Below are 43,737 nucleotides of genomic sequence, written 5' to 3'. Positions count from 1 at the left end.
ACGGCGACATAGCCACGCAAATGGCATGTCTCCGATAGACTACGAAAAGCAGTATTTCATGAAGCTCGGAGCAGTCTAGGGAAGCCGGGGCGATTCATTCATTGGGCCAAACAGCTCCCAGACTGGGGGCAAGCATGAGTAGAAGTAAATTCAAAGGCAACAAAGACAAATGCGAAACTGGCGCATTTATCCGCCTGCCTCACAACGTAATGGAAAGCAAAGCATACCTTGCAAGCTCGCCACACGCCCGAATGCTCTTGCTTGAATTGGCTGTGCAATACAAAGGCCATAACAATGGCGATTTATCTGGGGCATGGTCACTAATGCAAAGGCGAGGTTTTCGCAGCAAAGGCACGCTAACCAAGGCCAAGCGAGAGCTGATGCACACAGGGCTGATAGTTGAAACAAGAATGGGCAAGCGCCCGAACAAGGCCAGCCTGTACGCGCTTACATGGCTGGCGCTGGATGAACAACCTAAGTTTGACATCACAACCAAGGACTATCAGCGTGGCCTCTACAAGCTCTATAAACCAAACACGGAGAAACAAATGCTTAGTACGCCTACTGACCCGAACGACTCACCATAGGAACAGCTGCTGCACTAGGGATTGCGGGCCTAGTACGCCCGCAGTTCCTATCAACACTATTCCCAAGATAACCCTAGATCTACTGATGAACAGCTATATAGAAAAACCATCTGCTTTTGCTCAAGATGGGTTGAAAAACTAAAAAATCAATCTACAACATCAACGATTTTTTTACTGCAATAGTCTGGCCGCAGGCTCTCGAACACAGTAGGGATCTGAGGAAATCTCGCATCTCGTTCTGTCTCTACGTCACTAAGCGCCGAGTTATGTGTCGCATAAAATCTTTTAAAACCAACGTATGCGCCATACGAGTTTTTCGCATTAACCTCGCCACACAAAAACAGAAGCCCGCCAGCGGTTTTCGAAACGAACATTCCTCTATAAACAGCAGAGGCAGGGTCTTTAAATGAGCGTGTCAGCATTTTTTGAGCAAACGAGACAAACTCTTCTGGCTTACCACTCTCGACCCCCTCTCTGAACCTCGCTCTTTGCTCCAAACCAGCAAGATCGGCAGTAGAGAGTGCTTTTCCACTAACAATTTCAAGCAAAGAGACAGTGCGGGCCTGCCGATCCACAAGGCAAACAGTAGGAGCTTTCCCTTCGAGCGGAGGCCATGTGACGGCCATTGCATCATCTGTGGACCTCGTCATTTCTTCACTTGCTAATTCATGCCTTGGCTTTAGTTCTGGGAGCAGTCGCTCACAAAACGATGCAGCCTCAGGTAGCTGTAATGCCTTAGGCGCCTGACTCACCGCGGCCTTCGCGGGAGTGGGCGTAGCAGACACTTCTGATTTGATGCACTCAAGCCTTTGCTTTGAGTTTTTAATCTTGTTGCAGGACTCAATCCGGGAGTCCAACGACTGGGCATACAAAGACGAAGAACACATCAAACCTATAATCGCAAAAATAAAATTCAGCCGCACAAGACCCCCTAACAACCCTAGCATTGATAACAAAACAGGCACCAGACTTTCTTGTCGCTCACAAGGACGTGGCTGGACCACAGACGCATTCCAAAGGCATACCACAAATAGTACCAAAATATCGTCACCCCACATGGAGCAAGCAAGATGCAGCCGGGGGTAACTTTGGGGGTAACAACCCTAAACCAAAAAACACAAAGCCATTCGCGGCAAGGCCTTTGGCCGATTTATCGGTAGTCCCCGCCCACCATCAAGCATTGCAGACAAGCCGGCGCATGCCGGCTTTTTTGTGTCTACCTCCTGTCCGGAACCATCCCCATGATTACAGTCCATCACCTTGAGATGTCCCGCTCCCAACGCGTTCTGTGGCTGCTGGAAGAGCTCGGATTGCCTTACGAACTGATCATTCATGCGCGCGACCCGGCCACTCGACTCGCTCCGCCGGAACTGCGCAAAATTCATCCGCTGGGTAAATCGCCAGTCATCCAGGACGACGACCTGGTCATAGCGGAGTCCGGGGCTATCCTCGAGTACCTGGCTGAAGTTCATGGCGTGCAGGCAAAGGCCGAACTTGCCGGGCTAGAGCCGAAACGCGGTAGCGCAGCCGCTCGGGAATGCCGCTTCTGGATGCATTACGCCGAAGGCTCATTGATGAACTGGCTGGTCATGAAACTGGTGTTCACCACCATCCCACGCCAGCCCATGCCCTTCTTCGTTCGCCCGATCGCGCGTGGCCTATGCAACAAGGTAATTGAAAAACTGATCGAACCGAACCTTGAGCGTGCGACCGCCTTCATTGATGAGCACTTGGCCAGCCACACCTGGTTCGCGGGCGAAGCCATCAGCCTCGCAGACTTCCAGATGTGTTTTGCGCTCGAAGCCCTGAGCTCGCGCAGCACGACAGCCCGCCATGCGCCGCACATCAAGGCCTGGCTAGAGCGTGTGCATGCCCGCCCGGCCTACCAGCGGGCCATCGAGAAAGGCGGCCCGGTGCTGCCGCAAGCCTGAACCGGAAGATCCGGAAAGAAGTCCGCTCGCCAGGAGCGCAGAAAGCAAAGACCACAGCCGGCTTCTGCATGAATGGCTCTGCGCTTCAACAGGGCTCACGCATGGCCCCAAAGTTCAAAGCGTGAGCCGGTATAATCGCGGGCTTCCCCCGAATTTCCCCCAGGTATTCCTCGATGGAACTCGCCAAGAGCTTTGAACCCGCCGATATCGAATCGCGCTGGTACCCGCAATGGGAAAAGTCCGGCTACTTCGCCGCCGGCGCCGACACCAGCAAGCCCGCTGACCAGTCGTTCTGCATCCTGCTGCCGCCGCCGAACGTGACCGGCACGCTGCACATGGGTCATGGTTTCAACCAGACCATCATGGATGCGCTCACCCGCTACCACCGCATGAGCGGCGCCAACACGCTGTGGCAGCCGGGCACCGACCACGCCGGCATCGCCACGCAGATCGTGGTGGAGCGCCAGCTCGACGCGCAAGGCATCAGCCGCCACGATCTGGGCCGCGAGAAGTTCCTCGAAAAGGTGTGGGAGTGGAAGGAATACTCCGGCAACACCATCACGCGCCAGATGCGCCGCCTCGGCACCTCGCCGGACTGGTCGCGCGAGCGCTTCACGATGGACTCGGGCCTCTCCAAAACCGTCACCGAAACCTTCGTGCGCCTCTACAACGAAGGCCTGATCTACCGCGGCAAGCGCCTGGTGAACTGGGATCCGGTGCTGGGCACGGCAGTGTCTGACCTCGAAGTGGTTTCCGAGGAGGAAGATGGCTTCCTGTGGCACCTGAATTACCCGCTGGCCGACGGCTCGGGTCATCTGACGGTGGCCACGACCCGCCCGGAAACCATGCTCGGCGACACCGCCGTGATGGTTCATCCGGAAGACGAGCGCTACAAGCACCTGATCGGCCAGATGATCCGCCTGCCTCTCTCCTCGATGAGCGGCGACGTGATGGACGCCAAGCAGTGGCGCGAGATCCCGATCATTGCCGACGACTACGTCGACAAGGAATTCGGCACCGGCTGCGTGAAGGTGACCCCGGCGCATGACTTCAACGACTATGCCGTCGGCCAACGTCACCACCTGCCGATGATCTCGGTGCTCTCGCTGGACGCCAAGATCAACGACAACGCCCCGGCCAAGTACCACGGGCTGGACCGCTTCGAGGCGCGCAAGCAGATCGTCGCCGACTTCGAGACGCTGGGACTGCTCGGCGAGATCAAGCCGCACAAGCTGCAGGTGCCGCGTGGCGACCGCACCAACGTGGTCATCGAGCCGATGCTCACCGACCAGTGGTTCGTTGCCGTGAACAAGCCCGGCCCAGATGGCAAGAGCATCGGCCAGAAGGCGCTGGAAGTGGTCGAATCGGGCGAAGTGAAGTTCGTGCCCGAGAACTGGGTGAATACCTATTACTCGTGGATGCGCAACCTGCAGGACTGGTGCATCTCGCGCCAGCTCTGGTGGGGCCACCAGATTCCCGCATGGCATGGCACGGACGGCCGCGTGTGGGTTGCCCACGACGAAGCCGAAGCCAAGGCACTCGCCGCCAAGGATGGCTACAGCGGTGATCTGACGCGCGACAACGACGTGCTCGACACCTGGTACTCCTCCGCCCTGTGGCCTTTCAGCACCCTGGACTGGACCCCGGAATGGCCGGAGAAATCCAACCCGGCGATGGACCTCTACCTGCCGTCTTCGGTGCTGGTCACCGGCTTCGACATCATCTTCTTCTGGGTCGCCCGGATGATCATGATGACCAAGCACCTGACCAACAAGATTCCGTTCAAGCACGTCTATGTGCACGGCCTGATCCGCGACGCGGAAGGCCAGAAGATGAGCAAATCGAAGGGCAATGTGCTAGACCCGATCGACCTGATCGATGGCATCGATCTGGAGGCGCTGGTCGCCAAACGCACCACCGGCCTGATGAACCCGAAGCAGGCCGCGCAGATCGAGAAGAAGACGCGCAAGGAATATCCGGAAGGCATTCCCGCCTTCGGCACCGACGCGCTGCGCTTCACCTTCGCCTCGCTCGCCTCGCTGGGCCGCGACATCAAGTTCGACATGCAGCGCTGCGAGGGCTATCGCAACTTCTGCAATAAGCTGTGGAACGCCACCCGCTTCGTGCTGATGAACTGCGAAGGCAAGGACTGCGGGCTGGACAACCACAAAGTTAGCGAATGCGATGGGGCTTACCTGCGCTTCTCGTTTGCCGACCGCTGGATGACCAGCCGCCTGCAGCGTGCCGAAGCCGAGATGGCGCAGAACTTCGCCGACTACCGCCTCGACATGGCCGCGCGCACGATCTACGAGCTGGTATGGGACGAGTACTGCGACTGGTATCTGGAACTCGCCAAGGTGCAGCTGCAGACTGGCGACGAAGCTACCCAACGCGGCACCCGCCGCACCCTGGTGCGCGTGCTCGAAACCATCCTGCGCCTCGCCCACCCGCTGATCCCCTTCATCACCGAAGAGCTGTGGCAAACCGTCAGCGTCATTTCAGGCCGCAAGACCAGCGACTTCATCGGCGCCGCGCAGTATCCGACCTGCGCCCCGGAGCGCATCGACGAAGCCAGCGAAGCCAAGGTCGCCGAGCTGAAGGCCCTGATCAACGCCTGCCGCAGCCTGCGCGCCGAGATGAATCTCTCGGGCCAGCGCGTGCCGCTGCTGGTGGCCGGCGACGAAGCCACAGTGAAGGCCTACGCACCCTATCTGGCTGCGATTGCCAAGCTGTCGGAAGTCACTGCCGTCGGCGCCGAGCTGCCGCAATCCCCGGCCCCGGTGCAGGTGGTCGGCGATTTCCGCCTGATGCTCAAGATCGAGATCGACGTGGATGCCGAGCGCGCCCGCATCGGCAAGGAAGTCGCCAAGATCGAGGCTGAGGTCGGCAAGCTCGAAGTGAAGCTCGGCAACGAAGGCTTTGTCGCCCGTGCACCGGCTGCGGTGGTCGAGCAGGAGAAGAAGCGCCTCGCCGACATGAGCGCCACGCTGGCGAAACTCAAGGAGCAACTCGCCCGCCTGGGTTAAGACCTGCCCGAAAGGACAAAGGCCCTGCCGCGCAAGCGGCGGGGCCTTTTTTCTGCGCCACCGTCCGCCCACAGCCGATCAAGAAGCCGTCGCACCCGCCGTTAAGCCTTGCATTGCCGCCATCCGCGGCCCTTTGCACGCCCCCCGCCATGCCCAAGCTGCCTCCCGCGCGACTGCTGATCCCGCTTGCAAGCTTCATGGTCGCCGCCGCCCTCAGCATCTGGGCCTGGCAAGGTCTGCGCACGATGGAGTCTGCCCGCCAGGAAGCAGACTTCCAGCGCCTGGCCGAGCAATACGCGGCCACCCTGCAACACAGCGTCGATGCTGTGCTGAGCAGAGTGCAGGCCTTGCAGCAGTTTCACGCAGCAGCGGGCAGCTTCAGTCCGGAGAGCTTTAAGCGCTTCGTTGAGCGCGGCCCTCTTGATCACCGCATCGCCGCATTTCAGTGGGCGCCCCGGATCAGTGGCGCCAGCCGCACCGCCTTCGAAGCCAGCGCGCGCAGTGCAGGCCTCAAGGGCTATGCCATCCGCGAGTTCCAGGGCAGTTCGATTGGCGACGCCGGCCCGCGCGCCGAATATTTCCCGACCTTCCTGATCGTCCCCATGGCAGGCAACAGCGCCGCGCTGGGGCTGGATCTGGCCTCCGAGCTCAATCGCCGGGCCACCCTGGAACGCGCCCGCGATGAAGGGGAGATCGTGGTTTCAGCCCCGATCGAGCTGGTACAGGGCGGCAAGGGACTACTGCTGATGGCCCCTTGCTTCGAACCCGGTTTCTCGACCCAGAGTATCGAATCGCGCCAGCTGCACTTCCAGGGCATCGTGCAGGCGGTGATCCGGGTCGAGGATCTGGTCAGTGGCACTCTGGCAACCCTTCCGCCTGGGGCCGACGTGCTGCTCTCTGACAGCCTGCTCGCTGGCGAGGCCGGGCTGCTCTATCAGCACCATGCCCACACCAAAGGACAGGACCCCAATCATGACTCGCAATGGATTCAGCAGAGCCCGCTGCGTGCACAGCGTCTGCTGACCCTGGCCGGCCATGAGTTCGAATTGCTGGTGGTCCCCACCCCGGAGTATATGGACGCCACGCCACGGTCTTTCTCTGCATTCGTGCTGCTTGGCGGACTGCTCCTGAGCCTGCTTGGCAGCGCACTGGTCAGCAGCCTGCTGCAACGCAAGAACAAGGTCGAACTGGAGGTGCTGTTGCGCACCCAAGCCCTGCAGGACGCCCTGCATCATCTCGGGCGCAGCGAAGAGCTGCACCGAGCGGTGTTCGAGCAATTGCGCATTCCCATGCTGGTGACCGATCTGGAGTCCGGTCGGATCGTGGATGCCAATCTGCAGGCGGCCAGCTTCTATGGCAGCAGCCGGGAGGCCCTGCGCCGCATGCATATCGCGGACATCAACGCCCTGCCCGCGCAAGAGGTTCAGCGTGCCATGCAGGAGGTGGCCGAGGGCAAGCGCAACCTGTTCCAGGTTCCGCACCGCCTGGCCAGCGGAGAGATCCGCCAGGTCGAAGTGCACAGCACGCCGGTCATGGTGGATGGGCATTGCATGCTCTATTCGGTAATCGCCGACATCACCGAGCGCAAGCGCAACGAAGCCTTGATCCGCCTGCAAAGCATGGCCGTGGATTCAGCCGCGAATGCCATTGTGATCACCAATCGCGAAGGCATCATCGAGCGGGTCAACCGTGCGTTCACCCGCATCACCGGCTACGCCCCGGAAGAAGCGATCGGCCGCAAACCCGGCTACCTGATCGGCTCCAGCGAGCACCCGCCGGAGTTTTTCACGGCGATGTGGGAGACCCTGCTTGCCGGCAAGATATGGAGCGGAGAGCTGATCAACCGGCGCAAGGACGGCTCGCTGTACACCGAAGAGCAGACCATTGCCCCGGTCTGGGACGAAGATGGCCAGATCAGCCATTTCGTGGCCATCAAGCAGGACGTGACGGCTGCCCACAACCAGGCCCGCGAGCTCGCGCGCGAACGTCGGCGCTTGGCCGACATCATCCGTGGCACCCATGCCGGCACCTGGGAATGGTCGGTGCAGACCGGCGAAGCTCTTTTCAACGACCGTTGGGCCGAGATCGCGGGCTATACGCTGGACGAACTCGCTCCCGTCGACATCAATACCTGGCGGCGCCTCGTTCATCCGGACGATCTACTGCTGGCCGGTCAGCAACTTGAACGCCATTTCAGGCACGAGGCCGACTATTACGAAGCGGAAATCCGCATGCAGCATAAGGCCGGATACTGGGTCTGGGTGCTGGCATGCGGCAGCGTCAGCCAGTGGCGCGAAGACGGCCAGCCATTGCTCATATCCGGTACGCATCAGGACATTACCGAACGCAAGCTCGCCGAGGCAGCGCTGCTTGACGCCAAGCGCAGCGCCGAAGCCGCCAGCTTGGCCAAGAGCCGTTTTCTCGCCACCATGAGTCACGAAATCCGCACCCCGCTCAATGGCATTCTCGGTATGGCCCAGATGCTGCTGCAGCCCGGCCTGACGGAGACCGAACAGCGCAATTTCGCCCGCACGCTCTACAACTCCGGCCAGACCCTGCTAGCACTGCTCAATGACATCCTGGACCTCTCCAAGGTAGAGGCCGGCAAGCTGGAACTCGCCAGCAGCGGCTTTTCAGCCGCCCAGGTGCTCGACGAAATCCGCGCCCTGTTTGCCGAATCCGCCTCTCAAAAGGGTCTGAAATTGATTGCCGAATGGCGGGGAGACGCCAAGCAACATTACCGGGGAGACCCGATCCGGCTTCGCCAGATGCTCTCCAATCTGCTCGGCAACGCGCTCAAATTCACCGCTCACGGCCAGATCATGGTGTACGCCGAAGAGCTCAGCCGAGACAAGGGTTCCGCCATGCTGCGTTTTTCGGTCAGGGACAGCGGCATCGGCATCCCCCAGGAAAAACTCGCCCTGCTCTTCAAACCCTTCTCGCAGGTGGATGACTCCGACACACGCAAGTACGGCGGCACCGGCCTCGGGCTCTCCATCGTACGCAGTCTGGCCGAACTAATGCAGGGCGAAGTCGGGGTTGAAAGCACGGAGGGGCAAGGCTCCACTTTCTGGTTCCGAGTCCAGGTCAGCCTGCAGCGCGAGGCCGATGAAAGGCGCCGGACTTCACGCGAAACACCTCCCGGCCAAACCGGCCCGGAGCCTCTCGAGTCACGTATGGACGACCGACGCGTACTTGTGGTGGAAGATAACTCGACCAACCTGAAGGTCGTCACCGCCATGCTGGCCACCCTGGGCGTGGCGCCCGAGCACGCCGGCAACGGCCGCGAAGCCTGCGACATGGCCTGCGGCGGCCAAGCTTTCGATCTCATCCTGATGGACTGCCAGATGCCGGTCATGGACGGCTTCGAAGCCGCGCGTCAGATCCGGGCCTATGAACAGAACCAAGGCCTCGCCCCGGTTCCCATCATCGCCACCACCGCCGGCGCGTTTTCGGAAGACCAGCTGCAATGCATCGAAGCGGGAATGTCTGACTTCATCGCCAAACCGCTTGATTACGCAAAGCTGGTCGACATGCTCAAGAAATGGCTGCCCACAGAAGCGCCCGCAACGACTGCCGACGCCCCCCCTGGCCCGCCCGCGCCTGAGGCCACGCCGACGCTTGCCTGCTTCGACGCCACCGATCTGCTACGCCGCCTTGGCAACGACCACACGATTGCCAGCATCGCCGCCCAGGCCTTCATCGAGGATTACGCAAGCCTGATCGAAGCCTTCAAGCGCGCCCTGGCCGAAGGGCAGCTCAATGACGCTCGCCGCCACGCCCACTCCCTCAAAGGCGCGGCAGCCAACACCTCCGGCCTCGCCCTGACCGCCCTCGCCCGTGAGCTCGAACTGGCATGCAAAGAAGAGCGCGCAACAGATGCGCTCGCAGCCCTGCCCGCCCTCGAGGCCGAGGCCACGCGCTTCAGTGCTGCCTTACAGGCCTTTCTCGCGCAGGCCTGAAGCTCCGGCACCAGGCCGCTCAGCCACGCGGGCTCAGGCAGAAGCGCACACAGCCGGCCCGGTTCTCCTCCAGACGCAGCACATAACCAGCCGACTCGGCCAGACGCCCGGCCTGATACAAACCGATACCGAGCCCGGTATCCGACGCCAGCGGGCGTAGCAGCAGGCTCGCGGCCCGCTCCGTCTCAATTGCCGCCCCATCATCCTCCACACTCAGGGAGCAGCCCTGCTCGCCCGCCACCAGCCGCACCTGTACCGCAGGCGCCCCCGACTTCTCCAGGGCATTACGCAGCAGGTTATCGGCCACACAATCGAAGAGCGCTGCCGGCAAGGCGGCAGCCGCCAACGGCCCCGCCTGCTGATAGCGCAGCACAGCTTCCGCATGGCGTGCCTGCAGGGCCTGCCACCACCCCAAAGCAGGGCGGGGCTGCAAGTCCTCCTCACGCGGTCGGCGAATGCGCTGCAAGGTTTCGTCCAGACGCCGGCGAACCTCCGGCAGCTGCCCCTGCAGCAAGGCCTGCACCCCTGCCGGGTTGCGCCCGCCATCGTCCAGCACCGCAAAACACAGCGCGTCGAGCGACTGCAGCAGATTCTTCAGCTCATGCGTGCTGCGCGCGCCGGTTTCATGCACTGCTCGCAGAAAGGACAGCGCCTGCAGCCGCTGCGCCTGCAAGCGCGCGGCATGAAACTCGGCCAGGATACGCAGCATCAGATCCAGATGCCAGGCGGGAGTCGGCGCAAACGCCTGCTGCCCATACACCGCCACCTCCAGAGTTCCGTGACGCAACTGCAGCACATGCCGGCTCGTCTTCCCGAGATGCGTCATCGCCTCCGTTTCAGCACAGCGCCAGAACACCCCCTGCACACCAGGCCACCCTGCCAAGCGCTCCATCGCCGCCCGCACCAGCGCCTCAGGTGAAGCCTCGTGCAAGGCCAGCTCCGCGACCTCATCGAGCCAGTGCGCAAATGGCTGCCCGCCCGACAACACTCGCCGCGAAATCGCCAGCCCCAGCCCCGCGAAACCCTTGCGCGGAGACCACACCAGCGCCATCAACAGCAAAGCCCCCGCAACCGAACCCAGCGCCTGCAGCAAGGCCCACACATAATCGCTACGCGCCACGAACATGAAGGCCAGCGCCCCCAATGCCACGCCCCCCAGTACCAGGGCAAAAATCAAGCTCCCCACCACATCCAGCGCATCCGCCGCCTGCGCCCCGCCGCACGGCAAACCCAGCACAGCCGCCCCCAGCAAGACCGGCAGCGCAAACCAGTTCGCAAACAAGGGCAGCACCGCCGGCACCTCGGCCAAACCCTCCAACAACTCGGGCATCACCCGGCCATTCAGAGCGACCACCAGATACACCACCAGCAACCAATAGAAGCCACGCTCGCGTGGTGCCGGATGGCAGAACACCTTGCCCCCGATCACCCCTGCCAGCATCAAGCCCCACAATAGGAGCAGTCCCCAGGAGAGCCACAGGCCGATCCCGGCCAGTGCCAGCCCAAACAGCAGCATGCCCGCCCAAGACAGCCGACGCCCGCCGCTCACCAGCGGCTGCCACAGCAGCACCAGACCGAAGTGCCCCAGCAGCAAGGCCTTTCCCGCCGGCGACAACGCGCCCTGCAACAAGGCCACATGCAACAAGGCCAGGGCCAGCAGTAACACCAGCGGCCCGGCATACATCAGCCAGCGCTCCGTGCGACGCCCCAGATCCGGCATGCGGTATTCCCTTTCATAAATGAATGAACAACAGATTGCCGAGATCCCGCCAATACCGTCAGAATCCTGACGCAAGCGTCGAGAAAACAACCACTACAGCGCCCACAACACCCCGAAAATGATCCCGGACAGCAGGCACCATTATTGCTCAAGGGCGGGCAGGAACATCACTCCCAGTGGGGACACACCATGAAACGCCAACAGTCCGGCTTCACCCTCGTCGAAATCGCCATCGTGCTGGTCATCATCGGCCTGCTGCTAGGCGGCGTACTGAAGGGGCAGGAGCTCATCAATAGTGCCAAGGCCAAGGCGGTCATCAGCGACTTCCGCAATACCGCCACCATGATCGCGGCGTATCAAGACCGTTTTCGAGCGCTACCAGGGGATGACAAAGCAGCAACAACACACGTGGGCAGCACGACAGTCAACGGAGACGGAGACGGCATGATTGAAGGCGCTTGGAACTCAGTCGTCGCCACCGCGGACACAACAAGCTTCACGCATGAATCTGCATATGCGTGGCAGCAGCTGCGCCTGGCAAACCTGACCTCCGGCTCGTCAGCGGCGCCATCTTCGGGCACCTGGGAGCCACAGAACACGGAAGGCGGGCGCATTGGCATCCAGAGCGCAGTGCCCTATACCAACATGCGTGGCCGGATTTTTGTGTGCCAAAGCAACGTCTCCGGACGTATCGCGCTGCAGGTTGACACCACCATGGACGACGGAACGCCAAATGCCGGCTCGGTCCAAATCGGAGCCGCGGCCTCGACATCTGGAACAACAGGGGCGACACCCGTAGCTTCAGCCTCCGCCGTCGACGAAAACACCCTCTACGTAGTCTGTGCCAGCTTCTGACTCCAGCACCGCTCCATCACTCGCCCCGCCCCACGCGGGGCTTTTCATTTCTGCACACCCTGCTCGCAAAAACGCCGGCAGAAGCCGGCGTCTCTTGCAACGTAAAACCTGCACCTTGCAACTCGCCGGCCTCAACTCCCCTTGAGCAGCTTTGCCTCTGCCGCCGCCAGCCCGCCGGGCAGGCCCAGCAAGACCACCACATCCCCCGCCTCCAGCAGCATGTCGGCCGCCGGATCGAGGCTGCGCACACCACGCCGGCGCACCGCAGCAACCTTTGCCGGGCAAACATCCAGCACGAGATCGCCTAGGCGCCGGCTTACGCCATACGCGCCCGGCGGCAGGGATACTGAATGCAGGCGCGCCTCCTGTGCATCATTCCCCTCATCCATATCCGAAGCGCCCAGAAAGAACCCTTTCATGAGGCTGTAGCGCTGAGTGCGGATCTGGCGCATGCGCCGGATCACGCGCGCGATCGGCGTGCCGATCAGGGTCAGGGTATGAGTGGCCAGCATGATGCTGGTTTCCAGCATTTCCGGCACCACTTCAGCGGCACCACGCTGGATCAGGCGCTCCATGTCGCGCTCATCCTGCGAGCGGGCTATCACTGGCAGACCAGGGCGTGCAGCCAGTACGTGATGCAAGACCTTGGTTGTCGCATGCTCATCGTTATAGGCAATCACCACAGCGCTGGCCCGCATCAGGCCGGCTGCAACCAGGGTTTCGTGGCGCGAGGAATCACCGAACACCACTGGATCTCCCGCCGCCGCCGCTTCCTGGATGCGATCCGGGTCCAGATCCAGGGCAACATAACCAATCCCTTCCTGCTCCAGCAGGCGCGCCAGATACTGCCCGGTGCGGCCGTAGCCGCAGATGATCACGTGCTTGTCCGTCGCGATCGACTTCGCCGCCACACGGGTCAGCTCCATCGAACGCAGCATCCATTCCGAGGCCACGAAGCGCAGCACGATCTTGTCGCTGTACTGGACGATGATCGGCGCGATCAGGAGCGAGAGTACCAGCGCCGCCATCACCAGTTGCAGCACGTCGTGCGGCACAGCTTCCACATCGGCCGCCAGCGTCAGCAGCACAAAACCGAATTCGCCCCCGGCGCACAGCCACAAACCGGCCCTCACGGCCGTTCCGTCCTGCCCCTCCAGCCAGCGTGACGCGCCAGCCACCACTGCAAACTTCAGAAGCAGCAAGCCAAGCAGGATCAGCAACACCCATTGCAGATTGCTGACAATCACATGCACGTCCAGGAACATGCCCACGGTGATCATGAACAGCCCCAGCAGCATGTCGCGGAAGGGCTTGATGTCCTCTTCCACCTGGATGCGGAACTCGGTTTCCGAAATCAGCATGCCGGCCAGGAAAGCCCCCAGCGCCAGTGACAGTCCGGCCATCTCGGTCACCCAGGAAAGCCCCAGGGTGATGAACAGCACATTGAGCATGAACAGCTCGGAAGACTTGCGCCGCGCGACGATGGTGAACCAGCGTTTCATCAGGCGCTGACCGAAATACAGGATCAAGGCCAGCACCGCCACCGCCTTCAGCGCGGCCATGAACAAGGTGTAGCCCAGCGCCTCGCCCGGTTGCGCCAGTGCCGGAATCAGAATCAGCAGGGGCACCACCGCCAAATCCTGAAACAGCAGTACGCCGATCACCTGGCGTCCGTGCGGCGTTTCCAGCTCCATGCGATCAACCAGGAGCTTGGAGAGCATCGCGGTGGACGACATGGTGATCACGCTGGCCACCGCGAAGCTGGCGGTCAGACTCTGCCCCAGCAGCCAGCACAACAAGCCGAAAAGCAGCATGCTGCCCAGCACTTGCAAACCGCCCAGCCCGAGCACGATGCGCTTCATGGCAAACAGGCGCGGCAAGGAAAACTCAAGGCCGATCGAGAACATCAGGAAGACCACGCCAAACTCAGCAAGGTAGCGAGCCTGGGCGTTATCCGGCACCAGCCCGGCGGCATGTGGCCCAAGCGCCGCCCCCACCGCGAGGTAGGCCAGCACGGCAGGCAGGTTGAAGGCACGAAAAACCGCCACCGCACACACGGTGACGGCCAGCAAGGTCAAAACAAGAGTGAGGGCACCGTGCATGTCTGGAAAAAAGAGGCTATGCCGGCACCCGGCCGGGCAAGCGGGGCGATGAGCGGCTTTGTTATACTCGCCGCTCAGTTTAACCGCAGCCCCGCCATGACCCCAACTGCCCCGACGAACAACGCCGCCGACCCGGTGAAAGCACTTGCCACTGCGCATCGCGTGCTCGCCATCGAGGCAGCTGCCGTCAGCGCACTCGAAGCACGTCTCGGTGACGATTTCGTGCGCGCCACCAATCTGATCCTGGCCTCGCGCGGACGCGTGGTGGTGAGCGGCATGGGCAAGTCCGGGCACATCGGCCGCAAGATCGCCGCCACGCTGGCCAGTACCGGCACGCCATCCTTCTTCGTGCATCCAGGCGAAGCCTCGCATGGCGACCTGGGCATGATCCAGCCGCATGACGTGCTGATCGCCATCTCCAATTCCGGTACGGCTGAAGAACTGCTGGTCATCGTGCCCTTGGTCAAGCGCATGGGCGCCGGCCTGATCGCCATGACAGGGAAACCAGACTCTCCGCTCGCCCGCCTCGCCGACGCTCATCTGGATACCGGCGTGGCCGAAGAGGCCTGCCCGTTGAACCTCGCCCCCACCGCCAGCACTACCGCCACCCTCGCCATGGGAGATGCGCTGGCCGTGGCGCTCCTCGAAGCGCGCGGCTTCGGCCCCGAAGATTTCGCCCGCTCACATCCGGGCGGTGCGTTGGGCCGCCGTCTGCTGACTCATGTGCGCGACATCATGCGCAGCGGCGACGCCATCCCGCAGGTTCCGGAATCAGCCAGCTTTGCCGAAGCACTGCTGGAAATGTCGCGCAAGGGCCTGGGCATGACCGCCGTCGTAGATGCGGCAGGCCGGGCCATAGGCATCTTTACCGATGGCGACCTGCGCCGTCTGCTCGAACGCGGGACGGACATCAAAGGCCTTAAGATCACCGAAGTCATGCATCGCAATCCGCGTGGCATCGGGCCCGACGCACTGGCCGTGGAAGCCGCCGAAATGATGGATCGCCACCGCATCAGCCAGGTGCTGGTCGTCGATGCCAAGCAACAACTCGTCGGCGCCTTCAACACGCTCGACCTCATGAACGCCAAGGTCATCTGATGAGCCAGCCCGCCAATTTTTCTGCCGAACACGCCAGCCGCCTGCGCCTGATGGCCTTCGATGTTGACGGCGTCCTGACCAATGGAGACCTCTACTTCACCCCGAACGGTGACGAGATCAAGGTCTTCTCCAGTCTCGACGGTCACGGCCTGAAGATGCTGCAGGAAGCTGGAGTCATCGTTGCCATCATCACCGGACGCAAGTCCGCGATGGTTGAACGCCGTGCCGAAAACCTCGGCATCCGTCACCTGTTCCAGGGAGTGCACGACAAGCGTGCTGTCATGCGCGAGCTACGCACCTCGCTTGATATGGCCTCCGAGCACACCGGTTACATGGGCGACGACGTGGTTGACCTGCCAATCCTGAGGGCTTGCGGCTTTTCTGCCACGGTGGCTGACGGCCACGAATTCGTGCGCGAACATGTCGACTACATCGCCACCAAGGGCGGTGGCCGCGGCGCCGTACGCGAGGTATGCGATTTCATCCTGTCGGCCCAGGGCAAGCTCGAGCCCATGCTGCGCCAGTACCTGCAAACATGAAACGCATCTCATCGTTATTCCCGCTAATCATTGTCGCCCTGCTGGCCGCGGCCAGCTTCTGGCTCGAATACGTCGTGCGCAACGAGAGTCAGAGCGGTCTCGGCAAGGGCCGGCACGACCCTGATGCGATCGTGAACAACTTCCAGGTTGATCGCTTCGACATCAGCGGCAAGCTGAGTTCTCGCCTGACGGCAAAGAAGCTCACCCACTACCCGGACGATGACACCGCCGACATCGAAACCCCGCACATCACCTTCCTGCACGAATCCCGCAACATGGAATTCCGCAGTGAACAGGCGCATGCCGACAATCGCCAGCGCACCGTGCTGCTGTTCGGCAAAGTGCGAGGCGAACGCCCCGCCACGGCAGATTCGGCCGCACAAACCCTCGACACTGACGAACTCACGGTCTGGGTCGATGATGAAATTGCCCGCACGCCGCAACCCGTGCTCTTCACCCACGGTAAAAATCGTGTAGAAGCCGTGGGCGCTGACTGGAACAATCTGACCGGGATGCTCAACCTGCACTCCAGCGTTCAGGCCACCCTCCCGCCGAAATCCACTACTCACTGAAGCCTGCGAGCGCCCCATGCCCATCAGCCTCCGCATCACCGCTCTTGCCCTCTGCCTTGCCGCGCTACCGGGCATCGCCCTTGCCGAAAAGGCCGACCGCGAAAAACCAGTCACCATCAAGGCTAGCAAAGCCAGTGCGGACGACCGCAACAAGGTGCAGATCTTTGAGGAGAACGTTCGCCTCGTCCAAGGCACTCTGGAAATCACAACCGACAAGCTTGTTGTGAGTCAGGACGCAGAAGGCTTTCAGAAAGGCGTCGCTACCGGTGGCAAGGATGGCCTCGCTCGCTTTCGCCAGAAACGAGAAGGACGCGACGAATACATTGAGGGCGAAGCAGAGCGCATCGAATACGATGGCCGCACTGACACAGCCCGCCTCTTCGTCCGGGCCCAGGTTCGCAGCGGCCCCAATGAAAGCCGCGGCCCTTACATCGAATACAACGGCTACACCGAGCTCTACACCCTAAGCGCCCAGCCGAGCAGCGGTGTCAGCAAGAGCAGTGACGGAGTCACGGTCATCATCGCCCCGCGCAGCGCCCAGCCCGCGCGTAAGCCCTAAAGCCAGACCTCTTGCGCGGCGCGCACTGCGCGCCAGCGCCTGCCCTTCTGGACACAGTCTAAAAGACTGCGGCAGCACAGCAAATTCTGCTGCTATCTCTCCCAGGGTACGCGCCGCAACCCCTGCTCTGACAAAGAGTATGGTTAAAAAACCTTCTCCGCCCGTACTTGCTGCGGTGCAGCAAAAACTTCTTGACTGTCGGTTTCTCCTCCATATAATTCGGGTTGTGCGGCGCAACAAAAGTTTGATCCGGCAGCACATGCGTAGCGCCCGTAGCAGTTCTGCTCAACCGAATTGAACCTGACTCAGGAGATCACCATGTCCCTTCCCGATCAAATCAGCATCGCCAACAAAGCCTCCATCGAAGCCGCCCTGACGTTTGCCAATACCGCCTTTGCAAGCGCCGAAAAACTGGCCACCCTCAACCTCAACACCGCACGTACCCTGCTGGAAGAAAGCGTTTCCAACGCCAAGACTCTGCTCGGCGCCAAGGATGCGCAGGAATTGGTCTCGCTGCAGAGCGCACTGGCTCAGCCGACCATCGAAAAGATCGTCTCCTACGGCCGTAGCGTCTACGAAATCAGCGCAGCCGCTCAGGAAGACATCGGCAAGATTCTCGAGTCGCAAATGTCGGAAGTAAACAAAAACGTCTCAGCGGCGCTGGATAAGGCCGCCAAGTCGGCGCCTGCAGGTTCAGACGTCGCCGTAGCCGCCGTCAAATCCGCCATCGCCGCCGCCAATTCGGCTTACGACAGCATCAACAAGGCCGCCAAGCAGGTTGCCGAGATCGCTGAAGCCAATGTTGCCGCCGCCACCACCGCCACGGTAAAGGCTGTCGGCAGCGCCGCTCCGAAGGCCAAGAAGGTCGCCTGAGCCACACCCGTCATCGGGCCCCGGCTGCAACCGCCGGGCTTTCAGACCCGCAGTCGCAATGACTGCGGGTTTTTTACGTCTGTAATACTCTCGCCCACTGGGCTTGGCTTGTGATCGCAGCCACCGGCCCACCACAGCAACCCCCTGCATCCGGCCTCCTGAACCCCACAAAACATGGCGGCTCAGACCTGTGCGCTGGAAGTTCCGTTTGCTCGGAAAGATGCATTTCCTGAGCTCCGCTCACAGCCCAATAGCACAGCATCGGAGAGCCCCCTCAAGGGAGGTAGCTCATCCCTTGCGTCGCAGATAGCCACTCACTTGCGCCAAAGTTCAGGGTGCAAAGAACAAAGCCCCGCATCCAGACAGAGAGCGGCTCACACCGAGCCGCATCTACTGACGGTATCAAACCCTCAGGCAACACTTGCTCCAGAGACTGTCTCTCATGGAGCGGGCGCCTATAAAACCTACCTCAACCCGTACAACAAGCAACACAAAATCAGGCACAAAAAAAGGCAGCCCGAAGGCTGCCTTTTCAAGTCGTTTGACACTTCCGGAGGAAGGATCAGAACTCCTTCACGAAGCCCACGCGGGTGTAACGCTCGTCGCGCTTGGTAGCGGAACGGGTTGCACCAAAAGCATCGGCGGTGCCGTCATAGCCACCCACGCTGTTTTCGTTGCGTTCCCAATCGCTCTTCTGCACAGCGCCGTAGACGTACACGCTCTTGGTCAGGAAGTAAGCGCCGCCCATCATCCAGCCATGGCCGCTGTTACGGTTGCTGCCGACGTCACGCACGATCGAGTACTCGACACCGACGGAAGCCTTGTCGTTGAAGTTGTACGACACGACGGCGTTGGTGATCTTGTCCTGATAGGCGGTGTTGATAGCGCGAGCGCGACCATTCTGGGTGGAGTAGGTACCAGCCAGCTTCAGACCACCAATCGGGAACACCGACACGAAGGCGCGTTGGAAGCGCATGCCATCTTCGGTTGCATCGGTCACGCCGGTGCTGGTGCGGCTCACATAGTCGTAACCACCGTTCACCACCTTGCCGAAGGCGAACTGGAAGCCACCGCCCAGAACGTCGCCGCTGCCGGTTGCATCAACGTTGTTGTTGCCGCCCTTGCGGTTGTCGCCGATCGCGTAGATGGCTTGGCCACCGATCTTGAAGGAGCCGAGGCTCAGGGTCGGGGTCAGGTACTGGGTGGTACGGTTGGTCAGCGCGGTCATGCGGTAGGTGGAGATGCCGTACTTGACGAATTCCAGATCCTTCGGCTCAACCATGTAAGGCTTGCTGGCGACGTAGAAGTCGTCACCGAAGTTCTGCACGCCCCACTGCACGCGACCAAGCATCTTGCTGCTCAGGTACACGGCCTTCTTATCGTTGGAGGTCAGACCGCCCACACCGGCAACGGTGGAGGTGGTGCTGTTGTTGGTGGCCTTGCCATCGAAGAAGTCAGAGAAGCGCAGATCGATGCTGACACCGGCCTCCAGATCGCTGTTGATGGTTTCCTTGGCGCTGACGGTGATGCGCGAGGTGGAAGCGCTGCCATCCGACAGGGTTTCGGTGGTCTTGCCACCGGTGGAGCCGCCGCTGGAATCAGCGTTGGCAGTCTTCTTGAATTGATAACCGGCATCAACCTTACCGCCGATGGTCACGGAAGTTTGAGCGAAAGCGGCGCCAGACATCAGGCCGGCGACTGCCAGAGCAATGAGTTTCTTCTGCATGAGTTTCTCCTCACAGTTGAAGTACGGGGGCATGGCAGTTGCTACCTTGCTCTCCCATCCCACCTCTCGCGATTCGAGAAGTTGGGCTGATTCTGGCAAGTGGCTATGACTCACGGCAACACAAAGTCTCCCGCAGACGAGATTTGGCGCCGCCCCTGTTGCAGGCGTGCAACAGAAACATAATTCCACCCAGTCAAAAACACATCAGCTGAGCATATCCCGAGCCACAAAAAAACACCGGGGCACAGGCCCCGGTGTCATGAATGCAGCTTCTAGCAAGCGATCAGGCAGGCAGATCTGCCAGATAGAGTGCGGGCTCGCCTTCAAAATCAGAAGTAAACAGCACCCGCTTGTCATCCGGCGTAAAGGAAGGGTGCGGATGCGTGACCTGACGGTCTTCCTTGTACACTTTCCACGACGAGCTGTGCTTGCAGATCTTCTTGGTGGTCTTGGCCTTGAGGTCGAACATGTACAGGAAGGGGTCGTTCTCATGCTCGTGAGCGGAGGTGTCAGACACATCCGGAGGCGTATCGCAGCCATCGCCCACGGCAAGCGTGCCGTCGTAGTTCGAATACAGGTGCGAGCAGGCAGGCATCGTGAGTAGGGCTTCATTCTTGAGCGTGATCGGGTCTGCGGCACAGATCCAGCGCTCGGTGCTGCCCTTCTTGTAAGACACGTAGATCATCTTCGAGCCGTCCGGCGTGAAGAACTCATGCGTGCAGCTCTCGCCTTCTTCGTGCTCCTTGACCTTGCGGACGTTCGTGCCATCTTCATTGACGAACCACATGCGCGCATCGACCAGATCATGCGGGCCCTCATGGCAGTAGGCCACGGTGCTGTCGTCGAAGGGGCGATACAGCGGGTGGCCCATCCACTTGGCCTGCTCGAAGATCACGCTGCTGGTGCCGGTGGCTATATCGATCTTCACCAGGCGGCAACGCGGCTTGTTGTGGTACTGCACGGCAAACTCTTCCCAGGTCTTGAGCGGCAGCAGGTCGCCTTCAACCACTTCGATACCGACCAGCTTGGTACATTCGGTATTAGCCACCCAGGTGCCGTAGCCCTTGTACCCTGCCGGCACGGTGTAGAGCACCTCTTCGACCAGCGAGTCGAGATTGACGCGACGCAGCTCGCGGCCGCCCTTCACGTAATAGAGATACTTATCGTCTGGCGAGAGGAAGTTGCCGAAGGTATTGTCGACCTTGCCGACGCCATCCGTAAGCTGGCGCGCGGTTTGTGTCTTGAGGTCGAGCAGGTAGGCATTCCAGCTACCGTTGTCAAAGAGGCCACCAAACAGCAGCTTCGAGCCATCGTTGGTAAAACACTTCTGATAGAAGTAGTTACGGTGGCAGGTCACGTCAACCGGGGTCAGACGCGTCACGCGCGCGCCCGTATCGGAATCGGTGAAGTCTTCGAATTTCAGCTGGATGGTATCGCCCTTGGCCATGGTGTTCCCCAAGAAAAATCTGCAGAACCGGCTCCGCAGAAAGTCTGGCATTTTACGGCAAGGGCGCCCGAAATCTTTAACCACGCCAGCAAGAATGTAAGCTCCGACGGGATCGCTTGACCCAAGGCAAGGCCATTGCACAGGGGGCTCCACTAAGCTTGGCGCCTGTTTTCAGGGGATCGAACGCAATGCTCAAACCCGAGCTGGTGTGCCCGGCCGGCGGCCTGCCGGCACTCAAGGCCGCCGTGGATAACGGGGCCGATACGGTCTACATGGGGCTCAAGGATGCGGCGACCAACGCCCGCAACTTCAGCGGTCTGAATTTCGATCTTTCCACCGCCCGCGAAGGCATCCGCTACGCGCACGGCAAGGGTCGCAAGGTGCTGATGGCCATCAACACCTTTGCCCAGGCAGGCGAAGAGCCTCGCTGGCACAAGGCCATCGATACGGCCGCGGAGCTTGGCGTGGATGCAGTGATCCTGGCAGACATGGGACTGCTGGATTACGCCACTCGCACCCATCCGCAGTTGCGGCGTCACCTCTCGGTGCAAGGCTCGGCGACCAATTACGAGGCCATCAACCTGTGCCGCGACCTGTTCGGCATCCAGCGCGCCGTGCTGCCGCGCGTGCTGACCCTGCCGCAGGTGGAGCATGTGATCGCCCATACCGATGTGGAGATCGAGGTCTTCGGCTTCGGCAGCCTGTGTGTGATGGTGGAGGGGCGCTGCCTGCTCTCCAGCTACGCCACGGGTGAATCACCGAATACCGCCGGGGTGTGTTCCCCGGCCAAGGCGGTGCGCTGGGTGGAAACCCCCTCCGGTACGGAGGCTCGCCTCTCAGGCATCTTGATCGACCAGTACAAGGCCGATGAGCCGGCCGGCTACCCGACCCTGTGCAAGGGCCGCTTCGAGGTCAATCACGAAACTTATTACGCGCTGGAAGAGCCGACCAGCCTGAACATCGTCAGCGCGCTGCCGGACCTGCTCCGCATCGGCGTGGCGGCGATCAAGGTTGAAGGCCGCCAGCGCAGCCCGGCCTATGTGGCCGAGGTCACCCGCACATTGAGAGCCGCCCTCGACGCGGCCTGTGCCGATCCAGCCCGTTTTGCACCCAAACCTGCCTGGGATGCGGCGCTGGGCAAGGTGTCCGAAGGCCAGCACGTCACCCTGGGGGCCTATCTGCGCCCCTGGAAATGAAATCTTAGCCCGGATGCAGCGCCGCGAAGTCCGGGGCCAAGCCCATCACGACACACTCCCGGAATGTGGCCTGCGGCCTTCATCCGGGCTACGGATAACAGCATGAAACTGACCCTCGGCCCCCTGCTCTACTTCTGGCCCCGTGAGGACGCCCTCGCCTTCTACCGCGAAGCGGCGGACTGGGCCGTCGATACCATTCACCTTGGCGAAGTGGTGTGCAGCCGCCGCCAGCAGGTGCGGCTGGATGACTGGCTCGGGCTGGCCCGAGAACTGGCCCAGGCAGGCAAGGAAGTGGTGCTCTCCTGCCAGGCGCTGCTTGAATCCGAAAGCGAACTCAAGACCCTGCGCCGCCTCTGCGGCAATGGTGAATTCCTCGTCGAAGCCAACGACCTCGGCGCCGTGCAGTTGTTGCGCGGCGGCCGCTGGGTGGCCGGCCCGCATCTCAACATCTACAACGCCAGCACACTGAAGCTCATGGCGGACATGGGTGCGCAGCGCTGGGTGCCTCCAGTGGAGATGAGCGGCGAGCGTCTGCAGCAATTGCTGCAAGATGCGGGCACCATCGAAACCGAATTGTTTGCCTGGGGACGCCTGCCGCTGGCCTTTTCGGCGCGCTGCTTCACCGCCCGCCACTTCAACCTGAAGAAGGACGATTGCCAGTTCCGTTGTCTGGAGTTTCCGGACGGCCTCGCGCTGGATACCCGCGAGGGCCAGCACTTCCTCGCCATCAACGGTATTCAGACCCAGTCCGGCGCCGTGCAGGCGCTGCTGCCGCATCTGGCTGGCTTCGCCGCGGCCGGCGTCACGGGCCTGCGCATCAGCCCGCAGGCCCGCCACACCGCCGAAATCGTGCGCCTGCATCGTGCCGCGCTTGACGGCGCTGCGCTAGACTCCACGCAACTGGCCGGACTTGCTCCGGCCGAACTCTGCGATGGTTACTGGCTGGGCCGCGAAGGCATCCGGCTTGGAGAAGAGCATGTTTGCTGAACTACGCCCGCCAAAATTTCTCGCCGAAATCGGCCCGAAGCTGCCCCAGCGCCCGTGGAGTGATGTGCTCTGCGCCAGCCTGGAGCTCGCCCGCTTCACAAAGCAACTGGACGCGGACTTCAGCTTCCTAGAAGGGCGCACGCTGCGCATCGTGATCGAGGATCTGGGGGCTCGCGCCACCCTGCGCTACGTGAACGGCCATTTCCGCCCGGCTCCTGCAGATGCTGAGGCAGATGTGAGCTTCCGCGCAGCGACCGCCGATTACCTGAAACTGCTGCGCCGCACGGAAGACCCGGACACGCTCTTCTTCCAGCGCAAGCTGCGTATCGAGGGCGACACCGAGCTGGGCCTGACCCTCAAGAACCTGCTCGACTCGATCGAGCCGCCCGCTTGGTTCAGCAAGTTGGTCGCCTGACGCATGGCGGATGAGCCCTACGCCCGCTTCCGGCAGAGCGAGCTGATCCTGCGCGACGAGCTGGCCATCGACCGGACGCTCCTGGCCAACGAAAACACCCTGCTCGCCTACCTGCGCAGCGCCGTGACGCTCGCAGTTGGCGGCGCCACCCTGCTGCACTTTTTCCCTGCGGGTCACCTGTACTGGCTGGGCATTGCCTCCATTACAGCGGGCATCGGGCTGGGAGTGTTCGGCGTCTGGCGCTTTCTCCGCACCCAGCGCAGCATCAAGCAGGTGCGCCAGAAGACCGAAGCCTGATGCTGGACATCCTCTATCGCGACGAACACCTCATTGCGATCAACAAGCCTGCCAAGCTGCTGGTGCACCGCTCGGAGATCGATCGCCACGAAACGCGCTTCGCCATCCAGCTGCTGCGCGACCAGATCGGGCGCATGGTGTGGCCGGTGCATCGGCTTGATCGCGGCACGTCGGGGGTGCTGCTGTTCGCACTGGACCGCGACACGCTGGCGCTCGCAGGCCAGGCCTTCGAGCGCAACGAGGTAGAAAAGGAATATCTGGCCGTGGTGCGAGGCTGGCCCGAGGCGCAAGGCGTGATCGACCATCCGCTCACGCGCCAGTACGACCCCTACGAATCCCGCCCCGAGGAGGAGCCCGCGCAGGAGGCCTGCACCCGCTTCGAGCGCTTGGCCACGGTGGAGCTTCCCTTTGCGGTGGATCGATATCCGGCGAGCCGCTACGCCCTGCTGCGCCTGTTCCCGGAGACCGGCCGCCGCCACCAGATCCGCCGCCATCTCAAGCACATCGCCCATCCGATCATCGGCGATGCCACCCACGGCAAGGGCGTGCACAACCGTTTCTTCACCACCCAGTTCGGCAGCGAGCGAATGCTGCTGGCCTGTACCCACCTGCGTCTTCCGCATCCGCTTAGCCAGCACACGCTGGACCTGGAGGCGCCGCTGGATCCTGCTTTTTCAGCAGTCCTTGCGCAAACCGGCTTGGCTTACGGTCTGAAGCCCGCCAAGGCCACGACCAACTGAGCGACGACTCCGCTCCAGTCGCCAGCCTGCGTCTGACGGAACAGGCGCGCACTGGGATACCAGGGGCTATCACTGCGCTCCTGCAGCCAGCGCCAGTCCGCCGTCGTGCATAGCGCTATCCAGACGGGCTTGCCAAGTGCGCCTGCCAGGTGCGCTGCAGCGGAATCCACCGAGATCACCAGATCCAGCTGCTCGACCAGTGCGGCGGTATCGAGAAAGTCATTCCGGTCCGCGGCAAAGTCCCGCCCGCCGAAAGCCTCCAGGCGCTCACGGTCATCCTCGGTCAAGGCCTTCTGCAACGACACGATTGTGCTTCCGCTCGCCTGGCAAGCCCGGAGCAGTGGTTCGAGCGCGGCCAAAGGCATCGAACGCTTGGCATCCTCGACATTGGCCGGATTGCCGGCCCAAGCCAGACCGATCCGCAAACCGGCAGACAAATCTTGCAGACGCGCCTGCCAGACAGTACGGCGCGGCGGCGTCACGGCCAGATAGGAAGCGCGGGCAGGAATAGTATCCAGCTCCGTCCTGAAAGCTCGCGGCAATGACATCAGGGGGCAATGCAGATCGAAGGCCGGCAAGGTCTCTTTATCGTTCAGTACGGCAGCAGCCCCCTCCACCGATTCAAACAAGGGAATCAATTCCGAATGGGCCGCGAGGATGACCCGGGCACCGCGCTCAGCCACCAACGGGGCATAGCGCACAAACTGAATGGCATCACCAAATCCCTGCTCGGCGTGCAGCAGGATGGTCTTGCCGGCCAGATCCGCCTCCCCCGCCCACAGTGGCTGCGGGAACTGGCGGGGCGGTGGGAAACGGCACGAAAGCCAGCGTGATTCATAGAGACGCCAGCCCTCGGCGTAATCGCCCTTGAGCAGACGACACAGGGCTTCATTCCAGGTCGCCTCGGCAAAACCGGCAGGATCATTGCGCGCTTCGGCATAAGCGGCCAACGCCTCATCGACCTTACCCATGGCATGCAGCGAGCAAGCCAGATTGAAACTGGCCTCGGAAAAGGCTGGCCGCAGGCGCCGGGCTTCGGCAAAGGCTTCCAGCGCCTCGTCAATCCGCCCCAGATCCTTGAGCGAGCTCCCTTTGTTCAACCAAGCCTCGGCATTGCCCGGCTCTAGCGCCAGGGCCCGTTCGAAGAACGGCAGGGAGTCCTCGAAGCGCTTGTTTTTCCAGAGCAGAGCCCCGCAATTGTTGTAAGCAGCCACATCGCCCGGCTCCAGTTCGATAGCGCGCAGATAGGCTGCCTCGGCCTCCTCAAGGCGCTGCATCTGCTCAAGCAGGTTGGCGCGATTGAAATGTACCGAAGCCAGGCTGGCATGCAAGCGAATTGCATTGTCATAGCAGGCGAGCGCCTCCTCCAGCCGGCTCTTGCGCCGCAAGAGCATGCCGAGATTGATCCACGGCCCCGGATGCTCCGGATCTGCCCGCTGCGCATCGCGAAAAAACCGCTCTGCGGCTTCGTCCTGACCACGGTCACCCGCGATCAGGCCCAGCAGGTTGAGCGCATCCGCGGCTGCGGGCGCCATCTGCAACACGGACTTGCACCGTGCCTCGCTGACCGCCAGCTCGCCTTGCGCGTAACTCTGCACGGCTTGCTCAAGCAGACCATGAATGATGTTCATCAGATACGTCATGAAATCTCTCTCTAAAGCCCAAAATGGCGGTGGGCAGATCAGGCTGGCAGTGCCTGCCGCATCTGTGCAACCAGGCCCTGCCAGTCCCCCGGCGAGCCCTGACGGAACAAGCGGGCGGTGGGATACCAGGGGCTGTCCGCACGATCCAGCAGCCAGCGCCACTCGCCCACGAAAGGCAAAGCCAGCCACAGCGGCTTGCCCAGCGCGCCAGCCAGATGCGCAGCAGCCGAATCGACCGAGATGACCAGATCAAGTTGCTCGATCAGTGCAGCCGTATCGAGAAAATCATTGATCTCGGCACTGAAGTCCGCCACGCCGAACTTCACCAGCAGGCCACGCTCAGCCTCCGTAGGCGCCTTCTGCAGCGAAACGAAATGGGCGCCCGAACGCAGCAGGGGCTCAAGGCTTGCCAACGGCATCGAGCGGTTGAAATCGTTGCGGTGGGCGGGATTTCCTGCCCAGGCAATCCCGATCTTCAAACCCTGCGGCAAGTGGGCCAGGTGCTCACGCCAGCACAGGTTACGCTCGGCCGATACGCCAAGATAAGGCACCTCCGCCGGAATGCTTTCGAGGCAGGTGCCAAAGGCCAGCGGCAAGGTCATCAAGGGGCAATGACAATCAAAAATCGGCAGCGAGTCGCCCGCATCGATCACCTCGGCAACGCCGGCCACCGATTCAAGCAGCGAGCGCAGGCCCTGACGCACTTCGAGCAGCACCCGCGCACCTCGTGCAGCCACCAGCGGAACATAACGGGCGAACTGCAGCGAATCACCAAAACCCTGCTCGCCATGCAACAGGATGGTCTTGCCAGCAAGGTCCGTGTCACCCAGCCACAGTGGTTGCGAAAAATTGCGCGCGGCAGCGAAACCATCGACCTGCCAGCGCGCCTCGTGCAGGCGCCAGCCCTCCAGAAAATCCCCCGTCAGCAGTCGGCAGCGGGCTTCGTTCCAGCGGGCTTCGGCAAACTCCGGCGCAAGGCGCCGGGCTTCTCCATAAGCCGCCAGGGCTTCGTCGAAGCGACGCATATCCTGCAACACCAGGCCCCGGTTGTTATGCAGCAAGGCCAGCGCCGGCTGCTGGCGGATGGCAAGATCAAGCGCAGCCAGAGCTTCTTCAAAACGGTGCAGATCGCTCAACAGGTTGGCACGATTGACCAGCGCCTCGAAATAATCAGGCGCGAGGCGCAAGGCCTGTTCGAACGCAGCGAGGGCGGCCCGCCGCTCACCTTCAGCCAGCAAGATCAACGCATGGGTGTTGTGCGCGGAAGGGGAGTCCGGCCGGATCGCCAGTGCGCCGCGAATCATGGCCAGCGCTTCGCTCAGCCGGCCCAAGCCCTGCAGCACGGAAGCCAGGGCTTCGAACACGACGGGGTTGCCGGGCGCCACGGCCAGCAACCGGCGCAGCAATTGCTCTGCCTGTACCAGGCGGCCGCTCTCCGCATGCTCAAGCGCCAGCCGAAAGGCCTGCTCCGGCGTGTACTGCCCCTGTGGGGGTGACGCAAAGATATTCATGCTCACTCAGCCCTGTTCATTCAGCACGCCGGTCAGTGCAGCAACAACTCCCTGCCAATCACCAGGAGTGGTTTGCCGGAACAATCGCGCAGACGGATACCAGGGGCTGTCGTAGCGTCCCTCGAGCCAGCGCCAGTCTGCAGCGAACGGCAGCAGGATCCAGGCCTCACGGCCCAAGCCCCCGGCCAGGTGCGCGACCGAGGTATCAATCGATATCACGCGGTCCATCTGTGAGAGCAGCGCGGCGGTGTCTTCAAAATCACCGAGCGCATCATCATGGAGGAATACATTCGGAAAATCCGCCAGATAGCGGCGCTCCTCATCGGAGACCACCTTCTGCGCAACATGGAACTCCATTCCCGTCGCCAGGAGCGGCGCAAGCTGATCGACCGATAGGGACTTGATTCGGTCACCCGGTGTGGTCGTCCGCCAGACCAAGGCAATCCTCGGCGCGGTAGCCGGGCCCAGGCGACGAGCCCAGACATCAAGCCGTGCCTGACGAACATCGAGATAAGGTCCGGAAACAGGCAGCGTGTCCAGCGTCACATCCAGCAACAAGGGCAGGCTGATCAGCTCGCAATGCAGATCAAACTCCGGCAGTGGCTCGCCCTGCGCCACAAGCCTCCCCATCCCGGGGCGCCCTTCCAGCAGCGGCAACAACCCCGCCTGCAATTCGAAGACGATATTCGTGTCCTGGCTAACCAGCTGAGGCAGGAAGCGGCAGAACTGCAGCGTATCGCCCAAACCTTGCTCGGCGTGAACGAGCAAGGTTCTGCCGGCGAGCGGCTCGCCTTGCCAGCGGGGCTCGGTCAGCTGGCGTAAAGCCAACTCCCGAGGCTCCTGCAAGCGCCATTCGTACAGCGGCCAGCCTTCCCGGTAGCGCCCGAGCTTGAGCAGGCACAGCGCCGCATTCCAGTGCGCGGCATAGTGCGCCGGATCACGCTGGGCGGCACGCGTGAAGCACTCCAGCGCGGCCTCGGTCTGCGCCGCAGCTTCGAGCACCAGTCCTCGCCCCACGGTCGCTTCTACATGCTCGGGCTGGAACACAAGGACGCGCTCGAAAATTGCGCCGGCTTCCTCTCGCCGTCCAAGCTGTTCGAGCGAAGCGGCCTTGCCGACATGCAGATCGAGATTGTCCGGCGCAATGCGCAAAGCCCTGTCAAACCAGGCAACAGCCTCCTCATGCCGACGCACTTTTTGCAGCAAGGTGGCGCAGTTGTTGTAAGCATCGGGATCCTGCGGATCGCAGCGCACGGCCTGCACGAAGGCCTCGACGGCCTCCTGCGGGCGACCTAGTTCGCGCAGGAGATTGCCACGGTTGAAATGCGCAGCAGCCATGTCCGGCCAGCCATGCAAAGCCTTGTCGTAGGCTTCCAGTGCTTCGGTGAAACGGCCCGTGGCCTTGAGCAGCATGCCCAGATTGAGCCAGATCTCGGCGGTCTCAGGCTGATGCCGCAGCGCCTCACGGAAGCAGGCTTCGGCGGAGGCTTCCTGGCCCGTCTCGCTCAGAATCAGGCCCAACAGATTGAGTGCATCGACAGAACGAGCCTCCATCTGCAGGACGGAGCGACAGCGCTGTGCAGCCTCGGGCAATTTACCTTGCTGATACAAGGAGAATGCAGTGGCCAACAGATTGTCGATAACGAATGACAACGGATTTACGGCCATGAACGGCATGCCATCCTGAAAAACGGTGGGCCATTATAAGGCAGCCGTATTCACCTGCCCGATCTCGATCCTGACCCTCAGACCACGCCCATCCGCGCCAGCCCCCAGGATCAGGCGGCCTTGATGCCCCTCGACGATCTCGCGCACGATGGCCAGGCCAAGGCCGCTGCCACCACCCGGAGAGTCGGGCAAGCGGGCGAAACGCTCCAGCACTCGGCCGCGCTGCTCAGGCGGAATGCCCGGGCCATCATCCTCGACCTCCAGCCAGACCTGCGTGGCATCGGCTCCGGTGCGCAAGGTCACGCAACCACCACGCGGAACATATTCGAGCGCGTTGTGAAGAAGATTGGCCATAGCCTCACGCAACAGCAAAGGAGATCCATTCAAAGGGGCGGTCCCAAGCTCAAAGCCCAGATCAATGCCGCCCTCGATCGCCCGGGGGACCCATTCATTGACGAGTTCACCGGCCAGTTTGGCCAGATCGGTCGGCACATGAGCGTCTGTACTACTGGCCCCGGGTTCGGCGCGCGCCAGAGATAGCAGTTGCACCGCCAGACGCGCCGAGCGCACGGCGGATTCGTGGATTTCACCAAGGCGGCCGCGGCTCTCGGGGTCCTTCGTTTCCAGCTGCGCCAGCTCGATGCGCGATTGCAGCCCGGCCAGCGGCGTGCGCAACTGATGCGCTGCTGTGGCAAGGAATGCCTGCTGGGCCTGGTTGGCCTCGCCCAACTGCTGCATCAGGCGATTCACCGCCGTCACCAGGGGCTGGACTTCATCCGGCGCGTCACGCAATTTCACTGGCGAAAGCTCACGCGGCGAGCGCCGCTCAATCTCGCGTGAGAGGCGCACCAGCGGCCGCAAACCACTGCCCAACCCGAACCACACCAGGGCAAAAGCCACGCTGCCCACAAGCGCCACCGGCACGAGGGCGGAGAGCTGCATGTCGCGGATCAGGCGGCCTCGCTTGCGCAGGGTGGCCGCCAGCACCACGCCGCAGTCAAGTGCACCGCAGGCCTTCAGAATGGCTACGGCACGCACCGGGCGCTCGTTGACCTGCGCGTCAAAGTAATACGGCTCGCCACGTTTGACGACATTTCCCGGCCACAGCAGGCCGCTCTCACCTGCGATGCGCTCGAAACGCTCGTTGAAAGCGGCGTACCAGTTGTAGTCCAGGGCGTCTGCGTCCAGCAATGCGGCGGCCTCGTCAGAAAGCTGGAAGCCGGTATCGCCGGTGTCGTCCACCACGAAGTGCTCGGCCAGCGCCACCGCGACGTCGTTCATGGCGCGATCGAATTCGCGCTGCATCGGGCGCACCGCCAACAGGTATTGCACGGCAGCGCTGGCCAGCAGCAGCGCCAGCAGAATCGGCAGCAGGATCAGCGCAAGGCGCCGACGCAGGCTGCCGCTAAGCTTGCGCAGCATCGATCGGCTCTTCTTCGAGCATGTAACCGAAACCGCGCACAGTACGGATGCGCAAACCGGAATCGGTCAGCTTGGTACGCAAACGGGAAACGTAGACTTCCACGGCGTTCTCGCTCACGTCCCCCTCCCAGCCCGATAGCGAGCTGACCAGATGCTCCTTGCTGACCACCTTGCCGAGATGGCGCAGGAAGTATTCGAGCAGCTGCCATTCGCGCGCCGGAAGCTCAATCTCCAGCCCGGCCACCCAGGCCCGTCGCGCGGCCGCATCCAGTACCAACTTGCCAACCGTGGTCTGCGCCCCGGCAGACTGGCCGCGTGCACGCCGCACCAGCGCCTTGGCGCGCGCCACCATTTCGGGCAGGGCAAAGGGCTTGACCATGTAGTCGTCCGCGCCCAGTTCAAGGCCATGCACGCGATCATCGATCGCCTCGCGCCCAGTCAGCACCAGCACCGGCAGGCGCAAGCCCGCGGCACGCACCCGGCGCAGCACTTCGAAACCGTCAATGCCGGGCAGGCCGATATCCAGCACCAGCAGGTCGTAGTCATCCGCCTGCAGGGAGTTGGCCACTGGCTCGCCCTTGGCGGTCCAGTCGACCTGCGCGTCGGCCTGGCTCTGCAGGGCACGCGAGATCGTATCGGCCAGCGCAGGATCGTCTTCCACCAGCATGACGCGCATGTTCAGGGCTTTCAAATTAAGAGTTCATATGGTGCCAGAAAAGCACAAACGCCCGTGGAGGTGGCGGGCGCTTGTGCTGGCTTGAGCCGCTTGCGCGACCCCTCAGACATTTACTTCTTGGCCGGCGCTACAGGTGCGGAAGCCGCCGGTGCCGGAGCGGCAGGCGTCGAAGTACTGGCCGAAGACTTCGCCTCAGTCTTCTTCTCGGTGCTTGCCACCTTGTGCAGCGCGGGAGCGGTGGTCTTCCCGGTGCTCACGGTGGAGGTTGCCTTTTCGGTCTTGGCCACCGCCTTGACCGGAGCAGCCGGCGTTTCGGCGGCAAAAGCGGTGGAGGCTGCGAAAGCCAGGGCAACAACGCTCAGGGTGATCTTGGTCATTTGGCAATTCCTCGTATCTGGTTGAGTGGCGGACTTGCTTGAGCGCGTGTCCGACCACTGCAGATTAAGGATTGAAGCTGACCACAGCCTGAGGCCAGACTGACAGCGAGCTGACACCACCTGCCCTTGCTGCTCAGCCCTCTGCTTAACCCCGACTAGCCGAGATCACGCCCTGCACTTCGCCGATCTGCTGGATCACCCGCGCCACCGGCTCGGAGCCGGAAACCTCAATAGTGAAACGCATGTGCGCCCGGCCGGACTTCGAGACCGTATTCACGCCAATGACATTGAGCTTATCGCGGGTAAACACATCCGACACATCACGCAGCAGGCCCGGGCGGTCATGCGCCTCGAGCACCACATCGACCGGAAAGACCTCGTTAAAGGCCTTGGCCTTGACGGCATGCGACCCCCACTCCGCCGGCACGATGCGCTCCGGGTGCTGCTTGGCAATATTCTGGAAGCTCGTGCAATCCGTACGGTGAATCGACACACCACGCCCACGCGTCACGAAACCCTGGATTTCGTCCGGCGGCACCGGCTTGCAGCAGCGTGCAAGCTGGGTCAGCAGGCGACCGACGCCGACCACCAGCACGCGGTCGTCCGATGAAGGCTTGTGCTCTTCACGGATCACCAGCTCCGGCTCAGGCGCAGCTGGCAACTCGGGAAGCACTGCGTTGTGAATCTGACGTCCGCTGATGTCACCACGCCCCACTGCGAGGAAGAAAGCGTGCAGATCCTTGAAGCCCAGCTTGCCCGCCAGTTGCTCCTGATTGGCCTGGGTCATGCCGCCGCGCTGCAACTCCTTGGTCACAATCGCACGGCCATGTGCTGCAGTTTCCTCCTCCTCCTGCTGCACGAACCAGCGCCGCACCTTGGCGCGCGCGTTCGAGGTGACGAGATAGCCTAGCTGCGGGTTGAGCCAGTCCCGCGAGGGGCCGCCTTGCTTGGCGGCAATGATCTCCACCTTCTGCCCACTGGCGAGCGGAGTATCCAGCGGCACCATCTGGCCATCAAGCTTGGCACCGCGGCAGCGATGGCCCAGATCGGTGTGCAGGCGGTAAGCAAAATCAATCGGCGTAGCACCCGCCGCAAGGTCGATCACACGCCCTTGTGGCGTCACCACATAAACGGTGTCATCCAGCGCGGCCGCCTTGGTGTGCTCCTCCCACATGGCGCCATCAGTGACTTCATCGCGCCAGGACAAAAGGTTGCGCAGCAGGGCAATCTTCTCGTCATATTCAGAGCCACCCGGCTCCTTCGCACCTTCCTTGTAGCGCCAGTGTGCAGCTACACCCAACTCGGCATGGCGGTGCATGTCATAGGTGCGGATCTGCACTTCCATCGCCCGACCGTCCGCCGCGCGCACAGCCGTATGCAGCGACTGGTAATTGTTGCCCTTGGGCTTGAGGATGTAGTCGTCAAACTCCTTGGAGATCGGCTCCCACAACTCGTGCACCAGGCTCAGCACCGCATAGCAGTCACGCACTTCCTCGACCAGCACCCGCAGGGCGCGAACGTCATAAACCTGATCGAAGCCAACGTTCTTGCTACGCATCTTGTTCCAGATGCTGTAGATATGCTTGGGTCGGCCATAGACCTCAGCCTTCACTCCGATGGCGGCCAGATCATGCTTGAGACGCGCGATCGAGTCTGCGATGAAGGCCTCGCGCTCCACGCGGCGCTCGTCGAGCTGCTTGGCGATTTTCTTGTAGGTGTCCGGCTCAAGAAAACGGAAGGACAGATCCTCCAGCTCCCATTTGAGCTGCCACACCCCGAGGCGATTGGCCAAGGGTGCGTAAAGATCCATGCTCTCGCGGGCGATATCGAGATTGGTGCACTCCTTGTGCAGCGCGAAGTGGCGCAAAGTCTGCACCCGCGACGCCAGGCGCAGCAGCACCACACGGATGTCCTCAGCGAGCGCCAGCACCATCTTGCGCAACACTTCGGTCTGCGCACGCAGGTCCGCAGGCGTTCCGCTTTCGGTACGCGAACTCATCTGCAGGCGGTTCAGGCGCCGCAAGCCTTCGGCAAGCTTGGAGGTAAGCCCACCGAATTTCTCCTCGATATGCTCGGTGGCCTTCGGATCAAACTCATGCACAGCAAACAGCAATGCTGCAACACGCGCATCCAGATCAAGGCGCAGTGACACGGCCACCAGCGCCATGCCAAGCGCATGTTCAAAGATACCTTCGCCACTGGTGAGCTTGCGATCACCATAGCAAGCCTGTGCCCACTCCACCGCCTGGGCAAGCACGGGCCGCGCCTCGGCGGACAGGCCATTGGCAAGGACTTCATCAAAGGGAATTGCGCCGTCGGTATTGGCGACTGAGTGCTGAACTGAGACCATGCCGGATTATCCCACAGGCCACCGGCCTGCCTTGCTACCCTCTCGGGGAAACCCCGACACGGATACACATCATGTTTGCTGCGCTGCGTCGTCTTTTTGCTGCAAGAAACGCGCCGCCCGATGTGCCGGAGGCCTTATGGTCGGCCGTTGAGGCCAGCCTCTCCTGCCTGGCTCACTTATCGCCGGAGCAGCGCCTGCGTCTGCGCCAGATGGCATTGGCCTTCCTTGACGACAAGGTCTTCGCTGGCGCCCAGGGCTTCGAACCGGACAATTTCGCCCGCCTGTCGATTGCCCTGCAGGCCTGCCTGCCGGTACTGAACCTGGGCCTCGACGCCTATGCAGGCTGGCGCGGCATCATTGTCTATCCCGGCGACTTCGTGATCCCGCGCAGATTCATCGACGAAGACGGCCTGCTCCATGAGTACGAAGAAGATGCACTGGGCGAATCCTGGGATGGTGGCCCGATCGTGCTGAGCTGGTTCGACAATCCGGCGGACTATGAAGGCGCCAACGTGGTGATCCACGAGTTCGCTCATAAGCTCGACATGCTGGGCGGCGAGGCGGATGGGCGCCCCCCGCTGCATGCGGGCATGAACGTGGACACCTGGTGCGCGGCATTCGATGCCGCCTACGAAGACTTCTGCGCGCGCGTCGATGCCGAAGAAAAGACAGAACTCGATCCCTATGCCGCCGAGCACCCCGCCGAATTCTTCGCCGTCTGCTCGGAGGCCTTCTTCACCGCACCAGCCGGACTTGTCCACGACTACCCTGGCGTATACGCCCAGCTGGCGGCCTTCTACAGGCAGGATCCGCTGCAGAGCAAGGCCTGATGCGGCTCGCCGCGATATTTCTTTTTTCTATTGGCGCTCCCGGCTGGCTCTCCTAGCCTGAGAAGGCTGGTCTGCGCCAGCCCCCTCTCTCAATCCCACAGGAGTCCGCCATGTCCATGACCTGGATCGTCGTCGCCAACGCCCGTCACGCCCGCATCTTTGCCCACCGCGGCCCGAATAAGGCCCTCGAACTGGTCAAGGAAACCGAGCTGAATGAAGACGAGTTCAGTGTGGCCGAATCCAGCGGACGCGCCTCGCCCAAACGCAAACAGCCCGGACGACATACCGCCCAGGGCTTCGCCCACCGCTTGGCCCTGGATCTGTGCAACGGGCGAAGTCGAGGCTCCTTCCAGCGTGCCATCCTGGTCGCCCCCCCTGCATTCATGGGGCTCCTCAACGCCGAGCTGGATGCCCCCACCGCCTCGCTGGTGAGCGGACGACTGGATAAGGATTACACCCGCAGTGAAGCCACGGCCCTCTCCAGCCACCTCGGTAATTGCCTGTGCGTATGACCCCTGCAAGTTGATGCAACCCAGCGCTTGCGGCAGCGCAGGCAGTCGCAAGCGCTTCCGGTAGAATCACGGTTCCCGTTCTTCGCGGTGCTCACCGATGCTTCGCTGGCTTCCTGCCCCTCTCAAACTCGTGTTCGCCAGTCTGGCCGGTGCGCTCAATACCGTGCTGGTCTTTCTCGCCTTTATCCCCTTCGCACTGCTCAAGCTGTGCATCCCGCTGACGCCGGTGCGCAAGTTCGCCGACCATTGCCTAGTTGCACTGGCCAATGCCTGGGTCAAAGTGAATGATCTGTGGATGGGCGCCATCGAGGCACGTCGCTGGCAAATCAGCGGAACCGACGATCTGCGCCCGCGCGGCTGGTATCTGGTCAGCGCCAACCACCAGAGCTGGGTCGACATCCTCGTGCTGCAAAGCATCTTTCGTGGGCGCATCCCCTTCCTGAAGTTCTTCCTCAAGAAGGAGCTGATCTACATCCCGGTGCTCGGGCTAGCCTGGTGGGCATTGGACTTCCCCTTCATGCGCCGCGGTGGCAAGACTCTCTCGGCAGCGGCTGCGGATATGGCCACCGCGCGCAAGTCCTGCGAAAAATTCCGCCATATCCCTACCTCAGTGATCAACTTCCTTGAAGGAACACGCTTCACAGCAGCCAAACATGCCCAGCAGAAGTCGCCCTACAAGCATCTGCTCAAACCCAAGAGTGGCGGAGCCTCGATTGCCCTTGGCACCATGGGCGAACTCTTTGATGCCCTGCTGGACGTAACCATCGTCTATCCGGATGGCGTGCCGCGCTTCGTCGATCTGCTGCGAGGTCGCATGGGTCGGGTGATCGTCGACGTTAACAAGCTCACGATCCCCGCAGAGTTTCTCGGCGAAACCGCCTCGGCTGATCCTCAATACCGCGGCAAGATCCAGTTGTGGCTCAACGAGCAATGGGCCGCCAAGGATCAGCGCATCGAGTCCCTGCTGAAAAAGTGAGCCCGGATGGGCGAGAAGCTGCTTCTAAGCAACCGCCCACTCGGCAAGGCGCCGATAGCGCAATCCATCAGACTTGGCGGATGCCGCCAGAGACCAACCTTCAAGCGGCCACTCAACGGGCTCCACGACCTCGAGGGATAGATCCGTACTCGCCTTGCGCAGCAAGGTGACATGCGGCACGAAGTCACGGACGTCCAGCTTAAAGCCCGCATCGGTCAGTGCTGCGTGCAAATCGGTCACAAAGTCGGCCAGCTCCGGCGGCCAGATCTCCGGAGCGGCCCACAGGATCTGGTTGTGCGGCCAGTATTTCAGGCTTCGGATGCGCAAACTGGCTCGCGGCAGAGAGAGGCTTGCAGCAATCTGCCGCAAGCACTCAAACTCCTCCGCATCCACATCCCCCATAAACGCGAGCGTCAGGTGCAGGTCACCGGCCCGCAGCGGCAGCCCCTCTTTGTTTTTGCCCAACGCATGCAGTCTGGCAGCCACCTCCGGAGGTGGCCACAGAGCGAAGAAGGTTCGCGTAAACTCAGCTTGCACGGCGCGCCAGCAACGCCACCGCCTGCGTGGCAATACCCTCGCCACGACCAAGATGACCAAGCTTCTCGTTGGTCTTGCCCTTCACGTTAACGCAGGCGGGCTCAACGCCAAGATCCGCAGCAATATTGGCCACCATCTGGGCCGCATGGGGTGCGATCTTCGGGGCCTGCGCAATGATCGTGGCATCCACATTCACCACCTCCCAGCCGGCTTCGCGCACCCGGCGCATGGCTTCACGCAGGAGTACCCGGCTGTCCGCTCCGGCATGCGCGGGGTCTGTATCCGGAAAAAGCCGGCCAATATCTCCCAAGCCAACGGCGCCCAACACAGCATCTGTAATCGCGTGCAGCAGGGCATCCGCATCCGAATGCCCAAGCAGCCCCTTCTCGTAGGGGATCTCGACGCCCCCGAGAATCAGCTTGCGGCCCTCTACCAGACGATGCACATCCAGCCCCTGGCCAATCCGAAACCCCACACTCATGCTCCGCTCCTTGCACGCAGAATCAGCTCAGCGAGCGCCAGATCCTGCGGATATGTCAGTTTGAAATTGGTCGCATCTGCTGCAATCAGCCGCGGGCTCAGACCCAGCGCCTCGACCGCACCGGCTTCATCCGTCACGCCTGGCGTAGCCTGCAAGGCCTGGCGCAACAAGCCGAGGCGGAACATCTGCGGTGTCTGTGCCTGCCACATCGCCTCCCGCGAAACAGTTGCCGCCACGCGCCCGTCTGCGCCGCTGCGCTTGAGCGTATCGGCCACCGGCTGAGCCAGCAGCCCCCCTACCGGATCATCCGCCAGCGCCTCGATCAGGCCATCGACCTGCGCCTCAGTGATACAGGCGCGTGCCGCATCATGTACCAGCACCCAATCTTCGGCAGTCAGATCGGCCGCGAGAACCCGCAGCGCGTTCGCAACGCTCCCCGCGCGTGTCGGGCCGCCCACTCGCAGCACCTGCAGGCGCTCTGCCAGCGGCAGCCAGTCAAACTCATCCCACCACTCATCTTCCGGCGACAAGACCACGCACACCCGCTCGATGCGCGACACCCGCGTCAGGGCGGCAAGGGCATGCCAGAGCATAGGCCGGCCGGCCAGCTCAAGATATTGCTTGGGACGCTCGGCCCCCATGCGACTGCCACTCCCAGCAGCCGGGACGATGGCGAAGAAGCGGCTCATGCCAAAGGCTCCGATAGATACGAAAAAGCCGGGCAGCTACGCCCGGCTTTTCTATTAATGACCACGAAGATCAATCCGCTTGCTTCCTGAGGAAGGCCGGGATGTCGTAAGTGCCAAAACCGTTATCACTCATCGCCTGCACCGTGTTGCGGGTGCTGCGCCGAATCACAGCAGGCATGGCCAGATCTTCGTAATTGACTTCCATCGGCACATTGTCGGTGCCGGTTTTGACCATCTGGATCACAGGCTGACGAGCTGCGACGCGGCGCGCACCTAAGCCTGTCGCCAACACGGTCACACGGATGCGGTCTTCCATGGCATCGTCAAATACCGTACCGTAGAACACGGTAGCATCTTCAGTCGCAAAGGCACGCACGGTCTGCACAGCTTCGCGCACTTCGCTCATTTTCAGCGAACGGCTGGCGGTAATATTGATCAGCACGCCACGTGCGCCGGAGAGCTCGACACCTTCCAGCAGCGGGCTGGCTGCAGCCTGCTCGGCCGCGATGCGGGCGCGATCCATGCCGGAAGCCTCGGCCGAACCCATCATGGCGCGGCCCATCTCGGCCATCAGCGTGCGCACGTCCTGGAAGTCGACGTTCACCAGGCCCGGCACATTGATGATTTCGGCGATGCCGCCAACAGCCTTGCGCAGCACATCGTCGGCATTACGGAAGCACTCTTCCATGCTGGCATCATCGCCATAGACCTCCATCAGCTTGTCGTTGAGCACAACGATCAGGGAGTCGACATGCTTGGCCAGCTCTTCCACGCCACTGTCAGCAGTACGGAAGCGGTTTTCGAAATCGAAAGGTTTGGTGACCACCGCCACCGTCAGGATGCCCAGTTCCTTGGCGATTTCAGCCACCACCGGAGCGGCGCCCGTACCAGTGCCGCCGCCCATGCCTGCGGTGATGAAGGCCATGTGTGCGCCTTGCAGGGAGGCCACGATAGCATCGCGGGCTTCAAGGGCTTCAGCACGGCCTGCTTCAGGCTTGGCGCCAGCACCGAGGCCGGACTTGCCGAGCTGGATCTTGCGCGAAGCGAGCGAGCGCTTCAGCGCCTGGGCATCAGTGTTGGCACAGATGAATTCGACGCCTTGAACACCTTCGCGAATCATGTGATCAACTGCATTGCCACCTGCACCGCCGACACCAATAACCTTGATGACGGTACCACTCGGTTCCTTGTCGACAACCTCGATCAGATCCATATGCTCCCCTTTTCTGCCAGCGCTGCGCCCTGCGTGAAGATGTTTTGCGGCAAATCAAAACACCCTAAATGTAGTATCACGGCGCGGAGTGTACTACTAAATAAGCGAAAGAAATACAAGAGCTTCCCCTAGGTCCAGATAGCTGTTGCAACTACATGACAAATCAGAAGTTTTTCTCAAACCAGGCCTTCATGCGCTCGAAAGAGTGGCGCAGGCTACGCGTCTCGCGCGCCTGCAGACCACGCCGGCGCTGGGCCGCTCCCTCCAGCACCAGGCCCATCACATTGGCGTATTGCGGCTGGCTCACGACATCGGCCAGCGGCCCTTGATACACCGGTACGCCAATGCGCACCGGCACATGAAACACCTCATCCCCCAGCTCGCACATCCCGCCCAGCAGGCCAGTGCCCCCTGTCAAGACAAGGCCAGATGAAAGCAGCTCTTCATAGCCACTGCGCCGCAATTCAGCCTGCACCAACTCGAAAAGCTCCTGCACACGAGGCTGGATAACCGCCGCCAGGCTTTCGCGTGACAGTCGGCGCGAAGCGCGGTCACCCACGCTCGGAACGTCAATGGTTTCTTCGGGATCCACCTGGCTCTGCATGGCCATGCCGTAATCAAGCTTGATGCCCTCAGCCTCGCTGGTCGGCGTGCGCAAGGCCATGGCGATATCGTTGGTGATCTGGTCGCCAGCAATCGGAATGACAGCAGTGTGACGGATTGCGCCCTGTGTGAACACGGCCAGGTCGGTCGTGCCGCCGCCGATGTCCACCAGGCACACGCCGAGTTCCTTTTCGTCCTCGGACAGGGTGGCAAAGCTGGACGCCAGCGGTTGCAGCACCAGATCGATGACCTCCAACCCGCAGCGACGCACACATTTGACGAGATTCTGCGCGGCAGACACTGCGCCGGTGATGATGTGCACCTTGACCTCTAGCTTCACACCACTCATGCCGATTGGCTCGCGCACACCGTCCTGGCCGTCAATAATGAATTCCTGGGTCAGGATGTGAAGAATCTGCTGATCCGCCGGGATCGGCATAGCACGCGCCACTTCGATCACCCGCTCGACGTCCAGCGGGGTGACTTCCTTGTCCTTGATGGCCACCATACCGTTGCTATTGAAGCTACGGATATGGCTACCGGCGATGCCGGTATAGACATCGCGGATCTTGCAGTCAGCCATCAGCTCGACTTCCTGCACCACGCGCGAAATCGCATCCACCGTGGCTTCGATATTCACCACCACGCCCTTCTTCAGGCCTGAGGAAGGCTGGGTGGCCACGCCGATGATTTCTAGACGCCCATCCGGCCGCAATTCGGCCACCATGGCGGTCACCTTGGAAGTGCCCACGTCAAGACCAACGATCAGATCCTTGCTGTCCTTGCTCATTGCTTGCCTTTTCCTTGTTCGCTGCCTGCCATTCGCACCGCGAAACCACTCGGGTAGCGCAGATCCGCCACCATAACGGCGCGCGGCAGCCTTTTCGTGAGTTGCGGCCACATACTTACAAAACGCTTGAGTCGCTCATCGATCGGCGCCTTTGCCTGGTCCTTGCCCACTTCCACCACCATGCCATCGTCAAGCTTGAGCTGCCAGGCATGACGTCCGGAAAGTGACAAGGCCACCACATTCCTGTTGATCGGCTGCAACAATTCATTGAAGCGACGCATTTGCGCCAGGATATGCATGCTCGCTTCGGGCGGGCCGCTGAACACCGGCATGCTGTCATTGGCTGCCGCATCGAACAGTTCGCCAAAGCCATTGACCAGACGTGTATCGCCGGAATCGGCACTGCGCCAGTAGGCTACCGCCACATGCTCTTCCAGCGAGACCTCGATGGCCCCCGGCCATTGCCGGCGTAACTGGGCGCTACGCACCCAGGGCAGATTCTCGAAAGCCGTACGGCCCTTCTCAAGATTCACGGTAAAGAAATTGCCACCCAGCGCGGAAGCCGCCACGTACTCCAGCTGTGCATGGGTGACATGCGACAGGGGCGACACGATTACCACCTCACGCAAACCAAACAGCGGCAAACGCACCGCCGCCTTGACGGCCGCCATCCCCAGCAACACCGACGCCACCAGGATCAACACATCGGAGACCAGATTCATCCAGTCCGGCCGATGCCAGAAGCCCGCCGCAGCACGTCGCACGCCAGCCTCGCGGCCGCGCGTAGCTGACGTCTTGCCGAAGGCGGGCTGGTGCTCAGTCAAGCTTCGTCTGCTCCAGAATGGCAAGGCACAAAGCCTCGAAACTGTAGCCGGCTGCACGAGCAGCCATCGGCACCAGGGAGTGACTGGTCATGCCCGGCGCCGTATTGGCCTCGAGCAGATAAGGCAGGCCGGCTTCATCCATGAGGAAATCGACACGCCCCCAACCCTTGCCGCCAAGCACTTCGAAGCCCCGCAGCGCGTACGCGCCAACTTGCGCCTCCATCTCAGCGGAGAGACCCGAGGGGCAGCGATAAACCGTGTCGTCGCGGAAATACTTGGCTTCGTAATCGTAGAAATCGCTCGCAGGTTCGATCTTGACCGAAGGCAGTGCCCGACCACCAAGAATCGCGCAGGTGTATTCACCACCACCGATAAAGCGTTCCGCCATCACCAGTTTGTCGAGCTTGCGCGCGGCCTCAAAGGCATCGCGAAACTCCGCCAGGCTGCGCACCTTGGTCACCCCCAGGCTCGAGCCTTCGCAAGCGGGTTTGACAAATAGCGGCAAACCCAGCCGTTGGGCGATCTGTTCGAAATCACTGTGCTCATCGAGCATGCAGAAGTCAGGCACCGGCAGGCCAGCCGCCTGCCACAGCAGCTTGGTCCGCCACTTGTCCATACCGATGGCGGAGGCAAGTACACCACATCCCGTGTAGGGAATGCCGAGCGCCTCCAGCGCGCCCTGCACCGTGCCGTCTTCACCGAAGCGACCATGCAGCGTGATGAACGCGCGGGTAAAACCCTCTTGCCTGAGTTCCCACACCGGCTGTTCGGCCGGATCGAAAGCATACGCATCCACGCCAGCTGCGCGCAGAGCGGCCAACACGGCGTTACCGGAAAGCAGCGAAATTTCGCGCTCGGCCGAAGGCCCTCCCATCAGGACGGCGACCTTGCCGAAGAGCTTCACATCTGTTGTCACGAGTGCTTCCTTGTTACGCATCCGTGGCCACCAGCTTCGCCGGCACAGCGCCGATCGAGCCTGCGCCCATGGTGATGACTACATCGCCATCCCGCGCCACTTCAAGAATGCGGGCAGGCATGTCGGCAATATCTTCCACGAAGACCGGCTCAGTCTTGCCAGCAACGCGCAGAGCGCGCGCCAGCGAGCGACCATCGGCGGCCACGATAGGTGCTTCGCCAGCGGCATAGACTTCGGCCAGGACCAGTGCATCAACCGTGCCGAGCACCTTGACGAAATCCTCGAAGCAATCACGGGTGCGGGTGTAGCGATGCGGCTGAAAAGCCAGCAGCAGACGCTTGTCGGGAAATGCGCCGCGCGCGGCTGCGATGGTCGCCGCCATCTCGACCGGGTGGTGGCCGTAATCGTCAATCACCGTGCAGACACCACCGGCCGGCAACGCGGCTTCACCGTAACGCTCGAAACGCCGCCCAACGCCGCGAAATTCGGCCAGGCCTTTCTGGATGGCTTCGTCTGACACGCCCAGTTCGGTTGCCACGGCAATCGTCGCCAGAGCATTGAGCACGTTATGCATGCCTGGCAGGTTCAGCACCACCGGGATGCGGGTGGTCTCGCCATTCTGGCGCACGCAGTCGAAATGCATCTGGCTGCCCACCGCACGCACATTCTCCGCACGGACATGCGCCGAAGGATCCAGACCATAGCGCACGATCTGCTTGGACACGAACGGCATGATCTCGCGCACATGCGGATCATCCACGCACAGCACCGCCACGCCGTAGAAAGGCAGGCGGTTCAGGAAGTCGACGAAAGCCTGGCGCAGCTGAGAGAAATCATGGCTATAGGTGTCCATGTGGTCGGCATCGATGTTCGTGATCACCGAAATCACCGGGCTCAGGAACAGGAAGGACTTATCAGACTCGTCCGCTTCGGCCACCAGCACATCACCGGTGCCAAGCTTGGCATTGGCGCTCGCAGCATTGAGCCGGCCACCGATCACGAAGGTCGGATCGAGCTGACCTTCAGCCAGCACGCTTGCGACCAGGCTGGTGGTTGTCGTCTTGCCGTGAGTCCCGGCAATCGCGAC

38 protein-coding genes (1 of these 38 cut by a window edge) are annotated in these 43,737 nt (G+C 61.9%); 18 read left to right on the top strand and 20 right to left on the bottom strand.

Features of this window, described 5'->3' with window-relative positions; genetic code table 11:
- Positions 1–134 precede the first annotated feature (134 nt).
- Entirely contained in the window at positions 135–587 is a 453-nt protein-coding gene (locus C0V76_RS18450) for a hypothetical protein (protein WP_143707470.1), read from the top strand.
- Between the two features lie 146 nt (positions 588–733).
- Here C0V76_RS18450 and C0V76_RS19725 read toward each other — a convergent pair whose 3' ends face one another.
- The gene (locus C0V76_RS19725; RefSeq protein ID WP_143707469.1) at positions 734–1,552 is read right to left on the bottom strand and encodes a hypothetical protein; all 819 of its coding nucleotides are present in this window, start codon (positions 1,550–1,552) and stop codon (positions 734–736) included.
- 276 nt (positions 1,553–1,828) lie between these two features.
- Between C0V76_RS19725 and C0V76_RS18445 the strand changes: the two genes are divergently transcribed.
- From C0V76_RS18445 to C0V76_RS18435, 3 genes are all read left to right on the top strand, one after another.
- Positions 1,829–2,518, top strand: coding sequence for a glutathione S-transferase family protein (locus C0V76_RS18445; RefSeq protein ID WP_101944371.1), 690 nt, complete (start codon positions 1,829–1,831; stop codon positions 2,516–2,518).
- Between the two features lie 173 nt (positions 2,519–2,691).
- Positions 2,692–5,544: a valine--tRNA ligase gene (locus tag C0V76_RS18440; protein WP_101944370.1), complete on the top strand. Its 2,853-nt coding sequence runs from the start codon at positions 2,692–2,694 to the stop codon at positions 5,542–5,544.
- Positions 5,545–5,693: 149 nt separating this feature from the next.
- A complete protein-coding gene (locus C0V76_RS18435) occupies positions 5,694–9,506 on the top strand; it encodes a PAS domain S-box protein (RefSeq protein WP_101944369.1) in 3,813 nt (1,270 codons plus the stop codon).
- 19 nt (positions 9,507–9,525) lie between these two features.
- Here C0V76_RS18435 and C0V76_RS18430 read toward each other — a convergent pair whose 3' ends face one another.
- Positions 9,526–11,226, bottom strand: coding sequence for an ATP-binding protein (locus C0V76_RS18430; protein WP_101944368.1), 1,701 nt, complete (start codon positions 11,224–11,226; stop codon positions 9,526–9,528).
- Between the two features lie 189 nt (positions 11,227–11,415).
- Here C0V76_RS18430 and C0V76_RS18425 point away from each other — a divergent pair, with 189 nt between their 5' ends.
- Positions 11,416–12,081 carry a prepilin-type N-terminal cleavage/methylation domain-containing protein gene (locus C0V76_RS18425; RefSeq protein WP_101944367.1) on the top strand — a complete coding sequence of 222 codons (666 nt, stop codon included), beginning with the start codon at positions 11,416–11,418 and terminating at the stop codon, positions 12,079–12,081.
- A gap of 131 nt (positions 12,082–12,212) precedes the next feature.
- Here the strand turns inward: C0V76_RS18425 and C0V76_RS18420 are convergent, their stop codons facing one another.
- On the bottom strand, positions 12,213–14,183 hold the full coding sequence (locus tag C0V76_RS18420) for a monovalent cation:proton antiporter family protein (RefSeq protein ID WP_101944366.1): 1,971 nt from the start codon (positions 14,181–14,183) through the stop codon (positions 12,213–12,215).
- Between the two features lie 96 nt (positions 14,184–14,279).
- Here C0V76_RS18420 and C0V76_RS18415 point away from each other — a divergent pair, with 96 nt between their 5' ends.
- The 5 genes from C0V76_RS18415 (at position 14,280) to C0V76_RS18395 (ending at position 17,824) form a co-directional block, all read left to right on the top strand.
- Complete coding sequence (locus C0V76_RS18415) at positions 14,280–15,281, top strand: SIS domain-containing protein (protein ID WP_216821795.1); 1,002 nt, start codon at positions 14,280–14,282, stop codon at positions 15,279–15,281.
- The gene (locus C0V76_RS18410; protein ID WP_101944365.1) at positions 15,281–15,820 is read left to right on the top strand and encodes an HAD family hydrolase; all 540 of its coding nucleotides are present in this window, start codon (positions 15,281–15,283) and stop codon (positions 15,818–15,820) included. Before C0V76_RS18415 ends, C0V76_RS18410 begins: the two co-directional genes overlap by 1 nt.
- Complete coding sequence (gene lptC, locus C0V76_RS18405; protein WP_158239287.1) at positions 15,817–16,392, top strand: LPS export ABC transporter periplasmic protein LptC; 576 nt, start codon at positions 15,817–15,819, stop codon at positions 16,390–16,392. Before C0V76_RS18410 ends, lptC begins: the two co-directional genes overlap by 4 nt.
- Before the next feature lie 16 nt (positions 16,393–16,408).
- Positions 16,409–16,951, top strand: a complete 543-nt coding sequence (gene lptA, locus C0V76_RS18400; protein ID WP_101944363.1) for a lipopolysaccharide transport periplasmic protein LptA — start codon at positions 16,409–16,411, stop codon at positions 16,949–16,951.
- Positions 16,952–17,269: 318 nt separating this feature from the next.
- Complete coding sequence (locus C0V76_RS18395) at positions 17,270–17,824, top strand: phasin family protein (protein WP_101944362.1); 555 nt, start codon at positions 17,270–17,272, stop codon at positions 17,822–17,824.
- A 562-nt stretch (positions 17,825–18,386) separates the two neighbouring features.
- On the opposite strand, the gene C0V76_RS18390 is transcribed toward C0V76_RS18395, so the two are convergent.
- On the bottom strand, positions 18,387–19,550 hold the full coding sequence (locus C0V76_RS18390) for a porin (protein ID WP_158239286.1): 1,164 nt from the start codon (positions 19,548–19,550) through the stop codon (positions 18,387–18,389).
- A gap of 283 nt (positions 19,551–19,833) precedes the next feature.
- Positions 19,834–20,997, bottom strand: coding sequence for an oligogalacturonate lyase family protein (locus C0V76_RS18385; RefSeq protein ID WP_101944360.1), 1,164 nt, complete (start codon positions 20,995–20,997; stop codon positions 19,834–19,836).
- Positions 20,998–21,185: 188 nt separating this feature from the next.
- Between C0V76_RS18385 and C0V76_RS18380 the strand changes: the two genes are divergently transcribed.
- The 5 genes from C0V76_RS18380 to C0V76_RS18360 all read left to right on the top strand — a co-directional run bounded on the left by C0V76_RS18380 (position 21,186) and on the right by C0V76_RS18360 (position 24,632).
- Entirely contained in the window at positions 21,186–22,193 is a 1,008-nt protein-coding gene (locus C0V76_RS18380) for a peptidase U32 family protein (RefSeq protein WP_101944359.1), read from the top strand.
- A gap of 102 nt (positions 22,194–22,295) precedes the next feature.
- Positions 22,296–23,180, top strand: a complete 885-nt coding sequence (locus C0V76_RS18375) for a U32 family peptidase (protein ID WP_101944358.1) — start codon at positions 22,296–22,298, stop codon at positions 23,178–23,180.
- Positions 23,170–23,595, top strand: coding sequence for an SCP2 domain-containing protein (locus tag C0V76_RS18370; protein ID WP_158239285.1), 426 nt, complete (start codon positions 23,170–23,172; stop codon positions 23,593–23,595). The genes C0V76_RS18375 and C0V76_RS18370 overlap by 11 nt, the downstream gene beginning before the upstream one ends.
- Before the next feature lie 3 nt (positions 23,596–23,598).
- Positions 23,599–23,892, top strand: a complete 294-nt coding sequence (locus tag C0V76_RS18365; RefSeq protein WP_101944356.1) for a YidH family protein — start codon at positions 23,599–23,601, stop codon at positions 23,890–23,892.
- Positions 23,892–24,632 carry a pseudouridine synthase gene (locus C0V76_RS18360; protein ID WP_101944355.1) on the top strand — a complete coding sequence of 247 codons (741 nt, stop codon included), beginning with the start codon at positions 23,892–23,894 and terminating at the stop codon, positions 24,630–24,632. The genes C0V76_RS18365 and C0V76_RS18360 overlap by 1 nt, the downstream gene beginning before the upstream one ends.
- Here C0V76_RS18360 and C0V76_RS18355 read toward each other — a convergent pair.
- The 7 genes from C0V76_RS18355 to C0V76_RS18325 form a co-directional block, all read right to left on the bottom strand.
- Positions 24,596–26,275, bottom strand: a complete 1,680-nt coding sequence (locus tag C0V76_RS18355) for a tetratricopeptide repeat protein (RefSeq protein WP_101944354.1) — start codon at positions 26,273–26,275, stop codon at positions 24,596–24,598. The genes C0V76_RS18360 and C0V76_RS18355 overlap by 37 nt on opposite strands.
- 38 nt (positions 26,276–26,313) lie before the next feature.
- Entirely contained in the window at positions 26,314–27,786 is a 1,473-nt protein-coding gene (locus C0V76_RS18350) for a tetratricopeptide repeat protein (RefSeq protein ID WP_101944353.1), read from the bottom strand.
- Positions 27,787–27,792: 6 nt separating this feature from the next.
- A complete protein-coding gene (locus C0V76_RS18345; protein ID WP_256376436.1) occupies positions 27,793–29,454 on the bottom strand; it encodes a tetratricopeptide repeat protein in 1,662 nt (553 codons plus the stop codon).
- A 33-nt stretch (positions 29,455–29,487) separates the two neighbouring features.
- The gene (locus C0V76_RS18340) at positions 29,488–30,876 is read right to left on the bottom strand and encodes a sensor histidine kinase (protein ID WP_101944351.1); all 1,389 of its coding nucleotides are present in this window, start codon (positions 30,874–30,876) and stop codon (positions 29,488–29,490) included.
- Positions 30,860–31,567: a response regulator transcription factor gene (locus tag C0V76_RS18335; protein WP_368506657.1), complete on the bottom strand. Its 708-nt coding sequence runs from the start codon at positions 31,565–31,567 to the stop codon at positions 30,860–30,862. The genes C0V76_RS18340 and C0V76_RS18335 overlap by 17 nt, the downstream gene beginning before the upstream one ends.
- A gap of 95 nt (positions 31,568–31,662) precedes the next feature.
- Entirely contained in the window at positions 31,663–31,929 is a 267-nt protein-coding gene (locus C0V76_RS18330; protein WP_101944350.1) for a hypothetical protein, read from the bottom strand.
- A 145-nt stretch (positions 31,930–32,074) separates the two neighbouring features.
- Positions 32,075–34,279 (bottom strand): bifunctional (p)ppGpp synthetase/guanosine-3',5'-bis(diphosphate) 3'-pyrophosphohydrolase, encoded by a 2,205-nt coding sequence (locus C0V76_RS18325; protein ID WP_101944349.1) that lies wholly within the window; start codon positions 34,277–34,279, stop codon positions 32,075–32,077.
- 71 nt (positions 34,280–34,350) lie between these two features.
- Here C0V76_RS18325 and C0V76_RS18320 point away from each other — a divergent pair, with 71 nt between their 5' ends.
- The 3 genes from C0V76_RS18320 to C0V76_RS18310 all read left to right on the top strand — a co-directional run bounded on the left by C0V76_RS18320 (position 34,351) and on the right by C0V76_RS18310 (position 36,597).
- Positions 34,351–35,109: a zinc-dependent peptidase gene (locus C0V76_RS18320; RefSeq protein WP_101944348.1), complete on the top strand. Its 759-nt coding sequence runs from the start codon at positions 34,351–34,353 to the stop codon at positions 35,107–35,109.
- Positions 35,110–35,219: 110 nt separating this feature from the next.
- A complete protein-coding gene (locus C0V76_RS18315) occupies positions 35,220–35,621 on the top strand; it encodes a host attachment protein (protein ID WP_101944347.1) in 402 nt (133 codons plus the stop codon).
- Between the two features lie 97 nt (positions 35,622–35,718).
- Positions 35,719–36,597, top strand: coding sequence for an acyltransferase (locus C0V76_RS18310; RefSeq protein ID WP_101944346.1), 879 nt, complete (start codon positions 35,719–35,721; stop codon positions 36,595–36,597).
- 24 nt (positions 36,598–36,621) lie between these two features.
- On the opposite strand, the gene thpR is transcribed toward C0V76_RS18310, so the two are convergent.
- The 8 genes from thpR to murC form a co-directional block, all read right to left on the bottom strand.
- Positions 36,622–37,134 carry an RNA 2',3'-cyclic phosphodiesterase gene (gene thpR, locus C0V76_RS18305; protein WP_256376435.1) on the bottom strand — a complete coding sequence of 171 codons (513 nt, stop codon included), beginning with the start codon at positions 37,132–37,134 and terminating at the stop codon, positions 36,622–36,624.
- Complete coding sequence (gene ispF / locus C0V76_RS18300; protein WP_101944344.1) at positions 37,124–37,615, bottom strand: 2-C-methyl-D-erythritol 2,4-cyclodiphosphate synthase; 492 nt, start codon at positions 37,613–37,615, stop codon at positions 37,124–37,126. The genes thpR and ispF overlap by 11 nt, the downstream gene beginning before the upstream one ends.
- Positions 37,612–38,304, bottom strand: a complete 693-nt coding sequence (gene ispD / locus C0V76_RS18295) for a 2-C-methyl-D-erythritol 4-phosphate cytidylyltransferase (protein WP_101944343.1) — start codon at positions 38,302–38,304, stop codon at positions 37,612–37,614. The genes ispF and ispD overlap by 4 nt, the downstream gene beginning before the upstream one ends.
- A gap of 70 nt (positions 38,305–38,374) precedes the next feature.
- On the bottom strand, positions 38,375–39,511 hold the full coding sequence (gene ftsZ / locus C0V76_RS18290) for a cell division protein FtsZ (RefSeq protein ID WP_101944380.1): 1,137 nt from the start codon (positions 39,509–39,511) through the stop codon (positions 38,375–38,377).
- 169 nt (positions 39,512–39,680) lie between these two features.
- Positions 39,681–40,910 carry a cell division protein FtsA gene (gene ftsA, locus C0V76_RS18285; protein ID WP_101944342.1) on the bottom strand — a complete coding sequence of 410 codons (1,230 nt, stop codon included), beginning with the start codon at positions 40,908–40,910 and terminating at the stop codon, positions 39,681–39,683.
- The gene (locus C0V76_RS18280) at positions 40,907–41,734 is read right to left on the bottom strand and encodes a cell division protein FtsQ/DivIB (RefSeq protein WP_101944341.1); all 828 of its coding nucleotides are present in this window, start codon (positions 41,732–41,734) and stop codon (positions 40,907–40,909) included. Before C0V76_RS18280 ends, ftsA begins: the two co-directional genes overlap by 4 nt.
- A complete protein-coding gene (locus tag C0V76_RS18275; protein ID WP_371460375.1) occupies positions 41,727–42,650 on the bottom strand; it encodes a D-alanine--D-alanine ligase in 924 nt (307 codons plus the stop codon). Before C0V76_RS18275 ends, C0V76_RS18280 begins: the two co-directional genes overlap by 8 nt.
- A 13-nt stretch (positions 42,651–42,663) precedes the next feature.
- Positions 42,664–43,737, bottom strand: the 3' portion of a protein-coding gene (murC, locus tag C0V76_RS18270) for a UDP-N-acetylmuramate--L-alanine ligase (protein WP_101944340.1). The gene runs 321 nt beyond the window's last position; the window shows 1,074 of its 1,395 coding nt (coding positions 322–1,395); the start codon falls outside the window, past its right edge; its stop codon occupies positions 42,664–42,666.

It is taken from the genome of Uliginosibacterium sp. TH139 (genome assembly GCF_002855595.1).
GTDB classification, from domain to species: domain Bacteria; phylum Pseudomonadota; class Gammaproteobacteria; order Burkholderiales; family Rhodocyclaceae; genus Uliginosibacterium; species Uliginosibacterium aquaticum.
This window is presented reverse-complemented; position numbering and strand designations above follow the sequence as displayed.

Bases quoted from the DNA above. Each gene is read 5' to 3' on its own strand.
- C0V76_RS18360 (WP_101944355.1), top strand. From the start codon at position 23,892: ATGCTGGACATCCTCTATCGCGACGAACACCTCATTGCGATCAACAAG.
- C0V76_RS18440 (WP_101944370.1), top strand. From the start codon at position 2,692: ATGGAACTCGCCAAGAGCTTTGAACCCGCCGATATCGAATCGCGCTGG.
- C0V76_RS18375 (WP_101944358.1), top strand. From the start codon at position 22,296: ATGAAACTGACCCTCGGCCCCCTGCTCTACTTCTGGCCCCGTGAGGAC.
- C0V76_RS18415 (WP_216821795.1), top strand. From the start codon at position 14,280: ATGACCCCAACTGCCCCGACGAACAACGCCGCCGACCCGGTGAAAGCA.
- C0V76_RS18370 (WP_158239285.1), top strand. From the start codon at position 23,170: ATGTTTGCTGAACTACGCCCGCCAAAATTTCTCGCCGAAATCGGCCCG.
- C0V76_RS18365 (WP_101944356.1), top strand. From the start codon at position 23,599: ATGGCGGATGAGCCCTACGCCCGCTTCCGGCAGAGCGAGCTGATCCTG.
- C0V76_RS18315 (WP_101944347.1), top strand. From the start codon at position 35,220: ATGTCCATGACCTGGATCGTCGTCGCCAACGCCCGTCACGCCCGCATC.
- C0V76_RS18420 (WP_101944366.1), bottom strand. From the start codon at position 14,183: ATGCACGGTGCCCTCACTCTTGTTTTGACCTTGCTGGCCGTCACCGTG.
- C0V76_RS18425 (WP_101944367.1), top strand. From the start codon at position 11,416: ATGAAACGCCAACAGTCCGGCTTCACCCTCGTCGAAATCGCCATCGTG.
- C0V76_RS18450 (WP_143707470.1), top strand. From the start codon at position 135: ATGAGTAGAAGTAAATTCAAAGGCAACAAAGACAAATGCGAAACTGGC.
- ispD (WP_101944343.1), bottom strand. From the start codon at position 38,304: ATGAGCCGCTTCTTCGCCATCGTCCCGGCTGCTGGGAGTGGCAGTCGC.
- C0V76_RS18355 (WP_101944354.1), bottom strand. From the start codon at position 26,275: ATGACGTATCTGATGAACATCATTCATGGTCTGCTTGAGCAAGCCGTG.
- C0V76_RS18380 (WP_101944359.1), top strand. From the start codon at position 21,186: ATGCTCAAACCCGAGCTGGTGTGCCCGGCCGGCGGCCTGCCGGCACTC.
- C0V76_RS18325 (WP_101944349.1), bottom strand. From the start codon at position 34,279: ATGGTCTCAGTTCAGCACTCAGTCGCCAATACCGACGGCGCAATTCCC.
- C0V76_RS18435 (WP_101944369.1), top strand. From the start codon at position 5,694: ATGCCCAAGCTGCCTCCCGCGCGACTGCTGATCCCGCTTGCAAGCTTC.
- C0V76_RS18390 (WP_158239286.1), bottom strand. From the start codon at position 19,550: ATGCAGAAGAAACTCATTGCTCTGGCAGTCGCCGGCCTGATGTCTGGC.
- C0V76_RS18340 (WP_101944351.1), bottom strand. From the start codon at position 30,876: ATGCTGCGCAAGCTTAGCGGCAGCCTGCGTCGGCGCCTTGCGCTGATC.
- C0V76_RS18445 (WP_101944371.1), top strand. From the start codon at position 1,829: ATGATTACAGTCCATCACCTTGAGATGTCCCGCTCCCAACGCGTTCTG.
- lptC (WP_158239287.1), top strand. From the start codon at position 15,817: ATGAAACGCATCTCATCGTTATTCCCGCTAATCATTGTCGCCCTGCTG.
- C0V76_RS18385 (WP_101944360.1), bottom strand. From the start codon at position 20,997: ATGGCCAAGGGCGATACCATCCAGCTGAAATTCGAAGACTTCACCGAT.
- C0V76_RS18345 (WP_256376436.1), bottom strand. From the start codon at position 29,454: ATGGCCGTAAATCCGTTGTCATTCGTTATCGACAATCTGTTGGCCACT.
- C0V76_RS18430 (WP_101944368.1), bottom strand. From the start codon at position 11,226: ATGCCGGATCTGGGGCGTCGCACGGAGCGCTGGCTGATGTATGCCGGG.
- C0V76_RS18310 (WP_101944346.1), top strand. From the start codon at position 35,719: ATGCTTCGCTGGCTTCCTGCCCCTCTCAAACTCGTGTTCGCCAGTCTG.
- C0V76_RS18330 (WP_101944350.1), bottom strand. From the start codon at position 31,929: ATGACCAAGATCACCCTGAGCGTTGTTGCCCTGGCTTTCGCAGCCTCC.
- ftsA (WP_101944342.1), bottom strand. From the start codon at position 40,910: ATGAGCAAGGACAGCAAGGATCTGATCGTTGGTCTTGACGTGGGCACT.
- C0V76_RS18320 (WP_101944348.1), top strand. From the start codon at position 34,351: ATGTTTGCTGCGCTGCGTCGTCTTTTTGCTGCAAGAAACGCGCCGCCC.
- C0V76_RS18350 (WP_101944353.1), bottom strand. From the start codon at position 27,786: ATGAATATCTTTGCGTCACCCCCACAGGGGCAGTACACGCCGGAGCAG.
- C0V76_RS18410 (WP_101944365.1), top strand. From the start codon at position 15,281: ATGAGCCAGCCCGCCAATTTTTCTGCCGAACACGCCAGCCGCCTGCGC.
- ispF (WP_101944344.1), bottom strand. From the start codon at position 37,615: ATGAGTGTGGGGTTTCGGATTGGCCAGGGGCTGGATGTGCATCGTCTG.
- C0V76_RS18395 (WP_101944362.1), top strand. From the start codon at position 17,270: ATGTCCCTTCCCGATCAAATCAGCATCGCCAACAAAGCCTCCATCGAA.
- lptA (WP_101944363.1), top strand. From the start codon at position 16,409: ATGCCCATCAGCCTCCGCATCACCGCTCTTGCCCTCTGCCTTGCCGCG.